The organism is Streptomyces sp. NPDC052773, from assembly GCF_044547145.1.
Lineage (GTDB): Bacteria > Actinomycetota > Actinomycetes > Streptomycetales > Streptomycetaceae > Streptomyces.
Genome location: NZ_JBITZX010000014.1, coordinates 1 through 57671, shown reverse-complemented (window position 1 = coordinate 57671; position 57671 = coordinate 1). Strand labels below are relative to the sequence as shown.

Annotated in this window: 40 protein-coding genes and 3 pseudogenes (1 of these 43 running past the window's edge); 28 read left to right on the top strand and 15 right to left on the bottom strand. The window is 73.2% G+C overall.

All coding sequences use genetic code 11. The features are described 5' to 3' along the window. The 3 genes in view from ACIG0D_RS27070 to fxsT are tightly spaced (at most 11 nt apart) and all read left to right on the top strand, a layout consistent with a single transcriptional unit that may run on beyond the window. On the top strand, positions 1-619 hold the 3' portion of the coding sequence (locus ACIG0D_RS27070) for a hypothetical protein (RefSeq protein WP_399805800.1). The gene continues 914 nt to the left of window position 1, outside the view; only the last 619 of its 1533 coding nucleotides appear in the window; the start codon falls outside the window, past its left edge; it ends in the stop codon at positions 617-619. 11 nt (positions 620-630) lie between these two features. Next, positions 631-1683, top strand: a complete 1053-nt coding sequence (locus ACIG0D_RS27065) for an AAA family ATPase (protein ID WP_399805798.1) — start codon at positions 631-633, stop codon at positions 1681-1683. After that, the gene (fxsT, locus tag ACIG0D_RS27060) at positions 1684-6303 is read left to right on the top strand and encodes an FxSxx-COOH system tetratricopeptide repeat protein (protein WP_399805796.1); all 4620 of its coding nucleotides are present in this window, start codon (positions 1684-1686) and stop codon (positions 6301-6303) included. Positions 6304-6393: 90 nt separating this feature from the next. Here fxsT and ACIG0D_RS27055 read toward each other — a convergent pair whose 3' ends face one another. Further along, a complete protein-coding gene (locus tag ACIG0D_RS27055; RefSeq protein WP_399805794.1) occupies positions 6394-7776 on the bottom strand; it encodes a cation:proton antiporter in 1383 nt (460 codons plus the stop codon). Positions 7777-7901: 125 nt separating this feature from the next. On the opposite strand from ACIG0D_RS27055, the gene ACIG0D_RS27050 reads away from it, so the two are divergent. The 7 genes from ACIG0D_RS27050 to ACIG0D_RS27020 all read left to right on the top strand — a co-directional run bounded on the left by ACIG0D_RS27050 (position 7902) and on the right by ACIG0D_RS27020 (position 16439). Continuing rightward, the gene (locus tag ACIG0D_RS27050) at positions 7902-9086 is read left to right on the top strand and encodes an alpha/beta fold hydrolase (RefSeq protein WP_399805792.1); all 1185 of its coding nucleotides are present in this window, start codon (positions 7902-7904) and stop codon (positions 9084-9086) included. Next, entirely contained in the window at positions 9083-10210 is a 1128-nt protein-coding gene (locus tag ACIG0D_RS27045; protein WP_399805790.1) for a caspase family protein, read from the top strand. Before ACIG0D_RS27050 ends, ACIG0D_RS27045 begins: the two co-directional genes overlap by 4 nt. A gap of 100 nt (positions 10211-10310) precedes the next feature. Next, complete coding sequence (locus ACIG0D_RS27040; protein WP_399805788.1) at positions 10311-10547, top strand: hypothetical protein; 237 nt, start codon at positions 10311-10313, stop codon at positions 10545-10547. Between the two features lie 71 nt (positions 10548-10618). Further along, positions 10619-12304 (top strand): HEXXH motif domain-containing protein, encoded by a 1686-nt coding sequence (locus tag ACIG0D_RS27035; RefSeq protein ID WP_399805786.1) that lies wholly within the window; start codon positions 10619-10621, stop codon positions 12302-12304. A 229-nt stretch (positions 12305-12533) separates the two neighbouring features. Beyond that, complete coding sequence (locus tag ACIG0D_RS27030) at positions 12534-13757, top strand: arginine deiminase (protein WP_399805784.1); 1224 nt, start codon at positions 12534-12536, stop codon at positions 13755-13757. Positions 13758-13849: 92 nt separating this feature from the next. Then, the gene (gene argF / locus ACIG0D_RS27025; RefSeq protein WP_399805782.1) at positions 13850-14857 is read left to right on the top strand and encodes an ornithine carbamoyltransferase; all 1008 of its coding nucleotides are present in this window, start codon (positions 13850-13852) and stop codon (positions 14855-14857) included. Positions 14858-14993: 136 nt separating this feature from the next. Next, positions 14994-16439 carry an amino acid permease gene (locus ACIG0D_RS27020; RefSeq protein WP_399805780.1) on the top strand — a complete coding sequence of 482 codons (1446 nt, stop codon included), beginning with the start codon at positions 14994-14996 and terminating at the stop codon, positions 16437-16439. Here ACIG0D_RS27020 and ACIG0D_RS27015 read toward each other — a convergent pair. Next, positions 16387-16836, bottom strand: a complete 450-nt coding sequence (locus ACIG0D_RS27015) for an ATP-binding protein (RefSeq protein ID WP_399805778.1) — start codon at positions 16834-16836, stop codon at positions 16387-16389. The genes ACIG0D_RS27020 and ACIG0D_RS27015 overlap by 53 nt on opposite strands. A 250-nt stretch (positions 16837-17086) precedes the next feature. Here ACIG0D_RS27015 and ACIG0D_RS27010 point away from each other — a divergent pair, with 250 nt between their 5' ends. Together ACIG0D_RS27010 and ACIG0D_RS27005 are read left to right on the top strand one after the other, a co-directional pair. Then, the gene (locus ACIG0D_RS27010) at positions 17087-17914 is read left to right on the top strand and encodes an enoyl-CoA hydratase family protein (protein ID WP_399805776.1); all 828 of its coding nucleotides are present in this window, start codon (positions 17087-17089) and stop codon (positions 17912-17914) included. A 2-nt stretch (positions 17915-17916) separates the two neighbouring features. Then, entirely contained in the window at positions 17917-20262 is a 2346-nt protein-coding gene (locus tag ACIG0D_RS27005) for a bifunctional salicylyl-CoA 5-hydroxylase/oxidoreductase (protein WP_399806099.1), read from the top strand. Here ACIG0D_RS27005 and ACIG0D_RS27000 read toward each other — a convergent pair. Next, positions 20246-21076 carry a PaaX family transcriptional regulator C-terminal domain-containing protein gene (locus tag ACIG0D_RS27000; RefSeq protein WP_399805774.1) on the bottom strand — a complete coding sequence of 277 codons (831 nt, stop codon included), beginning with the start codon at positions 21074-21076 and terminating at the stop codon, positions 20246-20248. The genes ACIG0D_RS27005 and ACIG0D_RS27000 overlap by 17 nt on opposite strands. 1 nt (position 21077) lies before the next feature. After that, on the bottom strand, positions 21078-22712 hold the full coding sequence (locus tag ACIG0D_RS26995) for an AMP-binding protein (RefSeq protein WP_399805773.1): 1635 nt from the start codon (positions 22710-22712) through the stop codon (positions 21078-21080). Between the two features lie 113 nt (positions 22713-22825). On the opposite strand from ACIG0D_RS26995, the pseudogene ACIG0D_RS26990 reads away from it, so the two are divergent. From ACIG0D_RS26990 to ACIG0D_RS26975, 4 genes and pseudogenes are all read left to right on the top strand, one after another. After that, positions 22826-23209 (top strand): annotated as a pseudogene (locus ACIG0D_RS26990) (acyl-CoA dehydrogenase family protein); the annotation flags it as partial. 510 nt (positions 23210-23719) lie between these two features. Further along, a pseudogene (locus tag ACIG0D_RS26985) lies at positions 23720-24493 on the top strand (acyl-CoA dehydrogenase family protein); the annotation flags it as partial. Further along, the gene (locus ACIG0D_RS26980; RefSeq protein ID WP_399805770.1) at positions 24490-24888 is read left to right on the top strand and encodes a RidA family protein; all 399 of its coding nucleotides are present in this window, start codon (positions 24490-24492) and stop codon (positions 24886-24888) included. The pseudogene ACIG0D_RS26985 and the gene ACIG0D_RS26980, both read left to right, overlap by 4 nt. 46 nt (positions 24889-24934) lie before the next feature. Further along, positions 24935-25114 (top strand): annotated as a pseudogene (locus ACIG0D_RS26975) (hypothetical protein); the annotation flags it as partial. A 155-nt stretch (positions 25115-25269) separates the two neighbouring features. Here ACIG0D_RS26975 and ACIG0D_RS26970 read toward each other — a convergent pair. From ACIG0D_RS26970 to ACIG0D_RS26950, 5 genes are all read right to left on the bottom strand, one after another. Next, positions 25270-26658 (bottom strand): MATE family efflux transporter, encoded by a 1389-nt coding sequence (locus tag ACIG0D_RS26970; RefSeq protein WP_399805768.1) that lies wholly within the window; start codon positions 26656-26658, stop codon positions 25270-25272. A 92-nt stretch (positions 26659-26750) separates the two neighbouring features. Next, a complete protein-coding gene (locus ACIG0D_RS26965; protein WP_399805766.1) occupies positions 26751-27827 on the bottom strand; it encodes a cysteine synthase family protein in 1077 nt (358 codons plus the stop codon). A 12-nt stretch (positions 27828-27839) separates the two neighbouring features. Next, positions 27840-29204, bottom strand: coding sequence for an alanine racemase (locus tag ACIG0D_RS26960; protein ID WP_399805764.1), 1365 nt, complete (start codon positions 29202-29204; stop codon positions 27840-27842). 5 nt (positions 29205-29209) lie between these two features. Next, the gene (locus ACIG0D_RS26955; protein WP_399805762.1) at positions 29210-30208 is read right to left on the bottom strand and encodes an ornithine cyclodeaminase family protein; all 999 of its coding nucleotides are present in this window, start codon (positions 30206-30208) and stop codon (positions 29210-29212) included. Next, the gene (locus tag ACIG0D_RS26950) at positions 30205-31182 is read right to left on the bottom strand and encodes a TauD/TfdA family dioxygenase (RefSeq protein ID WP_399805759.1); all 978 of its coding nucleotides are present in this window, start codon (positions 31180-31182) and stop codon (positions 30205-30207) included. Before ACIG0D_RS26950 ends, ACIG0D_RS26955 begins: the two co-directional genes overlap by 4 nt. Positions 31183-31472: 290 nt before the next feature. Between ACIG0D_RS26950 and ACIG0D_RS26945 the strand changes: the two genes are divergently transcribed. The 4 genes from ACIG0D_RS26945 to ACIG0D_RS26930 are packed head-to-tail and all read left to right on the top strand — an operon-like array spanning position 31473 to position 36407. After that, positions 31473-33026 carry an ABC transporter substrate-binding protein gene (locus ACIG0D_RS26945; RefSeq protein ID WP_399805757.1) on the top strand — a complete coding sequence of 518 codons (1554 nt, stop codon included), beginning with the start codon at positions 31473-31475 and terminating at the stop codon, positions 33024-33026. After that, a complete protein-coding gene (locus tag ACIG0D_RS26940; protein ID WP_399805755.1) occupies positions 33011-34018 on the top strand; it encodes an ABC transporter permease in 1008 nt (335 codons plus the stop codon). Before ACIG0D_RS26945 ends, ACIG0D_RS26940 begins: the two co-directional genes overlap by 16 nt. Continuing rightward, positions 34015-34827 carry an ABC transporter permease gene (locus ACIG0D_RS26935; RefSeq protein WP_399805753.1) on the top strand — a complete coding sequence of 271 codons (813 nt, stop codon included), beginning with the start codon at positions 34015-34017 and terminating at the stop codon, positions 34825-34827. The genes ACIG0D_RS26940 and ACIG0D_RS26935 overlap by 4 nt, the downstream gene beginning before the upstream one ends. After that, complete coding sequence (locus ACIG0D_RS26930) at positions 34824-36407, top strand: ABC transporter ATP-binding protein (protein ID WP_399805751.1); 1584 nt, start codon at positions 34824-34826, stop codon at positions 36405-36407. The genes ACIG0D_RS26935 and ACIG0D_RS26930 overlap by 4 nt, the downstream gene beginning before the upstream one ends. A 53-nt stretch (positions 36408-36460) precedes the next feature. Here ACIG0D_RS26930 and ACIG0D_RS26925 read toward each other — a convergent pair whose 3' ends face one another. Next, on the bottom strand, positions 36461-37690 hold the full coding sequence (locus tag ACIG0D_RS26925) for a peptidoglycan recognition protein (RefSeq protein ID WP_399805749.1): 1230 nt from the start codon (positions 37688-37690) through the stop codon (positions 36461-36463). 434 nt (positions 37691-38124) lie between these two features. On the opposite strand from ACIG0D_RS26925, the gene ACIG0D_RS26920 reads away from it, so the two are divergent. Continuing rightward, the gene (locus ACIG0D_RS26920; protein WP_399805747.1) at positions 38125-40410 is read left to right on the top strand and encodes a BTAD domain-containing putative transcriptional regulator; all 2286 of its coding nucleotides are present in this window, start codon (positions 38125-38127) and stop codon (positions 40408-40410) included. Between the two features lie 270 nt (positions 40411-40680). Here the strand turns inward: ACIG0D_RS26920 and ACIG0D_RS26915 are convergent, their stop codons facing one another. Together ACIG0D_RS26915 and ACIG0D_RS26910 are read right to left on the bottom strand one after the other, a co-directional pair. Next, on the bottom strand, positions 40681-42093 hold the full coding sequence (locus ACIG0D_RS26915) for a flavin monoamine oxidase family protein (RefSeq protein WP_399805744.1): 1413 nt from the start codon (positions 42091-42093) through the stop codon (positions 40681-40683). A 515-nt stretch (positions 42094-42608) separates the two neighbouring features. After that, positions 42609-43196, bottom strand: a complete 588-nt coding sequence (locus tag ACIG0D_RS26910) for a maleylpyruvate isomerase N-terminal domain-containing protein (protein WP_399805742.1) — start codon at positions 43194-43196, stop codon at positions 42609-42611. A 244-nt stretch (positions 43197-43440) separates the two neighbouring features. Between ACIG0D_RS26910 and ACIG0D_RS26905 the strand changes: the two genes are divergently transcribed. The 3 genes from ACIG0D_RS26905 to ACIG0D_RS26895 all read left to right on the top strand — a co-directional run bounded on the left by ACIG0D_RS26905 (position 43441) and on the right by ACIG0D_RS26895 (position 47160). Next, complete coding sequence (locus ACIG0D_RS26905) at positions 43441-44616, top strand: acyl-CoA dehydrogenase family protein (protein WP_399805739.1); 1176 nt, start codon at positions 43441-43443, stop codon at positions 44614-44616. A gap of 107 nt (positions 44617-44723) precedes the next feature. Beyond that, entirely contained in the window at positions 44724-45608 is an 885-nt protein-coding gene (locus ACIG0D_RS26900) for an NAD(P)-dependent oxidoreductase (protein ID WP_399805737.1), read from the top strand. A gap of 130 nt (positions 45609-45738) precedes the next feature. Further along, a complete protein-coding gene (locus ACIG0D_RS26895; protein WP_399805735.1) occupies positions 45739-47160 on the top strand; it encodes a flavin monoamine oxidase family protein in 1422 nt (473 codons plus the stop codon). A 92-nt stretch (positions 47161-47252) separates the two neighbouring features. Here ACIG0D_RS26895 and ACIG0D_RS26890 read toward each other — a convergent pair whose 3' ends face one another. From ACIG0D_RS26890 to ACIG0D_RS26880, 3 genes are all read right to left on the bottom strand, one after another. Further along, a complete protein-coding gene (locus ACIG0D_RS26890) occupies positions 47253-48782 on the bottom strand; it encodes a helix-turn-helix domain-containing protein (protein WP_399805733.1) in 1530 nt (509 codons plus the stop codon). A 64-nt stretch (positions 48783-48846) separates the two neighbouring features. Continuing rightward, positions 48847-49044 (bottom strand): DUF4236 domain-containing protein, encoded by a 198-nt coding sequence (locus tag ACIG0D_RS26885; protein WP_399805731.1) that lies wholly within the window; start codon positions 49042-49044, stop codon positions 48847-48849. 159 nt (positions 49045-49203) lie between these two features. Continuing rightward, positions 49204-50439 (bottom strand): MFS transporter, encoded by a 1236-nt coding sequence (locus ACIG0D_RS26880; protein ID WP_399805729.1) that lies wholly within the window; start codon positions 50437-50439, stop codon positions 49204-49206. Positions 50440-50794: 355 nt separating this feature from the next. On the opposite strand from ACIG0D_RS26880, the gene ACIG0D_RS26875 reads away from it, so the two are divergent. The 4 genes from ACIG0D_RS26875 to ACIG0D_RS26860 all read left to right on the top strand — a co-directional run bounded on the left by ACIG0D_RS26875 (position 50795) and on the right by ACIG0D_RS26860 (position 57495). Beyond that, entirely contained in the window at positions 50795-53605 is a 2811-nt protein-coding gene (locus ACIG0D_RS26875; RefSeq protein WP_399805727.1) for an aconitate hydratase, read from the top strand. A 199-nt stretch (positions 53606-53804) separates the two neighbouring features. Next, positions 53805-54416 (top strand): NADPH-dependent FMN reductase, encoded by a 612-nt coding sequence (locus ACIG0D_RS26870; protein ID WP_399805724.1) that lies wholly within the window; start codon positions 53805-53807, stop codon positions 54414-54416. Positions 54417-54422: 6 nt separating this feature from the next. Beyond that, complete coding sequence (locus tag ACIG0D_RS26865; RefSeq protein WP_399805722.1) at positions 54423-55325, top strand: thioesterase II family protein; 903 nt, start codon at positions 54423-54425, stop codon at positions 55323-55325. Continuing rightward, on the top strand, positions 55261-57495 hold the full coding sequence (locus ACIG0D_RS26860; protein WP_399806097.1) for a BTAD domain-containing putative transcriptional regulator: 2235 nt from the start codon (positions 55261-55263) through the stop codon (positions 57493-57495). The genes ACIG0D_RS26865 and ACIG0D_RS26860 overlap by 65 nt, the downstream gene beginning before the upstream one ends. Positions 57496-57671: the final 176 nt, after the last annotated feature.

The window sequence follows — 57671 nt, the reverse complement described above, 5'->3', positions numbered from 1 at the left end:
GGGTGGACGCGAACAGCCGCCGGCGTACATCGAGTTCGTCCTTCCGTACGACCTCCTCAACCACGATGTCGCTGGATTACGGCTGCGCTCCGGCGACGGTCGTCCACTCCCGCTGGGCGTCAAATACGGCGTCCATCTGCGCAGCCTCGAAAGGATGCGCACCGACGACGTCCTGGTCCGGCACCAGTGGCGCGAGCGCTGGACCACCCTGCGGCGGCAGGGCGTCACCGTGCACGGCTGGAGCGAACCGGACGCACAGCGCCTCGACGCGTGGCAGCTGGCCCTCGCCGGGGAAGCCAGACATACGGCGGTGGTGTTGGACGCACCGGCGGACGCCTTCGCCCTGGAGGCGCTGAAGGCGGCCATAGCGGAAGGCATAGGACTCGCGGTCTGGGACCGCAGGGGGGTGTTCGTGGAGGAGCGCAGGGAGGTCGTCACGGCGGTCTTCGCGTCCGTACCGACCCCGGCGCAGATACCCCGGGCCATCCACCGCCTCCGCCAGAAGGCCGAAGTGCACAGCCAGCCCCATCTGCTGGGACGGCATATCGCCTTCTTCTGGGATGACCCGACCCGCCTGGTCGACATCCACCCCCTCGATCACGACGACCTCGCCAGCTAGGAGGCACCGGGATGACCGTGCAGGAGCACACGGAACCAGGCGGCTGGCGCGTCTTCCACGCCACCGGCCGGGCGCCCGAGACGCCCCCGGCGCTGCCCGAGCCCCCGCCCTGGCGGCGGTTCCGCGGCGGCCCGCTCCAGCCCGCGCCGCCGGACGACCCGGAGGCCGCCGAGCGCCGGCTCGGCCCCGGCGAGATCACCCCGCAGCTCGCCCAGGACGAGATCGACACCGTCAACGCCGCCCTGCTGCTGCGCCGCCCGCTGCTGGTCACGGGCCCGCCCGGAGTCGGCAAGTCGACGCTGGCCTATGTGATCGCCCGTGAGCTGGGGCTCGGCCGGGTCCTGGAGTGGAACGTGGTCAGCCGCACCACCCTGCGCGACGGCCTCTACAGCCACGACGCGATGGGCCGCGCCCAGGCCATCGCCGCCTGGCAGGCCGGACTGCGCGACGCGGTGGCCCCGGAGTCCGAACACAGTGAAGCTCAACTCCCCCCTGTTCTCGGAGACTTCATCACGCTGGGCCCGCTCGGCACGGCGCTTCTGCCCTACGATCGTCCCCGTGTGCTCCTCGTCGACGAACTCGACAAGAGCGACATCGACCTGCCGAACGACCTGCTGCACGTCCTGGAGAACGGAAGCTATGACGTCCCGGAACTGGTGCGTGACGCCGCCGGGGTCGCCCGCGTCCACACCGGCGACCCCGGCGGGCACGCCATGGTGCGCGACGGGCGGGTCGAGTGCCGGGAGTTCCCGATCGTGGTGATCACCAGCAACGGGGAGCGGGAGTTCCCGGCGGCCTTCCGCAGGCGCTGTCTGCCGCTGGAGATGCGGGTACCCACCAGGGAGCAACTTCTGGCCATGGTGGAAGGACATCTCGGCATGCGTCCGCAGGGCACCGAGGAGCTGGTCGACCTCTTCGTCCAGCGGGTCCAGGCGGGGGGCACCCACTCCCTGGACCAGCTACTGAACGCTGTCCATATGACTACGGCGGGTGGTTTCCAGAGCGACGGTCACGGGGTTAGGCTCGTGGAAATGCTCCTCCGCGACCTCGCGAAGGGCCGCTGAATGAACGGCTTTCCCAGGGAGCGCGCATCCGGACCCGGCGACAGCGCCCACGCCTCGGGCTCGTCGCCTCCTTCGGCGTACCCGGAGTCCGGCCCCGAGCCCGACGCGTACGCGAGCGAGGACGCGGGCTCGCCGCACGCCACCCTGGAACGCGACTCCCCGGACCTCTCGCCGCCGTACCCCGACGCGGAACTCCCGCCGCGCTGGCAGGAGGTGGCCGACGCCGTCTGGCTCGCCGCCTACTGGGACCGGTACGGCGGCCCGGCCGGGACCGGCCGCGAGGACACCGGGGACGGACCACGCCCCGAGGGACCCGTCGCCGAGGACGCCGCGCGCCCCCGCACACCCCCCGCCGACGAGGACCCCACCACCGGGCAGCCCGACCCGGACACCCCTCGCACACCGGACGCCCGCCCCACCCCGGACCCGGACACCCACCCCGCGCGCGACCGCGGCCCCCGCCCGCCCGGCGAACGGCCGGCGCCCTCCGCCGGGCCCGCCACCGCCGTACGCCGGTTACCCGTCCCCGAACCGGGCGGGCCGCTCACCCTGCACCTGGCGCGCCCGCTGCTCCCCGAACCGGAGACCGCGCAGCCCGCGCCCGGCCGGCCCACGGCCCTGCTCGCCCGCGCCCTGCACCGGCTGGCCCGGCGCGTGCCCTCCCGCGACACCCTGGAACTGGACGAGGAGACCACCGCCGAGCAGGGGGTCGTCGACGGCATGTGGATGCCCTTCCTGCGCCCCGCCCGGACCTCCGCCTTCGATCTGGTGCTGCTCGTCGACGACGCACCCACCATGCGGATCTGGGAGGACACCACCGCCCGCCTCACCGAGGCCGCCGAACACAGCGGCGCGTTCCGCGGGGTGCGCGCGGTCCGGGTGAACGTGCCGCGCACCGGGACCGCCACCCTGCGCTGGGGCGCCGGCCGGGCCGCCGCCGACCCCGCCGAACTCCTCGACGGCCGCGGCGGCCGGGTCTTCCTCGTCGTCACCGACGGACTCGCGCACGGCTGGGCGGCCCCCGCCGCCGACGCCCTCCTCGGCCGCCTCGCCCAGGCCGGTCCCACCGCCCTGGTCCATCTGCTGCCGCCCCATCTGCGCCACCGCACCAGCCTCTACCCCTACCCGGCCGTCCTGGAGGCCGGGGGGTTCGGCGCCGCCAACGGCAGCCTCGGCCACTGGGCGCCGCCCGGCGGCCCCGACCCGCTGCGGCCACTGCCCGACGCGGGCGACGACTCCGTGCCGGTGCCCGTGCTGTCCCTGAAACCCGGCTCCCTCGCCGCCTGGGCCGACCTCGTCACCGGCGACCGCGGGGTGCGCCGCGCCCTGCCCGTCGTCCTCGCCGGCACCCTCACCAAGGGCGCGCCCGCGCCCGGGCTGCGCGCGCCCCGCCTCCCGCGCGCCGCCGCCGCGGCCGTCCGCCGCTTCTTCACCCTCGCCACTCCAGCCGCCCGCCGCCTCGCCACCCAACTGGCCGCCGTGCCCTTCGACTTCGACCTCGTGGAGCAGCTGCGGCGGCGCACCATGCCGGAGACCGGCCCCGATCACCTCGCCGAGATCCTGATGGGCGGGCTGATCGACTGGGACAGCGGCGGCGAGGGCCGCCCCGAGTTCGCCGAAGGGGTGCGCGAGGCGCTGCTCGCCACCACCACCCGCACCCAACTCGCCCGGACCGTCAGCGTGGTGGGCGAACTGCCCGCGGCCGGCGAGCGCGGGGTCGCGCTGCGCGCCGCCCTGCGCGACCCGCTGGGCGCACGGCTGCCCGACCCGGCCGAGCGGGCCTGGGCGCGCAGCGAACTGGCCGTCATGCGGGCGTTGTCGGGGCCGTACTCCGAACGCGCGAAACGGATCGAACCCAACCTCTCCAGGACCGCGCCCGCGGCCTCCGAACGGGTGGCGGCGGACACCTACTCTGGTTTGTCGGGAATTGCACCCAGTGTGGTGAATCCTGACGGTGGCGGGGGATCATCCGGCGCCGGACCAGGCAGTGATCCAGGGGCGAACGTCCCCGCCCCACCCGATCCGCCCGATCCACCTGGAGAACCCGTGCCGAGCCCGGTAACCGAAGCGACCCCACACGAAGCCCCGGAGGCTGAGCCGCTCATGCAGCGCACCACGACCGCAACGCCGGCCCTTCTGGTGAACGTTCCCCTGCGGAACAACTCGTTCGTCGGCCGCCAGGCGCTGCTGCGGGCCGTGGAGGAGCAGCTGAGCGCCCAGGACACGGCGGCCGTGCTGCCGCACGCGCTGCACGGCCTCGGCGGGGTCGGCAAGTCACAGCTCGCGCTCGAGTACATCTACACCCACCTGCACGAGTACAAGGTGATCTGCTGGATCCCCGCCGAGCGGGAGTCCCTGATTCTCGCCGCGCTGGCCACGCTCGCCGCGCAGATGGGCGTCGCCCCGTCCGGCCAGGAGGGCACCCCCACCGCCAACACGGCCGTGCCCGCCGTCCTGGAGGCGCTGCGCAGCGGCGCCCCCTACGACAACTGGCTGCTCGTGTTCGACAACGCCGAGGACATCGAGGCCGTACGCAACTACTTCCCGACCAACGGGCCGGGCAAGGTCATCGTCACCTCCCGCAACCGGGCGTGGGAGCGCGTGGCGACCCCGCTGTCGGTCAACGTCTTCGAACGCGAGGAGTCGATCGAGCTGCTCCAGAAGCGCTCGCCCGACCTGTCCACCGAGGACGCCAACCGGCTCGCCGAGGCCCTCGGCGACCTGCCGCTCGCGGTCGAACAGGCCGGTGCCTGGCGGGCGGTGACCGGCATGCTGGTGGACGAATACCTCGAACTCCTCGAACAGCGCAGCCCCGAGATCCTCGAACTCGAACCGGCCCCCGACTACCAGCTGTCCGTCGCCGCCGCCTGGGACATCTCCCTGGAGCGGATCAAGGAGAACAACCCCGGCGCCCGGCAACTCCTCGACATTTGCGCCAGCATGGCCCCCGAGCCCATCCCGCGGTCCATGCTGCGCGCCAGCCGGGGCATCGACATCACGCCCGAGGTCGACCCGCTGCTGCGCGAGCCGATCAAACTGAACCGCGCCATCCGTGACCTCAGCCAGTTCTCCCTGATCAAGGTCGACCCGCGGACCGACACCCTGCAGATGCACCGGCTGCTGCAGACCGTGCTCCTCGGCAAACTGGAGCCCGAAGAGCGCGAACGCATGCGCAACGCCGCCCACCAGCTCCTCTCGGCGGCCAAGCCGGGCAACTACGGATCGTCCGTGGAATGGCGCCACTACCAGGCGCTGCTGCCGCACGTCCTCGCTTCGCAGGCGCTGACCAGCACGGACCGGTTCGTGCGCGAGCTGGTCTACGACACGGTGCTCTTCCTCTACGTCTGGGGCGACCACGAAGGCGCCGCCGAATACGGCCGGCAGGTGTGGAGCGCCTGGCTCGCGGCCTCCGGCGAGGAGGACATCTTCGTCATCCGCATGGCGAAGTCCTTCGCGTTCCTGCTGCGCCAGGTCGGGCAGATCGCCGAGGCCGTCCCGATCACCGAGCGGGCCCTGGAGGTGTCCCGCCGTATCGAGGTCGAGCCGGAGGAACTCATCGACGGCCTGGTCGAGATGTCCGACGCGCGGCGCCAGCAGGGCCGGTTCCACGAGGCCCGGGACCTGAGCAAGGAGGCCACCGACCTGGCCCGGTCGCAGTTCGGCCCGGACGACCCCACCACCCTGCGGGCCGCCCACAGCCTGGGCATCGACCTGCGGCTGCTCGGCCAGTTCCGCGAGGCTCTGCCACTGGACCAGGAGACCGCCCGGCAGCGCGAGATGCTGTACGGGCCGAGCAGCTACTTCACCCTCAACAGCCTCAACGGACTCGCGGTCGACATGCGGGAGGCGGGCGACTACCCCGGCGCCCGCGACCTTCAGGAGGACGTCTACCGGCGGGCGCGCGAGGCGTTCGGCGACGAGCACCCGCTGACCCTGCGGATCGCCCGCAACCTCGCGGTCTGCCGGCGCCGCGACGGTGCGCTCACCGAGGCCGCCGAGCTGAGCGCGGAGACCCTGCGGCGCTTCGCCGCCCGCTACGGGCTCGACCACGCCGACTCCCTCGCGACGGAGAACAACGTCTGCGTCGACCAGCGCCTCATGGGCGACCTCGACCGGTCGCGCAGGCTGGGCGAGGACGCCGTGGGACGCTACGCGGCCCGCCTCGGGGAACAGCACCCCTACACCCAGATGGCCCGGGCCAACCTGGCGGCCACCCTGCGCGCGCTCGGCGACCTCGACACCGCGCGCGGGCTGGAGGAGGTGGCGGCGCGCCGGCTCACCGAGACGGTGGGGCCGCGGCATGTGATGACGCTGACCGTGGGGCTCGGCCAGGCCAACACGGTCTACGCCTCCCTGGACTTCGAGCAGGCCCGCGCCCTCGACGAGGCGAACCTGCCGCTGCTGGCCGAGGTCGCCGGCGAGAACCACCCCCTGACCCTCGCCTGCACCGCCAACCTCGCCCTGGACCTGCGGGGCCTGGCCCTCGGCGCCGAGGCCGACGCACTGCAACGCAAGGCGGTCGAGGGCCTCGCGCGCGTCGTCCGCGCCGACCACCCCTGGCTCCTGGAGGCACGGCAGCGGCGGCGGATCGAGTGCGACCTCGCCCCGATGCCGCTGTGAGACCCGGCTCGGCGGGGAGCGCGACGGCCGGACCGCGGCGGAGGGCCGCGGTCCGGGGGACCGTCCGGCCGGGCCTTCCAGGGGCAGCGGTCAGGTCACTTCCGGAGCCGGAGCCGGAGCCGGAGCCGGGGTCGGGGCCGTCGGGTCGCCCGGGACCGGGCTCGGCGTGCCGGCCGCGGAGGGGGTCGGCTGAGGTGCCGGGTCCGGTTGAGGCGCCGGGGTCGGCTGGGGCTCCGGGGCCGGCCTGATGGCCAGGTGGCGGACCAGGTGGAGCATCGGCTGGGTGAGGAGCGTCGTCGCCAGGGCCATGAAGACCAGCACCGTGTACAGGGGAGGGCTCAGGAGGCCCGCCTGGTGACCGGCGTTCAGGGCGATCAGCTCGGTCAGCCCGCGGGCGCTCAACAGGACGCCGACGGTGCGCGCGTCGTCCCGGTCGAGGCCGCTCAGCCGTGCCGCCAGGGTGCCGCTGCCGACCTTGGTGACCACGGCCAGCACGGTCACCACCAGCAGGGTGAGCCAGCCCGCCCCGTCGACGCCCTTCAGCGTGACCGACTGACCCGAGATCACGAAGAAGAACGGCAGCAGCAGCGAACCGACGTCGTGCAACGGCCGGACCAGGTCCGGATCGAGCGTGCCGCCCTTCTCGCGCGGCACCACCACCCCGGCCAGCAGCGCACCGAAGATCACATGCAGCCCCAGCGTGTGCGTCACCCACGCCGAGCCCAGCGCGAACCCGATGAGCAGCGCCAGCCGCAGCGAGGGCTCCAGCCGGATCCGCCCCAGCAGCCACCGCAGCAGGGGCCGCGCCACGACCACCATCAGCGCGACGAAGCCGACGGCGAGCAGCGCCCGCCACGCCCAGCCGAGCGACTGCTCGTGCCCGCTGCTGAGCAGCGCTCCCGCGAGCACCGTCCAGCCGATCACGTCGAGCAGCCCGGCCGCGGACACCGCGACCACGCCGGGAACGGTCGGTGCCAGCCCGTTCTCCCGGACGATGGCGGTCAGGACCGGCACGGCCGTTATCGACAGCGCGACCCCGGCGAAGACCACCATGGACGGCGTGAGCTGCCGGGGCATGCCGAGCCCGTGCAGCCAGTCCTGGAACAGCAGCGCACAGCCGCAGCCCACCGCCATCGGCACCACGAACGACGCCAGCGCGGTGATCACCGCCGTACGCGCGCGGTCGCCGAGCAGCTTCAGATCCAGCTCGTAACCGACCGCGAACAGGAACACCACGAGCGAGAACTGCGCGAACCCGGTCAGCGCCGGCTTGATCGCGTCGGGGAACAGGGCGTCGTACGCCTCCGGCGCCAGCGCGCCCAGCAGGGTGGGCCCGAGTGCGATGCCCGCCGCCAACTGCCCGACGATGTAAGGCTGTTTCAGGCGCCGGGCGAGCCAGCCCCCGGCGTGGGCGGCCACCAGGATCAGGGCCGAGGCACCTACGAAGTGCGCGATCAACGCGTCAGGGCTCACGGTGTCTCCCCGGTGTCCGGTGGTCGTCGTCGGGGTAGAACGTGCGTCAACTTCCCTACAATACTGCTGATTTGACGTTTCGACGGAAGTCGTACACGGCCCGGGGCCGGGCTCACGGGGGGCACATGACAGCGGTCGTCTTCATCCATGGCACGGGCGTACGCGAACCGGGCTTCTCTGCGCTGGCGGGGCGCGTGGCGGCCGGGCTGACCGCGTTGCGCGAGGGATTACGTATCGTGCCGTACTACTGGGGCGGAGCGCACGGCGCCACGCTCGCCGCCGCCGGCGCCAGTCTCCCGCCGGCCCCCGGCGCCACCGGCCGGGGCCCCGCCCTCGCCGAGACCCCGCACCACCCCGACGCTTCCGGCACCGACGCCGACGTCGCCGCCTGGGCCGCCCTCTACGCCGACCCGTACGCCGAACTGGCCCTCGCCGCCGCGCCACCCGCGGTCGAGCGGCCCCCCGGCCACCAGCCGCCGGAGGAGCAGTTCCGCGCCCGCCTGTCCGCCCTCGCCACTCGAGTCCACGTTGAAGAAGGGGACTTGGGCGAGGGGCTGGCCCGGGCCGCTCGGGAGCTGGCCGGGCATCCGCTGCTCGGGCAGGCCGCCGACGCCCTCACCCCGCAGGAGCTGGCCGCCCTCGCGGGCCGCGCTCTCACCGCCCGGGTGATCGCCGAGGCTCTCGACGCGGACGCCCCGCTGGTGCCGGCCGGCGACGTCCGGGACGCGGTCGCCGAGCGCCTGGCGGTGGCCCTGGGCGCACCACCCCGGGGCGCGGAGCGCGGTGTGCGCTCCCTGCTGGCCCGTACGGCCGGTGCGGCGGCCTCCCGTGCCGCGCTGCGCCGCAGACGCGCCCTGACGGAGGCCGCCCACCCGGCCGCCGGGGACATCCTGCGCTACCTCACCCGCGGCGCCGCCGTCCGTGCCGACCTGCGCGACCTGGTCGCGGGCCTCGAGCCGCCCGTCGTCCTCCTCGGGCACAGCCTCGGCGGGATCATCGCCCTGGACACGCTGATCACCGAACCGCTGCCCGCCGTACGGCTGCTGGTGACCGCTGGCTCGCAGGGCCCGTTCCTCTACGAGTCCGGCTCCCTGCCCTCGCTGGAGCACCCCGCGCCCCTGCCGCCGCACGTCCCCGACTGGCTGAATCTCTACGACCCGCGCGACCTCCTCGCCTATCTGGGCGGCCCGCTGTTCCCCGGCCGGGTCACCGACATCGCCGTCGACAGCCGCCAGCCGTTCCCGGCCTCGCACAGCGCGTACTGGACCAACCCGGACGTGTACCGGCACATCGTGGAGCGGCTGCCGTGACCGGCCGTGTCGACCCGGACCGGGTGCGGGCGCTGATCGTCGGGATCGAGCGGTACGACGCCGGGGAGGGCTGGGACCTGCCCGGGCCCGCCCGGGACGCCGTCACCTTCCACCGGCTGCTGCGGGCGGCCGGGGTGCCCGAGCACCGGCTCCGGCTGCACCTCGCGCCGCTCGCGCCGTACGTCCCCGACGTGCCGTACGCGCCCGCCGACCACGCCACCCTGCGCCGCGTCCTGGTCCGGGAACTGCCCGCCGAGCCCGGGGACGTGCTGTGGGTGTGGTGGGGCGGGCACGGCGTGCTGGACCGGGCCGGCGGGCTGCGGCTGTTCTGCGCCGACGCCACCACCTCCGACAAGGTCGGGATCGACCTGGAGTCCGCGCTCACCCGGTACGCCGGGGACGCCGTCACCGGATTCGCCGAGCAGCTGTGGATCGTCGACGCCTGCGAGACCTTCGAGGAGGCGCTGAACTTCCGGGACCCGCTGCCGCCGCAGGCCCTCCCGGTGGGGCGGCGCGATCTCGCCCACCGGCAGACGGTGCTGCGCGCCGCGGGCCGCGGCCGGGTGGCCGCCAACGACCCGGTGCGCGCCACGGGGCTGTTCTCCGACGTCCTGCTCGGCCTGCTCGCGCGGCGGACCGCCGTGCTGCCGGGGCTGCCCGATCCGGAGGAGTTGTTTCCCGCCGTCCGGGAACGCCTCGCAGCCCTCAGAAAGGAGGGCCGTACTCTTCAGCATCCCGAGATCCGATTGCAGAGTGCGGAGCGTGTGGAGATCCTGCCGTCGGCCGGCCCGGCCGGGCCGGCCGACGGGGAGCGCGAGGTCTCACCGCTGCTGCGCGCCGTGGAGGCGCTGCTCGCGTATCCGCTGATGACGGATCCCGTCGAACGGCAGGTCCTGATCGCTCAGTTGAGCTCCCGCGTCACCGCGACGCTGCCCCGTCACACCAAGGCCCGTACGGAGGCCACCACCCTCCTCAACACCCTCGCCCGGCGCCACCCCGCGGCCCTGTGGGAGCTGTACGACGCCGTGATCGCCCTCGACGACGACCCCGCTCTCAAGACGGAACTCAGGGCCGCGCTACGGGAGTTGGAGGCACGGGGACGGAACACCGGCGGTCACGGATGATCAGGTGGCGTGATCGTACGGTTTCAGATGCGGGCATGAATGGCCATGATGGAACAGGACGCGGGGCATCGCGTGCCACCGCCCAGAAGGGGGACGCATCTTGCACCAGCCACCCGCACAGCGTGATCCCGAGGCCGCCGCCCGCGAGCCCACCCCCGCGGCGGGTGCCCTCGTCTGGGAGTCGGATCTGACGGATCTCGCGGCCCTGCCCCTGGCCGCCGTGGACACGCTCGCACCGCTGCGCCCCGAGGACCGCCTGCTCGCCGAGGTGCTGCGCTCGCGCAGCAGCATGAGGGGCGGACCCGAACCGCCGCAACAGCCGGCCCGGGCCGAATAGGCCACGCTCACCGACGGCGGAGCGCTTCGCCGCGGTTTCCGTATGCCCGCGAACCTCCGGAGGACCTGGCCATGACCAGCGAGCCGCGCTCCGCCCCGTTCCGCATGCCCGAGAGGTTCTTCGCGGAACTGGCCGCGGGGGGCGGCTCGGACGAGGCCGTCGGCTTCCTCGCGTGCGCGGAACGGGCGCGTCGACTGCTGCTGCTGCGCACGCTGCTCGACCGGCTGCACGGGCTGCGGACGCCGCTGACCCCCGCCGCGGAGGCCTGGCGGATCATCAAGGAAGCGGCGGGGCGCGCGCCCGAGGAGGTCGACCGGCTGCTGCTGACCCCCACGGCCGGCGCCTGGCTCGCCCATATGCTGCGCCGGGTGCACGGCACGGCCACCGGGCCGCCGGTGTGGGCGGAAGCCGGGCAGTTGTGCGCGCTGGCAGTCGCCGCGTCCCTGCGCGCCGGTACCCGGGCGGAGCTGCGGGTGCCGCTGCGCGACGGAGCCCTGCCGCTGCCCGGGCTCGGGCTCGCCGTCCTGCCGGACGCCCCGCCGGGCCTCACCGTGGGCCGCGCCCGCACCGGCGGAGGCGAGCTGACGCTCACGGGGCCCGGGCGGGACGGCCGTACGACCTCGGCGAGCTGCCGCCCGCGCACCGAACCGATCGGATCCGTCACCGGGTCGCCCGCGCCCCCTCACTGGCTGCCGCTGCGCACCCTCACCCACCACACCCCCAACGGCCCCGTCGCCGTCCACCTCGACGACCTCGACCCGTACCGCGACCTCGACGACCCCATCCCGCCCGAACGGCTCGACCGGGAGGAGGCCGAGGCCTGGCAGCGGCTGTTCGAGGAGGCCGCCGCGCTGCTCGCGCGGCCGGGCGGCAGCGGGCCCGGACGGCTCGACCCGGCGTGGATACGGTCCATCGTCCCCTGGGGGCGGACCGCCGTCACACCGCCCGCCCCGCCGACCGTGCTCGTCTCCGCGTCCAGCGGGGACTCCTTCGGCGCGATGGTGATCTCCCGTCCGGGGACGGCGCTCGCCCTCGCGGAGACCCTCGTCCACGAGTTCCAGCACAGCAAGCTGGGCGCCCTGCTCCACCTCTTCCCGCTCCTCGACGACGACCGCGAGGAGCGCTACTACGCCCCCTGGCGCCCCGACCCCCGCCATCTGACCGGCCTGCTGCACGGCGCGTACGCGTTCACCGCCGTCGCGGGCTTCTGGCGGGACCGGATGGCCGAGCCGGACCACGCCGACCTGGCCGCGTACCACTTCGCGCTGCGCCGCCTCCAGAGCCGGCTGGTGGTACGGACCCTGCTGGGCAGCGGCCGGCTCACCGCGCCCGGGCGACGGCTCGTCACCGGGCTGGCCCGCACCCTGGACGCCTGGCTGCGCGAGCCCGTCGCCCCCGACGCCCTCGCCCGGGCCCGTACGGCCGCCGCGCTCCACCGCACCGAATGGCGGCTGCGCAACGTCGCACCGGGCCCCGGGTCCGCGCCCCGGCTGCGCCCCGACCGGGAGCACTGGCCGGACCGGCGCACCCAGGCCTTCGCCGTCCGCCCCGCCGCCCCGCGCACCGCCGACGAACACCTGGCCGCCGCCGACCCGGCCACCGCGCTCGCCCACTACGCCGACGCCCTCGCCGACCACCCGTCCGACCCGCACCTCCTGGCCGGCTGGATCGTCGCCCGCGCCGCCAAGGACCCCGGCCCCACGGCCCGCCGCCTCCTGGCCCGGCCGGAACTGCTCCAGCCGCAGCCCAGTGGGTAGCCTGCGGCGGTTCGGCGGAGGGATGGCGGGCCGCCCCGGCCGCCACGGTGGCGTGTCGCCCGCCGGGGGCGGCCAGGCGCGGGCGACGCGCACGCGGAGGGCGGGGCGCCACCCGCTGTCTCGTGGCCGGCGCGGAACCCCTCCCGCCCCAGCCGGCGGCTGAGCGGCCGGCGCCGCTCGTCCGTCCGAAAGGCGGGTGAACAGGCGCGCGAATGGTCAGGATGGAGGCATGGGATTCCATGTCGACTCCGAGGCCGGGCGGCTGCGCCACGTCATCCTGCACCGGCCGGATCTGGAGCTCAAAAGGCTCACCCCCAGCAACAAGGACGCCCTGCTCTTCGACGACGTGCTGTGGGTCCGCCGGGCGCGGGCCGAGCACGACGGGTTCGCCGACGTGCTGCGCGACCGCGGCGTCACCGTCCACCTGTTCGGCGACCTGCTCACCGAGGCCCTGGAGATCCCGGCGGCCCGAGCCCTCGTCCTCGACCGGGTCTTCGACGAGAAGGAGTACGGGCCGCTCGCCACCGACCACCTCCGCGCGGCCTTCGAGACGCTGCCCGCCCGGGAGCTGGCCGAGGCCCTGGTCGGCGGCATGACCAAGCGGGAGTTCCTGGAGGCGCACCCGGAGCCGGTCTCGGTGCGGTTCCATGTGATGGAGCTGGACGACTTCCTGCTGCGCCCGCTGCCGAACCACCTGTTCACCAGGGACACCTCCGCCTGGATCTACGACGGTGTCTCCATCAACGCGATGCGCTGGCCCGCCCGCCAGCGGGAGACGGTGCACTTCGAGGCGATCTACCGGCACGATCCGCTCTTCCGGAGCGAGGACTTCCACCTCTGGTCGGAGGGACAGGCCGACTACCCCTCCACCATCGAGGGCGGCGACGTCCTCGTCATCGGCAACGGCGCTGTCCTCATCGGCATGAGCGAGCGCACCACCCCGCAGGCCGTCGAGATGCTCGCCCACAAGCTGTTCGCGGCCGGCTCCGCGCAGACGATCGTCGCGCTCGACATGCCGAAGAGACGCGCCCTGATGCATCTCGACACCGTGATGACCATGGTCGACGGGGACACGTTCACCCAGTACGCCGGGCTCGGCATGCTCCGCTCCTACACCATCGAACCCGGCACCGAGGAGAAGGAGCTGAAGGTCACCGACCATCCGCCGGAGCACATGCACCGGGCGATCGCCGCCGCGCTCGGCCTCAGCGAGATCCGCGTGCTGACCGCCACCCAGGACGTGCACGCCGCCGAGCGGGAGCAGTGGGACGACGGCTGCAACGTCCTCGCCGTCGAGCCCGGCGTGGTCGTCGCCTACGAGCGCAACTCCACCACCAACACCCATCTGCGCAAACAGGGCATCGAGGTGATCGAGATCCCGGGCAGCGAGCTGGGCCGGGGCAGGGGAGGGCCGCGCTGTATGAGCTGTCCGGTGGAGCGGGACGCCGTATAGACGACGCCACCGGAGCAGGCGCCGCATAGTCATGTGAAGAGTCGTATAGACTTCCATTCGTCCTGCCGTTGTCCCCGTACCTGGAGCGCCCCATGGCGACAGTCCCGACCGCCCTCGCCGGCCGTCACTTCCTCAAGGAGCTCGACTTCACCGAGCAGGAGTTCCTGGGGCTGATCGAGCTGGCCGCCGAGCTGAAGGCGGCCAAGAAGGCCGGGACCGAGACCCAGTACCTGCGGGGCAGGAACATCGCGCTGATCTTCGAGAAGACCTCGACCCGCACCCGCTGCGCCTTCGAGGTCGCCGCCGCCGATCAGGGCGCCCACACCACCTACCTCGACCCCTCCGGCTCGCAGATCGGGCACAAGGAGTCCGTGAAGGACACCGCCCGCGTCCTCGGCCGGATGTTCGACGCCATCGAGTACCGGGGCGACAGCCAGGCCGGGGTCGAGGAGCTGGCGGCGTACGCCGGGGTGCCGGTCTACAACGGTCTCACCGACGACTGGCACCCCACCCAGATGCTCGCCGACGTGCTCACCATGACCGAGCACACCACCAAGCCGGTCAAGGAGATCACCTTCGCCTACCTCGGCGACGCCCGCTTCAACATGGGCAACTCCTACCTGATCACCGGCGCGCTGCTCGGCATGGACGTCCGGATCGTCGCCCCGAAGTCCTACTGGCCCGCCCAGGAGATCACCGACCGCGCCCGCGAGCTGGCCGAGACCAGCGGCGCCCGGATCACGCTCACCGAGTCGGTCGAGGAGGGCGTGCGCGGCGCGGACTTCGTCGCCACCGACGTCTGGGTCTCCATGGGCGAGCCCAAGGAGGTCTGGGACGAGCGGATCGCCGCGCTCGGCCCGTACGCGGTGACCATGGACGTGCTGCGCGCCACCGGCAACCCGGACGTGAAGTTCCTGCACTGCCTCCCCGCCTTCCACGACCTGGGCACCAAGGTCGGCCGCGAGATCCACGAGGCGCACGGTCTGGAGTCGCTGGAGGTCACCGACGAGGTGTTCGAGTCGGCCCACTCGGTCGTCTTCGACGAGGCCGAGAACCGGCTGCACACCATCAAGGCGGTCCTCGTCGCCACGCTCGCCTGAGCGCACGGCCGCACACGCGGTATCACACCTGCCTGACCACGCCTTATGCTGTCCGGCGGCCCGGAGCCACCCCTTCCGGAGCCGCCGCGCGCCCCACCCGGGCGCATGTCCGTCCCCAGAAACGAGCACCACCCGTATGCCCCGCATCAAATCCCCCGCCCTCCTGGTGGCCGAATCCGGCGCCGACCGCGAGGGTCACGGCCTCCGTCGCACGATGGGCCTCTTCCAGCTGATCTGCTTCGGCGTCGGCGCGATCGTCGGCACCGGCATCTTCGTCGGCCTCTCCGACTCTGTCGCCCAGGCGGGCCCGGCCGTCGTGGTCTCCTTCGTCCTCGCCGCGATCACCTGCGTCTTCACCGCGTTCGCCTTCGCCGAGCTGGGCGGCGCGATCCCGGTCTCCGGCTCCTCGTACTCCTTCGCCTACGCCGGACTCGGCGAGACCACCGCCTTCCTCGTCGGCTGGTGCCTGCTGCTGGAGTACGGCGTCTCCGTCTCCGCCGTCGCGGTCGGCTGGAGCCAGTACGTCAACGAACTCCTCGACAGCCTGATCGGTGTCCAGCTGCCCGCCGCGCTCTCCGCGAGCCCCGGCGACGGCGGCGTCGTGAACCTCCCGGCCGTCATCGTCATCGCCATGGCCGCCCTCCTGCTCGTGCGCGGCGTGCGCGAGAGCGCCCGCGCCACCGCCGCCATGGCCGTCCTCAAGCTGGCCATCCTCGTCGCCTTCTGCGCGATCGGCTTCAGCGCCTTCCAGGACGGCAACCTCATGCCGTTCGCGCCCGCCGGGATCGCCGGGATCGGCGCCGGCACCACGGCCGCCTTCTTCTCGTACATCGGCTTCGACGCGATCACCACGGCCGGCGAGGAGGCCAAGAACCCGCGCCGGGACATCCCCATCGCGATCCTCGTCTGCATCGGCCTGGTCACCCTCCTGTACTGCGCGGTCGCGCTCGCCGCGACCGGCGCCCTCGGCGGCGACGCGGTCGGCGGTCAGCCCGCCGCGCTGTCCCACGTCGTCAACGAGGTCACCGGCTCCGGCATCGGCGGCGGGATCATCGCCTTCGGCGCGGTCGTCGCCATCGCCTCCGTGGTGCTCGCCGTGATGTACGGCCAGAGCCGCATCCTGATGTCGATGGCCCGGGACGGGCTGGTCCCGCGGGTCTTCGAGAAGGTCTCGCCGCGCACCGCCACGCCGGTCGCCGGGACGCTGATCATCGCGGTCGTCTTCGCCGTCCCGGCGGCCTTCTCCTCGCTGGACGCCGTGGTCAACCTGTGCACCATCGGCACGCTCGCCGTCATGGCCGCTGTCAATGTCGCGGTGATCGCGCTGCGCCGCCGCGAGCCGGACCTGCCCCGCACCTTCCGGGTGCCGCTGTACCCCGTGCTGCCCCTGCTCGGCGTCGGCTGCTGCCTGTACCTGATGTACGAGACGGGCTGGACGACCTGGGTCCAGTTCGCGGTCTTCCTCGCCGTCGGTCTGCTGGTCTACCTCGGCTATGGCCGCCGCAGGTCGCGGCTGGCGCGGGCCGGGGTCACGCCGGACGCGGACGCCACTGACGCTGACGCGGTACCGCAGCCAGTCTGAACCACACCGCCTTGCCGGACTCGGTGGGGCGGTGTCCGCACGCCGAGCTGAGGGCGCGGATCAGCAGCAGTCCGCGCCCGCCCTCCTCCCAGAGGTCGGGCTCGTGGTCGGCCGCGTGCGCGAGGTCGCCGGGCGGCTCCGGGTCCGGGTCGTGCACCTCGACCGTGCAGCCGTTCGGCAGCACCTTCACGACCAGCTCTATCGGGGCGTCCCCGGAGGTGTGCTCGACGGCGTTGGCGACCAGCTCCGCGGTCAGCAGCTCGGCCGTGTCGGTGTCGCTCGCGTGCTCCAGCTCGGCCAGGGCGCTACGGACCAGTGCGCGGGCCACGGGCACGGCCGCCGTCGAGTGCGGCAGGGCGACGCGCCAGGAGGCGGGGGGTGAGGGGCGTTCGTGCAAGGTGAGTCCGTTCGTGGCGCAGGTCTCCCGCGGTCGGGCACAGGCTGTCCTGCTGTCGACAACCGATGGTACGGGTCCGCCCGCCGGAGTCCTCCGTGGGGCGCTGTCCGTTACCGGGCTGTGGTCGAGCGGACGGCGTTCGGTCACACCCTGACCCTGCCCACTCGGCATATCGCGCACTCATGACGACAGTCACAGATGAGTGATAACTTCATAAGGCACCCTCCCTCTGCCGAGGAGGCCGCCCGTCATGAGTCCCTTCACCGGCTCCGCCGCCCGCACGTCCCGCTGGCGGCACCTGCGCGTCGACCTCGCCGACGGCGTCGCCACCGTCACCCTCGCCCGCCCCGAGAAACTCAACGCGCTCACCTTCGGCGCCTACGCCGACCTGCGCGACCTGCTCGCCGAGCTGTCCCGGGAGCGGGCCGTGCGCGCCCTGGTCCTCGCCGGCGAGGGACGCGGCTTCTGCTCCGGCGGCGACGTCGACGAGATCATCGGCGCCACCCTGTCCATGGACACCGCCCGGCTCCTCGACTTCAACCGGATGACCGGCCAGGTGGTCCGCGCGATCCGGGAGTGCCCGTTCCCCGTGATCGCGGCCGTGCACGGAGTGGCCGCAGGCGCCGGCGCGGTCCTCGCCCTGGCCGCCGACTTCCGCGTCGCCGACCCCACCGCCCGCTTCGCCTTCCTCTTCACCCGCGTCGGCCTCTCCGGCGGCGACATGGGCGCGGCCTACCTGCTGCCCCGCGTCGTCGGCCTCGGCCACGCCACCCGCCTGCTGATGCTCGGCGAACCGGTCCGCGCCGCCGAGGCCGAACGCATCGGCCTGATCAGCCGGCTCGCCGACGACGGCGGCGCCGACGAGGCCGCCCGGACCCTCGCCCACCACCTCGCCGAGGGCCCCGCCCTGGCATACGCCCAGACCAAGGCCCTCCTGACGGCGGAACTGGACATGCCCCTGGCCGCGGCCGTGGAACTGGACGCCGCGACCCAGGCCCTCCTCATGACCGGCGACGACTACAAGGAGTTCCACAAGGCGTTCACCGAAAAGCGCCCTCCCCAATGGAGCGGACGGTGAGCATGACTCCCTCAGGGGCGCGGGGAACTGCGCGACCCGCCACACACGGCCCGCAGCCGCCGCAGACGACGAACCACCCCCTGCGCATCGCGATCACCGGCGGAGGCCCGGGCGGCCTCTACGCCGCGGCCCTCCTCAAACGCCTCGACCCGCGGCGCGCCGTCACCGTCTGGGAACGCAACGCCCCCGACGACACCTTCGGCTTCGGCGTCGTCCTCTCCGACGAAACCCTCGGCGGCATCGAGCACGCCGACCCGGTCGTCTACGCGGCCCTCCAGAGGGACTTCGTCCGCTGGGACGACATCCACATCACCCACCGCGGCACCCGCCACACCTCCGGGGGCCACGGCTTCGCCGCCCTCGGCAGAAAACGCCTCCTGGAGATCCTGCACGAACGCTGCCACGCCCTGGGCGTCGAACTGCGCTTCCGCTCCGAGGCCCCGTACCCGGCCTGGCTCACGGAGACGCACGACCTGGTCATCGCCGCCGACGGAGTCCACAGCACCACCCGCGAGGCCTACGCCCACCTCTTCCGCCCCCGGATCACCACCCACCGCTGCCGCTACATCTGGCTCGCCGCCGACTTCGCCTTCGACGCGTTCCGCTTCGAGATCGCCGAGACCGAGCACGGCGTGATGCAGCTGCACGCCTACCCCTACGCGCCCGACGCCTCCACCGTGATCGTCGAGATGCGCGAGGAGGTCTGGCGGGCCGCCGGCTTCGACGTCATGGACGAGCAGGAGTCCATCGACCGCTGCGCCAAGATCTTCGCGGACACCCTGCGCGGACGCCCCCTCCAGTCGAACAAGTCGGCCTGGACGCGGTTCCGCACGGTCGTCAACGAGCACTGGTCCGCCGGCAACCTGGTGCTGCTCGGTGACGCCGCCCACACCGCGCACTTCTCCATCGGCTCCGGCACCAAGCTCGCCGTCGAGGACGCCCTCGCCCTCGCCGCCTGCCTGGACGAACAGCCCTCTCTGGAGCGCGCGTTGGCGGCCTACGAGGAGGAGCGCAAACCGGTCGTCGCCTCCACCCAGCGCGCCGCCCGCGCCAGCCTGGAGTGGTTCGAGAACCTGGCGCTCCACCGCGACCAGCCGCCCCGCCAGTTCGCCTTCAACCTGCTCACCCGCAGCCGCCGCGTCACCCACGACAACCTGCGGCTGCGCGACGCCCGCTTCACCGAGGCCGTGGAGCGCGAGTTCGGCTGCCCGCCGGGTACGCCGCCGATGTTCACCCCGTTCCGGCTGCGCGGACTGACCCTGCGCAACCGGGTCGTCGTCTCGCCCATGGACATGTACTCGGCGGTCGACGGCGTCCCCGGCGACTTCCACCTGGTCCACCTGGGCGCGCGGGCGCTCGGCGGCGCGGGCCTGGTGATGACCGAGATGGTGTGCGTCAGCGAGGAGGGCCGGATCACCCCCGGCTGCGCCGGCCTCTACACCGGCAAACAGGCCGAGGCGTGGCGGCGGATCACCGACTTCGTGCACCGGCAGGCCCCCGGTACGGCGATCGGCGTGCAGCTCGGCCACTCCGGGCGCAAGGGCTCCACCCGGGTGATGTGGGAGGGCATGGACGAGCCGCTGCCCGACGGCAACTGGCCGCTGGTGGCCGCCTCCCCGCTGCCGTACAAGCCGGGCAGCCAGGTCCCGCGCGAGCTGTCCCGCGCGCAACTCACCGATCTGCGCGAGCAGTTCGCGGGAGCCGCCGGCCGGGCCGCGCGCGCCGGGTTCGACCTGCTCGAACTGCACTGCGCGCACGGCTATCTGCTCTCCGGCTTCCTCTCCCCGCTCACCAACCGGCGCACCGACGCCTACGGCGGCTCCCTGGAGAAGCGGCTGCGCTTCCCGCTGGAGGTCTTCGACGCCGTACGCGCCGTCTGGCCCGAGGAGCGGCCGATGACCGTGCGGATCTCCGCCACCGACTGGGCCGAGGGCGGCACCACCGCCGAGGACGCCGTCGAGATCGCCCGCGCCTTCGCCGCGCACGGCGCCGACGCGATCGACGTGTCGACCGGGCAGGTCGTGGCCGACGAGCGGCCGGAGTTCGGGCGCTCCTACCAGACGCCGTTCGCCGACCGCGTCCGTCACGAGGCCCGCGTCCCGGTCATCGCCGTCGGCGCGATCTCCTCCTGGGACGACGTCAACTCCCTGATCCTGGCCGGGCGGACCGACCTGTGCGCGCTAGCCCGCCCGCACCTGTACGACCCGCACTGGACGCTGCACGCGGCGGCCGAGCAGGGCTACGACGGCCCGGGCGCCGTCTGGCCGGACCCCTACCGCGCGGGCAGCAGGCGGCCCCGCACGGGGCGCACGGACGCGCCCAAGCCCCGCCTCACCCTGCGGAGTTGACGGGGACGCCCGCGAAGGCCGCCCCCGCGTCCCGCAGCCGCTCGTGCAGCCCGCGGAACACGGCCGCCGAGCGCGCCCCCGGCCAGTCCCGCGGCAGCAGCCGGGCCGGGAGCCCCGGGTCGGTGTACGGCAGATGGCGCCAGGAGTCGAGGGCGAGGAGGTAGTCCCGGTAGGCCTCCTCGGGCGGGGTGTCGGACCGCCGCTCCCAGTCGTGCAGCACGCGCGCGTGCCGGTCCAGGAACGCCTCGTGCTCCTTGGCGATCGCGGCCAGGTCCCACCAGCGGGCCACCGCCTCCGCGGTGGCCGCGAAGCCCAGGTGCTCACCGCGGAAGAGGTCGACGTACCCCTCCAGGCGCAGCCGTTGCAGCGTGTGGCGGGTCTCCTCGTACAGCCGGGCCGGGGCGATCCACACGCCGGGCGCGGCCGTGCCGAAGCCGAGTCCGGCCAGCCGGGAGCGCAGCACGTGCCGCTTCTGCCGTTCGGTCTCCGGGACGGAGAACACGGCGAGCACCCAGCCCTCGTCCTCGGGCGGCACGGCGGCGTAGATCCGCCGGTCGCCGTCGTCGAGGAGCTGGCGGGCGTCGGGGGAGAGCGCGTAACCGGCGGCGCCCTGCTCGGTGCGGGCGGGGACGAGCAGGCCGCGCCGTTTCAGCCGGGAGACCGACGAGCGCACCGAGGGCGCGTCCACGCCGACGGCGGCCAGCAGCCGGATCAGCTCGGCGACGGGCACCGGGCCGGGCAGGAAGCGGCCGTACGCCCCGTAGAGCGTGACGATGAGAGACCGGGGTGCGTGCTGGTCGGACACGTTGATCATTTTAAGTCGTGCCGGCCGCCGCCGATCCCCGCTGTCCGGCTTCGGTCCGCAGGCGGAACCGCTGGAGCTTCCCGGTCGCCGTGCGCGGCAGCGCGTCCAGGAAGACGATCTCGCGCGGGCACTTGTACGGCGCCAGCTCCTTCTTGACGAACGCGCGCAGCGCCTCGGCGTCCCTGGCGGCGCCCTCCGCGACGACGACGTACGCCACCACGGCGGCCCCGCGTGCCTCGTCGGGCCGGCCGACGACCGCCGCCTCCACCACGTCCGGGTGGCGCAGCAGGGCGTCCTCGACCTCGGGGCCCGCGATGTTGTACCCGGCGGAGATGATCATGTCGTCGGCGCGGGCGATGTACCGGAAGTAGCCGTCGGGCTCGCGGACGTAGGTGTCGCCGGTGACGTTCCAGCCGTCGCGGACGTACTGCGTCTGCCGCGGGTCGGCCAGATAGCGGCAGCCGATGGGGCCGCGCACGGCCAGCAGGCCGGGCTCGCCGTCGGGGACCGGCTCGCCGTTCTCGTCCTGCACGCGCGCCTGCCACCCGGGCACCGGAACGCCGGTGGTGCCGGGCCGGATGTGCTCGTCGGCGGCGGAGATGAAGATGTGCAGCAGCTCGGTGGCGCCGATGCCGTTGATGATCCGCAGGCCGGTGCGCTCGTGCCAGGCGTGCCAGGTGGCCTCCGGCAGGTTCTCGCCGGCGGAGACACAGCGGCGCAGCGAGGACAGGTCGTGGCCGTCGAGGCCGGCGAGCATCGCGCGGTACGCCGTCGGGGCGGTGAACAGCACCGACACCCGGTGCTCGGCGATCGCGGGCAGGAGGTGGCGGGGGCTCGCCTGTTCGAGGAGCAGGGCGCCGGCGCCCGCGCGCAGCGGGAAGACGACGAGGCCGCCGAGGCCGAAGGTGAACCCGAGCGGCGGGCTGCCCGCGAAGACGTCGTCGGGGCGCGGCTTCAGCACGTGCGCGGCGAAGGTGTCGGCGATGGCCAGCACGTCGCGGTGGAAGTGCATGCAGCCCTTCGGGCGGCCGGTGGTGCCGGAGGTGAAGGCGATCAGCGCCACGTCGTCGGCGGCGGTGTCCACGGCCGGGTACGGCGTCGCGGGCGTGGGCCGGTTCAGCAGGTCGTCCGGGCTGTCGCCGCCGTATGTGGTGACCCTCAGCCCCGGTATCGCGGCCTTGGCGAGGTCGTCGACCGCGCGGATGTCGCACAGGGCGTGCCGCACCCGGGCGATCTCGCACATCGTCGCCAGCTCGTGCGGGCGCTGCTGGGCCAGCACGGTGACGGCGATCCCGCCCGCCTTCAGCACCGCCAGCCAGCAGGCGGCCAGCCAGGGCGTGGTCGGGCCGCGCAGCAGCACCCGGTTGCCGGGGAGGATGCCCAGCTCGCCGGTGAGCAGGTGGGCGAGGCGGTCGACGCGGGTGCGCAGGTCGCCGTAGGTCCAGGTGGGGCCGGTGGGCGTGTGGAAGACGGGACGGTCGTCCGGGGGGCCGTCCAGCAGGGCGGCGGCGCAGTTGAGCCGTTCGGGGTGGCGCAGCTCCGGCAGGTCGAAGCGGAGGTCGGGCCACTGGTCGGGCGGCGGGAGGTGGTCGCGCGCGAAGGTGTCGACGTGGGCGGAGCGGGCCGAGTGGGTCGGGCGGTCCATGGCGGTTCGCCCCCTTGCCTGGTGGGCGTCGGATGGGTGGGGCTCGCGGTCGCGGTCGCACATGGAGCGTATCGTCTTGGTGACGGCAGTCAACGGGGCGCGATACCGTTCGGGTGAGGGTCGGGCCACGAGAGGCCGGGCCGTCGCGAGGTAGGTCAGGCCTTCGAGAGGGAGGACCGTACGTGCCCGCATTCTCACTCGACCCGGACCGCACCGCCTGGTGTGCGCGACTGCGCGCCCTGGCCGCTGAACGGCTGCGCCCGCTCGCCGAGAAGGGCGAGCCCGGCCACGTCAACCGCCCGCTCGTCGCCGAACTGGGCCGCCTCGGCCTGCTGGAGCGGCTGTTCACCTCCGGCGCGCTCGACCTCTGCCTGATGCGCGAATCCCTCGCCCACGCCTGCACCGAGGCCGAGACCGCGCTCGCCCTCCAGGGCCTCGGCGCCCACCCCGTCCACGCCCACGGCACCCCCGCCCAGCGCGCCCGCTGGCTCCCCGCGGTCCGCGCGGGCACCGCGATCGCCGCCTTCGCCCTCACCGAACCCGAGGCGGGCTCGGACGCGGCGGCGCTCGCGCTGGCGGCCGAGCCGGAAGCGGTCGGCCTCGGCCGCCCCGGCCGCCCCGGTGGGCCCGGTGGGCCAGGCGCGGCGGCGGGGGGCCCGGCCGCCGACGGGCAGCCGGACGGTGCGACGGCGGCCCGGCCCCAGGAGCGCGGGACCGCCGACCGCACGGGCTTCGGCGGCACGGCGTCTCACCCCGCCGAACCACCGGACGCGGCGGCCGGGCCGTACCCCGCCGCGGCGGCCACGCACGGGAAGCGCGCCCGCGCGGGCACCGACACGGCCCCGGGCACCGCCCCGGCCCCGGCTCCTGACCCGGGCACCGCCCCGGTCCCGGCGCCTGACCCGGGTACGGCGCCGGGCGCAGTCGGCCACGGTGGCCGTACGGGCGGCGCACGCGCCGGGGACGGCCGGTTCGCCGACGGCCCCGGGTACGCCCCGATCCCCGTGTCACCCCCCACCGCGCCCGGACCCGACGCCCTCGGCGCCGCACTCGCCGCCGCCCCCGACGGCACCACCCGCTGGCGGCTCACCGGGAGCAAGTGCTGGATCTCCAACGCGCCCGAGGCGGACTTCTACACCGTCTTCGCGCGGACGACACCCGGCGCGGGCGCCCGGGGCGTCACCGCGTTCCTGGTGCCCGCCGACCGGCCCGGGCTGAGCGGCACCGCGCTCGACATGCTCTCCCCGCACCCCATCGGGGCGCTGGACTTCGACGCCGTACCGGTCACCGCCGACGACGTGCTGGGGGAGCCCGACCGGGGTTTCCGGGTCGCCATGGGCACCCTCAACCTGTTCCGGCCCAGCGTCGGCGCCTTCGCCGTCGGGATGGCCCAGGCCGCCCTCGACGCCACCGTGGACCACACCGCCCGCCGCCGGGCCTTCGGCGGCCCGCTCAGCGCCCAGCAGACGGTCGCCCACCAGGTCGCGGAGATGGCGCTGCGGGTGGAGGCGGCCCGGCTGATGGTGTACGCGGCGGCCACGGCGTACGACGCGGGCGCCCCGGACGTGCCCAAGCGCGCGGCGATGGCGAAACTCCTCGCCACCGAGACCGCGCAGTACGTCGTCGACCGCGCCGTCCAACTGCACGGGGCCCGCGCGCTGCGCCGCGGGCACCTCCTCGAACACCTCTACCGCGAGGTGCGCGCGCCCCGCATCTACGAAGGGGCGAGCGAGATCCAGCGCGGCATCATCGCCAAGGAGCTGTACCGGGAGGCCCTGTGACCACCGAGCGCGTCAACCCGCCCGACCTCTCCCCGCCCACCGGCTTCTCCCACGCCGTCGTCGCCACCGGCTCCCGGCTGGTCTTCCTGGCCGGCCAGACCGCCCTCGACCCCGACGGCAAGATCACCGGCGAGACCCTCCCCGAGCAGTTCGAGCGCGCCCTCGCCAACCTGCTCACCGCCCTCCACGCGGCCGGCGGCACCCCCGCCCACCTCACCCGCGTCACCGTCTACACCACCGACGTCGCCGCCTACCGCGCCCACGCCCCCGAACTGGGCCGCATCTGGCGGCGCTCGGCGGGCCGCGACTACCCGGCCATGGCGGTCATCGGGGTCACCCGCCTCTGGGACACCCAGGCCCTGGTGGAAGTGGACGGCTTCGCGGTACTGCCCTGAGACCATCACGCGCCACCGAAGGAGCGACGATCACACCGGTGGGGGCGTGGGGCCGGTACCTGTGGGAGTCCCATCACAGGAGGTTTCCGATGTCCGTCGCCCACTTCTCGGGGTGGTCGCCGCCGCGAGCCTGGCACTGGTCACCGCTGTCGGTGTAACTCCGGCCGTCGCCGAGCCGTCCGGGACGGTCACCGTCGACCCGGTCGCACGGGTCGCCGCCGACGGGACCGTCACCCTCTCCGGGACCTGCCGCTGCACACCGGCGGCAGCGGTCCGGTGTTCGTCTGGACACCAGCGGCGGCCTGCCGCTGCCCCGCTTCCACGCGTCCTCGCCGCAGCAGGACGTCACGCTGGTCGCGTCCTGATCGGTGCGACGCCGGGTCAGACGGCCGCCGGAGCCGATGCCGTGCTCAGGCGGCCGATGCCCCGGTCGAACCGCCGCAGCAGCAGCACCGCCGTCGTGGCGAGGCCGGTGAGCAGGCCGAGCCAGATGCCGAGGGTGTCCAGGCCCGCCACGAAACCGAGCAGGGCGGCGGGCAGGCCGACCAGCCAGTAGCCGACCAGGGTGACCCGGAAGCCGCCCTTGGTGTCGTCCAGGCCGCGCAGCAGCCCCACCCCGATGTTCTGCGCGCAGTCGAAGAACTGGAGCACCGCCGCCACCAGCAGCAGCTGCGTCGCGATGTCGACCGCCCGCACCTCCCCGGACTCGAAGAACGGGGCCAGCACCAGCTGAGGAACGGTCAGATAGGCCAGTCCGACCACCGCCATCACCGCCGCCGCGCACGCCAGCGCGGTGTTCCGCAGCCGCCGCGCCGCCGCCGTGTTGCCGAGGGCCAGTTCCCGGCTCACGCCGATCGACGCCGCGTGCGAGAGGCCGACGGCGATCTGGAACACGATGTACACCAGCTGGTTGACCGCCGTGTGCGCGGCCAGCGCGGCCGGCCCGAAGCTGCCCACCAGCAGCGCGACGACGGAGAAGAACCCCGCCTCCGAGCCGTAGGTCGCGGCGATCGGCGTACCGAGCGAGGTCAGTCGGCGCAGCGTCGCCGGGCGGGTCTTCCAGATGCTCAGGGACAGCACCGGCGCGAGCTGCGGATCGCGCCGGGCGGACACGTACAGCGCCAGGAACGACAGGGCGTACACCGACGTCGTGGCCAGGCCGATGCCGGGCAGGCCCAGCTTCGGGAAGAACCAGGTGCCGTGGATGAACACCCAGTTCAGGCCCGCGTTCACGGCGATCGAGGCGATCGTGATGCGCAGCAGCGCCTGCGGGCGGCGCATGCCGACGGTGAACTGCCGGATCGCCTGGAACCACAGACAGGGCAGCAGCCCCGGCGCCATCGCGTACAGCACCGGCCGTGCCGCGTCCACGACGTCCGGGTCCTGGCCGAGCCAGACCACCGCGTGCCCGATGAGGATCATCAGCACGGCGCCGCCGAGCCCGGCCAGGGTGGACAGCAGCAGGCTCGCCCGGACCAGGTCCCGGACGTCCTCCCGCGCCGCCTCGGAGCCGTCCTGTTCACCGCGCGCGTCCGCCGCGGCGACCTGGTTGCCGACGGCGGTCACCAGACCGACGCCCATGGTGCGCAACTGATTGAAGATCACCATCGCGAGACCGCCGGCCGCCAGCGCCTCGGTGCAGATCAGGCCCATCATGACGGTGTCGGTGGTGGTCAGCGCGACCTGCGCGAGCTGGGTGAGCGCGAGCGGCACGGCCAGCGTGGCGAGGGCGCGGCTGTCGGTGAGGAGACGGGTCAGGGCGGGAGGCATCTGATCTACGCGAACTTCCTCTAGGCGTGGGGGAGTCGGGCGTGCGGAATCGGGCGTGGCGAGTCAGGCGTGCGGAGTCGGGCGTGGCGCAGTCAGGCGTGGCGGAGTTTGGTCAGCAGCGCGTCGACCTCACGCTCCACATCGCGGTCGACGAGGTCGCGCGCGGCCATCCAGTCGTCGTCGAACACCGTGTCCAGGTACTTCTCCCCGCCGTCGTTGACGAGCGCGACCATAGTCGTTCCCGGCGGCAGTGAGGAGAGCCGGGTCAGCGCCTCGTACACCACTCCGCCCGCGGAGCCGCCGATCAGCAGTCCGGTGCGGCGGGCGACGACCCGGCAGGTGGCGAACGCCTCGACGTCACCGACCTTCACGCCCTCGTCGAGCAGGTCGTAGTCGACCATCGCGCCGATGGTGGCGCCCTCCGGGGTGCCGGTGCCGGACTGGTAGTAGTCGTGCGCGGGCGGCCCGAAGGCGATCGACCCCTTCGGCTCGACCCCGACGATCCGCACCCCGGGCACCGTCCTGCGCAGTTCGCCACCGGTCCCGAACAGGCCGCCGCCGGTGCCGACGGCGCCGATGAGGAGGTCGATACGGCCGTCCAGGGCGGCGTGCAGCTCATGGGCGACGGGCCGGTAACCGTCGCCGTTCGCCGGGTTGTTGTGCTGCTCGGTGAAGTAGGCGTTCTCCGACTCGGCGGCCAGCTTCTCGGCGAACTCCTCGCGGGCGGCGGTGGCCAGCTCCTCGTCGCCCTCCTCGGCGACGTAGACGAGTTCGGCGCCCAGCGCCTTCATCGCGCGCAGCTTGTCCGCGGCGGCGTGGTGGTCGACGACGGCGGTGAAGGTGTAGCCGCGCTCGGCGGCGACCACGGCGAGCCCGAGGCCGGTGTTCCCGGAGGTCGACTCGACGATCCGGCCGCCGGGCCGCAGCAGCCCGCGCTCCTCCGCGTCGAGGACCATCTGCCGGGCCATGCGTATCTTGGCGGTGCCGGTGGGGTTGAACTGCTCCAGTTTGAGCAGCAGCCGGCTGCCGTCCTGGGTCCGGCACAGCTCGAAAAGCGGGGTGGCGCCGATGAGTTCGCTGACCCGGCGGACGACCGGCGGGCGGTGCAGGGCGTGCTCCAGAGCGTGGGCCAAGGCGTGGTCCGGGGCGTGGTCCGGGGCGTGGTCCATGGTGTGAACTCCCTACGGGTGGCGGTCGAGACGCCAGCGGGGACGGGCGGCGGGATCGGCGGAGCCGGGGGCGGGTTCGACGACGACCTTCGGCGGCAGCGGCAGCTCGTGGAAGGGCGACTCGTTGGAGTCCATCTGGTAGCCCGCGGTGTTGAGGTAGACCAGCAGATCGCCCACGGCGGGCCGGCGCGGGAACGGCACCCGGCGCCAGGTGAGCATGTCGGACTCCAGGCAGGTGGCGGCGCCGACACAGGCCTCGTACCTGCCCTCGGGGGACGGTGCGCGCGGCACCAGCACCGGGTCCGGCAGGAACTCGCTCTCGAACCACTGCTCGGACAGGCTGAGGCTGCTGCCGTCCACGGTGAGGATCGCGTAGCCGTCGCGCTGCTTGACGCCCTGCACGCGGAAGACCGTGCACCCGGCCTGGTCGAGCAGTGCCCGGCCCGGCTCCACCAGCAGTGTCACCCCGGCCGCGCGCAGCAGCTCGGCCAGCGGGTCGGTCTCCCCGGCGGGCACCGCCGCGAGGATCGCGCGCAGCGCGTCGGCCCCGGCGACGGGGGAGTGGTACGGGTAGAAGCCGCCGGAGAAGGTCTTGCGTGCGTGATAGTGCTCGGGCCGCTGCTCCTCGCCGAACCGGCGCCAGTCGTCGCCGTCGGCGTAGTCCACGGGGAAGCCGCCGCCGATGCTGATCCGGTCGGCGCGCAGCCCCAGCGCGCGGGCGTGGCGGCACAGGCGGAGCAGTTCCCCGGCGAGGTCGGCGCGCGCCGGGATGTCGTAGCCGGAGAGATGGAAGCTGAAGCCCTCCAGCTCCAGGGGGCCGTCGGCGCACCGGCGCAGCGCGGCCTCCAGCTCCTCCGCGTCCAGGCCGAACCGGCTGTGCGGCTGGGCGGGTGGCAGCCGCCGCAGCAACACCCGTGCCGTGCGGCCGAGTTCGGCGGCCGTACCGGCGATCCGGTCCAGCTCGTCGAGGGCGTCCACGGCGATCAGCGCGCCCTGGAGCACGGCGACCCGCAGCAGGTCGTCCGCCTTGGCGGGTCCGGTCACCACCACGTCGGGGCCGGGCACCCCGCAGGCCAGGGTCTCGCGCAGCTCCCCGAGGCTGGCCACGTCCACGCCGAGGCCCAGCACGGCGGCCCGCTCGGTGTAGAGGGCGGCCTTGTTGGCCTTCTTGGCGTAGTAGACCCGCCCGGCGACGCCCGCCTCGGCGAACGCCTGCCGGAAGGCCGCCGCGTTGGCGTCGAAGGGGCCGGGGAACAGCACGTGGTAGGGCCCGCCGAGGCCGTGGCTCAGCTCGTGCAGCAGCGGCCCGGCGGCGAGCAGCGCCCGCACCTCGGGCGCCTGCCGGGCGGGCAGCGAGGGCACGGGGGGAGCGGTCACACCGGTCACTGCCACAGCGGTACCACCGTGCCCAGGCCCTGCGCGAGGGCGAGTTCGGCGAACCGGTGGCCGAGCGCGATGTCGGTGACGACCAGTCCGCTGTTGTACGCGAAGATCCGCTGCCCCGGATCGGTCCGCCCGGCCGCGCGTCCGGCGAGCACCTCGGGGAACTCGGCGTCCACCGCCCGCAGTTCGCCGTTCGCGTCGGCCATGTCGGTTCCGGTGACCTGCATCTGGGCGGCGCTGGTGGCGATCACCCGGTCGGCGCGGTGCAGGGTGGAGGGCGCGATGCCGTAGCCGACGAGCACGGACAGCGCGGCGGGCTTGAGCCAGTCGGCGTCGACCGAGGCGGGGGTGTTGGGCCCGGCGGTGGCCAGGACGATGTCGGCGTTCTCGGCGGCGGCGCGCAGATCGGTGACGATCTCCGGCTCCCGCTCGGGGAAGTGCGCGTGCAGTTGCTCGCGCACGGCGCGTATGCCGTCCGGGTGGGTGCCGAAGACCATCAGCCGCTCCAGCCGCGGCATGGTCGTCAGCAGGAAGGGCAGGGCGAGCCGGCCCTGGGTGCCGGTGCCGATGACGAGCGCGCTGCGGGCGCCGGGGGCGGCCAGTTCGCGGGCGAGGAGCGCGGAGACCGCGGGGGTGCGCAGGGCGCCGACGCGACCGCAGTCCATCATCGCGACCGGCAGCCCGGTGGCGTCGTCGTAGAGGGTGAGGGTCGTGTAGTAGTGCTGCTTGTCGCGGTCCTCGTGCAGGCCGTACTTGTACGACGTCTTGACGGCGACGACCCCTCGCTCCCCGTCGCGGCCGAGCATCGCGTACGCCACCGAGTGGCCGTCCTCGGGTTTCACGGTGAGCTTGCGCGGATTGTCGGAGCGGCCCGCGGCCAGGGTGCCGTAGGCCTGCTCCACCACGGCGACGACGTCGGCGAGGGAGATCTCGATGCCGGCGACGTCACTGGTGCTCAGGATGCGCAGGGTGGTGTCCGAAACGTGGGTGGCGGTCATGCGTCGTATGCCTCCAGAACCTTCTGTCCGTAGCCGTGTTCGAAGCGTTCCGCCGAGGGGCGGGTACGACGCCCGGGGACGCGTACGGAGGAACGTTTCAGCCAGCGGTCCGTGCCGTCGTAGCGGGCCTTGAACGGGACCCGGCCGTGCACCACGAGGTCGTTGTCCACGACCAGGACCTGGCCTGGCTCCAGGCTGACCGCGGTCGCGACCCGGGACAGCTCGTCCGTCAGCCGTCCGTAGGCGGCGCGGTGTTCGGCACCGGCCCGCTCCAGCGGGGTGTAGGCGGGGTCGAAGCGCAGGGTGGGGCCGTCCGGCGACTGCCACAGCGTCGGCACGGGCTGCGGATCACCGGCGTAGCCCTGGGCCTCGGTGTAGGCGTCGTCGGGCAGGATCGGCAGCTCGGGGCGGGTCAGCAGCCGCAGGTCGTCGTCGGAGAGACGGACGTGGCGCACGCTCGCGGCGGTGGTGGCCACCGCGTCCGGGTTGCGCATGCAGGACAGCAGCAGCAGATGGGCGCGGCCGGGGTGGAAGGCGTCCTCGGTGTGCGGGCTGAGCAGCACGGTGCTGCTGGCGCCGGTCTGCTCCTCCTCGTGGCCGGGCGAGGGCACGATGTTGTGCACGAACCGGCCCTCCTGCTGCCCCTCCCAGGCGAGGGGGACGCCCATCACCGCGGAGAGCAGCAGCAGTTCGACGTCGTGCACCGCGCCCGCGTCACCCGCGCGCGACCAGTGGGCGGGCGTGGGGCCGAGCGCCCAGTCGTCGACCTCCAGGCCGGCCAGGACGAAGAGTCCGCCGGGGGAGTCGACGGGGCGGCAGGCGTCGCGGAGGCCGTCGCTCAACGCCGCAGCCGAGGAAGGGAGTTCGGCGAGCAGATCGGGGTCGGTGGGCGTGCCGGAGAAGTGGTGCAGCAGGGTCTCGGCGGCCGTGCGCAGCTCCGCCGCCTGGTCGGGTGTGAGCGTACGTACGGGCAAGGCTCCCGTGGGCATGGTGAGTTGTCCGTTCCGCAGGGTGGGGGGCGCGTTTCGTGGCGCTGTTTCAGACAGCGCTTTCCGATGGTGAACGGGCTCGTGCGGCGGCCTTCCCAGGGCTTGTCACGGTGTGTAGCCGCTTGGTGGCCGTCGAGAAACATAGCCAACACGCACGGTGTAGGCAAGGCTTACCTAAGCTTGTTCAATGTCACTCCATGCGCCCTTGTGCGCCCCCTCCAAGGCAGGGTAGGCAAACCTCAGCAAGCGACCCACCCTGTGAAATCGAGGACGACGTGGACCTGACGAGACGTCAACTGCTGTGGACGGGCGGCGCTTTGACCGCCACGGCGCTGCTGAGCGCCTGCGGAGGCGGCAGTCACGACGACACCGCCGGGTCCCCCGGCACCGGTACCAAACCCCGCCGCGGCGGCACCCTGAGGGTCGGCGCCCTCGGCCGCCCCGGCGCCATCACCCGTGACCCGCACGGCACCCAGGCCAACGAGAGCGACTACCTGATCCTCAGCCTCGTATACGACCCCCTCACCGTGCCCGGCACCAAGCCGAACACCGTGCCCCGGCTCGCCGCCGAGTGGCAGGCCTCGGACGATCTGAAGACCTGGCGATTCACACTCGCCAAGGGTGCGGCCTTCCACGACGGGACCCCCGTCACCGCCCAGGACGCCGTGTTCTCCCTGCGCCGGCTGCGCGCCACGCCCTCCGGAGCGTCGCGGCTCCCCGGCATCCAGGCGAAGAACATCACCGCCGACGGCGACGACACCGTCGTCCTCGTCTCCGACTACCCCAACGCCGAACTGCCCCAGCTCACCCGCCTGACCACCTTCGTCATACCCGAGGGCACCACCGACAAGGAGATAGCCAAGGTGCCCGGGACCGGCCCCTTCAAGCTGGAGTGGTTCCGCGGCGGCAACGCCCGCCTCGTCCGCAACGACAAGTGGTACGGCGGCGACGTCCACCTCGACGCCATCGAGGTGAAGATCTTCGAATCCCCCCAGGCGATGGCCAACGCCCTGCTCTCCGGGCAGATCGACCTCGCCTCCAACGTCGGCGCCGTCGCCGCCCGCACCGCCGAGAGCCGGGGGGACATCCGCACCGTCCGCCGGCCCAACGACATGGCGATGCCCATCGTCATGCGCACCGCCGACGGCCCCTTCGCCGACCCCAAGGTCCGCGAGGCCCTGCGGCTCGCCGTCGACCGCGAGGCGATGGTCAAGCAGGTCCTCTCCGGCTACGGCACCGTCGGCAACGACATCCTCGGCACGGGCGACCCCGCCTACGCCAAGGACATCCCCCAGCGCACCCGCGACCTGGCCAAGGCCAAGCGGCTGCTGAAGGAGGCCGGGTTCGACACCTCCAGGACCTACGAGCTGCTCACCACCGAGGACATCTCCGGACTCGCCGAGTCCGCCACCCTCTTCGCTTCCCAGGTCCGCGAGGCCGGCGTCAAGATCAAGGTGGTCAAGCAGGAATCCGCCGTCTTCTGGGACAAGACCTGGCTCAAGGGCGACCTCTACACCACCTACTGGGGCACCAACGACTCCGTCGTCTTCTTCGCCAGCAAGACCATGCTCTCCGACAGCGGCCAGAACGAAGCCGGCTGGAAGGACGAGGAGTTCGACGCCGCCTACGAGAAGGCGATGGCCACCGCCGACGCCACCGCCCGCGCCCGGCAGCTGAGGGAGCTCCAGCAGATCCAGCACGAGCGCTCCGGCTATCTGCTGTGGGGCATGGCCGACGGCATCGACCTCGCCGCACCCGCCGTCCAGGGGCTGCCCAAGCTGCCCGGCTACGGACGCGTCCAGCTCGAGCGGGCATGGCTGGCCCGTTGACGACCGACACCGCCGCGCCGCCCCGGAAGACCGGGCCGGCGCGGCACCCCGCCCTGCCCGCGCTCCTCGGCGCCGGCGCCCTGCTGCTCAAACGCGCCGCCCTGCTCGCCCTGCTGCTCGCCCTGGTCTTCTGCACCGTCGAGCTGCTGCCCGGCGACGCCGCGCGCGCCACCTCCGAGCGCGGCGAGACCGCCGCCGACATCGAGCGCCGCCGCGAACTGCTCGGCCTCGACCGGCCGGTCCTGGAACGCTTCTGGGACTGGATGTCCGGGCTGCCCACCGGCGACCTCGGCACCTCCGCCCGCGGCGAACCGGTCACCGACCTGCTCTCCACCGCGTTCCCCAACACCCTGCTCCTCGGCGGCATCGCCCTGCTGCTCACCGCCGTCCTCTCGATCGCCCTCGGCTGCTGGGCCGCCCTCCGGCCCGGCGGACGCACCGACCGCGCGGTGTCCGGCACCGCCACCGCCATCCTCGCCCTGCCCGAGTTCGTGGTGGCCGTCGCGCTGGTCCTGGTGCTGTCGCTGTGGACCGGCTGGCTGCCCGCCGTCACCCTCACCGACGCCGACGGAACCCCCGACTCCTGGACCATGCTCGTCCTGCCCGCCCTCGCCCTGACCATCCCGCAGACCGGCTGGAACGTCCGCATCGTGCGGGCCGCGCTCGCCGACGAGGCCCGCGCCCCGCACGTCGAGACCGCCGTCCTCGACGGCCTCCCGCCACACCGGGTCCTCACCCACCACGTCCTGCCCGGCGCCCTGCCCACCATCGCGGCCGGCCTCGCCACCTCCACCGGCATGCTGCTCGGCGGCGCCGTCGTCGTGGAGACCATCTTCAACTACCCCGGCATCGGCTCCGTTCTGGCCTCCGCCGTCACCGACCGCGACGGCCCCGTGATCGCGGGGGTCACCGCGCTCGCCGGCGCGGTCATCACCGCCGTACTCCTCCTCGCCGACCTGGTGCGGGACCTGATGGCGGGAGGCCGCCGATGACCACCACCCGCGGCTCCCTCCTACGGGTCCTGCCCGCGCTGCTCCTCGTCGCGCTCGCCCTGTGCGGCCCCTGGATCGCCCCGCACGCCATCGACGCCCCCGTGACCGCCCCGTACGCCGAACCCGGAGCCGGCGCCGTGCTCGGCGGCGACCAGCTCGGCCGGGACGTGCTCAGCAGACTCCTCGCCGGAGGACGCGAACTCGTCGTCTCCTCCCTGCTGGTGGCCGTCCTCGTCACCGCCGTCGCCGCCCTTCTCGGCGCCGTCGGCGCGGTCCGGCCCGCCGTCGGACGGATCGTGGAACGCGCCGCGGACGTGCTGATGCTGCTGCCCGCCGTGCTCGGCATCCTCCTCGTCACCCTCTCCTGGCCGGGCGGCGGCCGGCTCGCCGTCATCGCCGCCGCCGTCGCCCTCGGCGTGCCCTACGCGGTCCGGCTCGCCGCGGGCGCCGCCGCACCCGTCGCCGCCACCGGATACGTCGAGGCCGCCGCGGCCGGCGGCGAACGCCTCTGGTACCTGGTCTGGCGCGAGATCCTGCCCAACCTGCGCGCCACCCTGCTCGCCCTGTTCGGACTGCGCTTCGTCGCCGCCGTCTACCTCGTCGCCACGGCCGGGTTCCTCCAGGTCGGACCCCAGCCCCCGGCCGCCGACTGGGCGCTGATGATCCGCGAGAACTCCGCCGGGATCCTCCTCAACCCCTGGGCGGTGGTCGCCCCCAGCGCCGCCATCGGCCTGCTCGCCCTGAGCGTCAACCTCGCCGCGGCGGCCCTCGCCCCGCAGACCGGCCGGAAGGCGGTGCCCGTCCTGTGAGCCACGATCCCGACCGGTACCGGAAGCCCGCCGGACCGCCCACCGACACCCCCGTCGTCCAGGTCACCGGCCTCACCGTCACCGCCCCCGACGGCCGCCTCCTGCTTCAGGACGCCTCACTCGCCCTGCGCCCCGGCCGGGTCACCGGCCTCACCGGCCCGTCCGGTTCCGGCAAGACCACCCTGCTGCGCGCGGTCACGGGACTGCTCCCGCCCGGCACCCGGCGCACCGCCGGTCACGTCGACGTCCTCGGTCACGACGTGTTCGCCGTCTCCGACAGGGAACTGCGCGCCCTGCGCAGCCGACGCCTCGCCTACGTCGGCCAGGACCCCGGATCCGGCCTCAACCCGCGGATGCGGGTGAGCACCCTCGTCCGTGAACTCGCCGCCGACCGCGCCGCCGACACGGTGACGGCCCTGCTCGCCGAGGTCCGCCTGCCCGACGACGGCCGGCTCGCCGCCCGCCGCCCGGCCGCCCTCTCCGGCGGCCAGCAGCGCCGCGTCGCCCTCGCCCGCGCCCTGGCCCGCCGCCCCGACGTCCTGCTGCTGGACGAGCCCACCGCCGGACTCCACCCCGAACTCCGCGAGGAGATCGGCGACCTGCTGCGCCACCTCGCCGCCGAGCACCGGCTCGCGATCTGCCTCTCCTGCCACGACCCGGAGCTGGTCGACCGGATCGCCGACGACGTGGTGGAACTCGGCGGCCGGCTGCCCGTGCCCCGGCCCGCCGCCCCGGCACCGCGCACCCCGCGGGACGGCGCCGGCGAGCCGGGTGTGCCCGGCGTGCCCGGGGTGCCCGTCCTGGAGGTTCGCGACCTCCGCGTCGTCTTCGGCCGCCGCCGGCGCGGCACCGCCCCCGCCCTCGACGGCGTCGGCCTCACCGTCGCCCCCGGCGGCGCCACCGGCATCGTCGGCGCGTCCGGCTCCGGCAAGACCACCCTCGTACGGGCCGTCGTCGGGCTCCAGCCGGTCACCTCCGGCACCCTCCGCCTCGACGGCCGCCCGCTCAGCACCGGACTGCGCGGACGCGCCCGCGAACAGCGCCGCCGTATCCAACTGGTCACCCAGAACCCGCTGGGCGCGCTCAACCCCAGCCGCACCATCGGCGCCGCGATCGGCCGCCCGCTGCGCCTGCACCGCCGCTGCCCGACCTCGCAGGCACCCGGCCGCGTGGCGGACCTGCTCGAACAGGTGGGCCTGCCGCCCGCCTTCGCCGACCGCTACCCGCACGAGCTCTCCGGCGGCCAGCGCCAGCGCGTCGCCATCGCCCGCGCCCTCGCCGCCGACCCGGACGTACTGATCTGCGACGAGGTCACCTCCGCGCTGGACTCCGCCACCGCCGAGGCGATCATGGACCTGCTCACCCGGCTGCGCGAGGACCGTGGCACCGCCCTCGTCCTCATCAGCCACGACCTTCCGCTCATCGCCGAGCGCACGGACACCGTGACGGTGCTCGACGCGGGCCGGGTCGTGGAGTCCGGCCCGACGGCCGAGGTGTTCGCGGCCCCGTCCCACCCGGCGACCCGGGCGCTGCTGACCGCGGACCCGGCTACGGAACGGACGGCGGGCCGCCCCCGCTGACGACGGCGAACGGCCCCGCGCCCGCCCCGGCGGGCGGTGCGGGGCCGGCCGGGTCACCGCGCCGCGTACGGCGAAGCGGCGGCCTGGGTGCGGATGTCCGGCAGGCGGTCGTAGAGGGTCTGGCCCGGGCAGAGGGTGGCATAGCCGTCGCGGTGACCCGAGATGGTGTACAGGTCCGCCTTCTGACCGGCCTTGTAGACGCCGGTGTCACCGGCCGCGGTGAGCGTCACCCGCCCTTCCGGGTCGACTCCGTCCAGGCCCAGCTTCCAGGCGGCGATGTCGGCGATGGCGGACAGCGCGGCGGGCGTGGGCGTGCCGCCGTCCTCGTAGTTGCCGAGGAGGGAGACGCCGGACGAGACCCCGTTGAAGCCGTAGGTGTGGGCGCCCCGGACACGCTTGTCGACGCCGCCCGCGCGGCCCTCGAAGACGGTGCCGCACTTGTCGACGAAGAAGTTGTAGCCGACGTCGTTCCAGCCGTTCGACTGCACGTGGTAGACGAAGATGGCCCGGATGATGGCGGCGGAGTCGGCGCAGGTGTAGTCGTTCGTGCCCGCGGTGTGGTGGACGAACATCGCCTCCACCTTGGAGATGTACTCCGCGGGATCCTTCACCAGCGACTCGTCGGCGCCCCAGGCGGCGCGGCTGACGATGGGGGGAGCGGGGGGCGCGACCGGGGTGGTGGTCTCGGCGGAGGCGGTCGTGGCCGTCGTGACCGCCGCCGCCCCGGACTCGGCGCCCCCGGTGCCCTTGCCCTGGGACGCGGACGTGGTGCCGGGATCGATCAGGTCCAGGCGCAGCCCTTCGGGTACGGCCCGCTGCGCGCCGTCGGCGAGGACGCGCGCCTGGACCGCGTCGGACGGGCCGGTCCACAGCGGCTCGGAGGCACCGCGGGTGTCCACGGCACTCGCCTCGTCCGTCTCCGGCGCCACGATGTCGAAGTCGAGGTCGAGCCAGCCGGACCACTCGCCCGTCTCGGCGCTGCGGGTGCGGATCTGCGCGGTGCCGTCGAAGCGCCGGGTGTGGTCCGACCAGGAGACGCCCACCAGTGAGAAGGCCTCGGTCTCGGTGCGCGGGAGGGTGCGCACGGTCTTGCCGGTCCCGGCGAACGCCATGGTCCGCGCGCTCGCCGGGCGGGCGGTGTCCGCGGTGCCCGACCGCTCCGCCGGGGCGCCGACCGCGACCGTCGCCGGCCCGGCACCGCCGAGCACGGCCGCGCCGACGGCCAGCCAGATGACACGTGAACGGCCGAGCGCGCCGCGCGCGCGGGATCTTCTGGGGCTCATGGCCTTCCCTCTGTTCTCGCTGTGGCTTCCCTGGCCGCGACGGTTGTCGCGCGTCTCGCGCTTGGATACCGGGTCCGGCGCGGGTTTATACCCCATGACGTCGGCCGTTCACCAGCGATCGGAGATATCGGACACCATGCCACGCCCGGATGGCCGCTTCGCCAAGACGGCACGTCAAGTGCGGTAAGCAATCCATCGGATGACTCACCATCACGTGTCCCAGGGGGACCGAAGTGCGCCCGCGCAGCGTTCCCGAAGCCGTCCGAAAGCGAATCCGAAGCGGCATATGCCAGGCTTCCTCCAGGGACGTGGCCGGGTGGCGACGCGGGAGGCGGGCGCAGGGGGACCGGACTTCGGCGAGGTCCACACCGTGACGGTGCGGGAGACCGTCGGTTATCACCGGGAACACGGGTGGTCTACGTACGGGGGTGGGCGTGGAATTCAAGGTCCTTGGGCCGCTGGAAGTGCTGAGCGACGGACGGAGTCTGCCGCTGGGCGGCACCCAGCAGAGAGCCGTGCTCGCGCTGCTGCTCCTCCACGCCAACCAGGTGGTCCCCACCAGCCGGCTCCTCGAGGCCCTGTGGCCCGAGGACACGAGGCCCGTCACGGCCCGCAAGATGGTGCAGAACGCGGTATGGGCGCTGCGCGCCGTGCTGGAGACCGGCGGGAACGGGCACGACGGCCCGCCGCCGCACCTGCTCACCCGGGCGCCGGGCTACCTCCTGCGCGTCGACCCCGAACAGCTCGACGCGACCCGCTTCGAGCGCGCCGTCGCCGCCGGCCGGGCACGTCTGGACGCGGGTGAGCCGGCCGAAGCGGCCGTCCTGCTCGGCGAGGCCCTCGCGCACTGGCGCGGTCCTGCCCTGTCGGACCTGGCCGAACAGGGCGTACGGTGGCCGGAGCTGGCGGCGCTCGGGCAACTGCGTCTGGACGCCATGGAGGACCGGTTCGAGGCCGAGCTGGCGTGCGGTCGCCACCATGCCGTACTCGGCGAACTCATGGCCCTGGCCAAGGCGGAGCCCCTGCGGGAGCGGCTGGGCGGGCAGCTGATGCTCGCCCTGTACCGCTGCGGGCGGCAGGCGGAGGCGCTGAACGTCTTCGGCACGGTGCGGCAGGCGCTGGTGGAGGCGTACGGACTGGAACCCTCCGCCGCCCTGCGGACCCTGCAACAGCGCATCCTGCGCCACGACCGGGAGCTGGCCTCACCGGCCGGCGACCACGCCACCGCGGACGCCGCGCCGGTACCCGCGCCCGCCCCGGTATCCGCGCCCGCCCCGGTATCCGCGCCCGCCCCGGCCCCCGCGCCCGCGCCGGTACCCGCGCCCGCCCCGTCCTCCGCGCCTCCGCCCGAACTCACCCCGGCCGACGGACACACGGGCGCGCGGTCGTCCGCGGACGCGCCGGAGGCCGGTGACCGGTCGCCCGCGCCGTCCTCGTACGGTGGCGCGGCAAGCGGTGCCGTCGCCGAGTGGCGGGACGTCTGTGTGCTCGTGGTGGGCACCGAGTCCGCCGGGGACGTGACGATCACGGTGAGCGAGCGGCCGGACGACTCCCCGCACGACGTGGCCGACGTGCTCACCGAGAGCGTCGAGAAGCGCTCCGGTACGGTCGTCGGCTCCCTCGGCGGGCTGTTCGCCGCGCTGTTCGGACTGCGATCCGAGCTCCCCGAGGCATCGCTGAACGCGGTGCGCGCGGCCTTCGAGGCCCGGGAACGGCTGGCCTCCCGGGCGGGCACGGTGACGCGTGCCGTCGTGCTGTCCGGGAAGGCGATCGTGCGGCACGATCCGCGGGACCCGCGGGCCGGCGTCTCAGTGATGGGCACCCTGCTCGACAAGGCGCACGGACTGCTCGGCGGGGTCCCACGGGGCGAGATCCACGTGAGCGACGACGTGGCGCGCGACACGGACGGGTGGGTGCGCTACGGCGAGACGACCCGCACCACCGACGGCGCGGCCGGCATCCGCAGGGCCCGCTCCCTGCGCCCAGGCGGCCCCGCCGCACACGGCACCGACACCGCGCGCCGGCCCGAACTCGCCCTGCTCGAGGACCTGCTGGAGTACGCGCGCCACCGGGACGCGCCCTGCATGCTGACGGTGCTCGGCGACCACGATGCCGGCAAGACGCACCTGCTCGCCGGGTTCGAGCGCCGCGTCACCGACGACTTCGACGAGGTCCGGGTCGTACGGCCGCGTGCGCTGCGAGGCGGTGACGACGCCGCCTCCATGGCCGCGGCGCTGCTGGAGGCATGGGCACCGCACCCCCGGGCACGGCTCGACCCACCGGAGCGGCGGCTCGAAGCGCTGGTCCGCTCCGTGGCCGGATCCGACCGGGACGCGGCGCGGCTGCCGCGCGTCCTCGGCGCCGCGCCCCCCTCCGGCCGGGCCGGGCACGAGGCCGACGTCCTCGCCGCCTGGAGCGAGGTGATCGAGCGCGAGGCGCGCCGCCGCCCCGTGGTCCTCTGCCTGGACGATCTGCACCTCGCCGACGACGCGGTGCTCGACTGGGTGGAGCGCCTGGGCGACGCCGGCACCGGCACGCTGCTGGTGGTCGCGTGCGGTCACGTCGACCTGCTGCGCCGCCGCCCCTTGTGGGGCAGCGCCCGGGAGCACGCCGGCCGGCTGACCCTGCCGCGCCCGCCCGCGTCCGCCGCCCCGACGCTGCGGCGCACGCTGCTCTTCCCCGACCGCCGCCTGGTACGGCCCGGGCGGCGGGTCAGGTGACGACCGGGGCGAGGACTCGCCCCGGTCGAAGTGCGCGCGGGGTTCCAGGTGCGTCCTCGGGGACGTCGTGGCCCGGGTGTTCCGGCGCGGCGCAACCCCTTGGCGCGCCGGGAGCGCTCCCGGCCGGCCGGGGGGGGGGGGGGGGCGGGGGGGGGGGGCCCCCCCCCCCCCCGGCCACCCCCCCCCCCCCCCCCCGGGGGCGGGCCCCCCCCCCGCGGCCGCCGGGGGGGGGGGGCCGGGGGGCCGGCCCCCCCCCCCACCCGCCGACGGTCACTCCTCGCCCGCCGCCTGCCGGGCGGCGCGCAGACCGGATTCGATGGCACCGTCGATGTAGCCGCTCCAGCCGTTGGCTATGTCGCCGCTGGCGAAGGACAGCCGCCCGCTGGTGAAGGTGACGTCCGGGTAGAGCGTGGTCAGCTGACCCGGCTTGCGGAACGTCCAGCCGCCGCGCGCGTACGGGTCGCGGCCCCAGTCGTGCACCTTGACGCCGATGACGTCCAGGTTCACGCCGAGCTGCCGCACGGCCTGCTGTACCTGGGCGACATCGGTCGGGTTGAATCGCGGGTCGGTGCTGAAGGCGACGTAGAGCATGCCGTCGGTCGTCTCCTTGAAGGGCAGCAGCATGGGGATCGGCGAGCCGCCCTCGGCGCCCTGCCCGTACACCCGTCCGGCTCCCTTGCGGGCGTGGATCCACAGCTTGACCGCGTTGGGGACCGCGAGTCCCTGGCTCGTGGCGGTGGTGAGCGCCGGGGGCAGGGACGGGGTGAACTTGACGGTGCTCAGGGCGTTGACCGGCATGGCGACGACGACCGCCAGGGCGCTGTACCGCACGCCGGAGGTGGTGGTGACGTACACCACCGATCCGGTGTCGTAAACGGCGCTGACCGGAGAGCTGAGCTTGATCGTCGGTTTGGCCTCGTTGATCATCGCCTGGAGCAGCGCCTTGGTGCCGCCCGCGATGCGCCAGCGCATGGTGTCGTTCCACCCCTGGTTGGTGTGGCCGGCCAGGGCCCACCAGTGCGCGAACATCGTGAAGGCGCCGGTCGCGCTCGAGCCGCCGGCGTAGACCGCCGTCTGCCCGTTGACGAGGAGTTCTTCCTCAGGGGTGAGGGAGAGCTGCGTCAGGCGGTCGCGCAGCGACAGCTTGTCCAGGCTCCGCAGCAGATCGGCCCGGTACAGAGGCTGGAACGGCTTCTCGAAGTACGTCCGCGAGCCTTCAAACATCCGGTCGAATATCAGGCCTATGCGGCCGAACCCGTCCTCCGGTGTGAACTCCCGCGGACCGCTCGGCGTCGGCAGCCAGGTGGTCGAGATCGGCTCGTCCTCCTCCAGCGCCAGGGAGTACCGGGTGAGTTCGGCACCGACGTGGGGCTGGGTCGGCTCGACCCAGGTCCCGCCGCGCTCGATCAGATGTCCGCCGTAGGTGTCCGTCCAGGTGCGGCCGCCGATGCGGTCGCGGGCCTCCAGCACGAGCACCCGCTTGCCGCGGGCGCGCAGCTCACGGGCGGCGGTGATGCCGGCGAACCCCGCCCCGATGACGATGACGTCCCACAGCCCCGTGTCGTCCTGGGCCGCGGCGGAGGCCACCTTGGTGAGGGCGGGCACCGTGAGGGCCGCCGCCCCGGCCGCCTTGAGCAGGGTCCGGCGCCGCGGGTGCCGGCTGGTGGGTCCGGTGGTGTGCATGGTGTGGTGTCTCCCCCGTGTAGTCGGTGCGGGCCCGCCGCGCGGAACCGGCATGTCACTCATGGGTCAATGTGCTTTCGGTCTCGTGCCGCGGCGTTCGCGCCGGGTCACCTCGCCTGGCCGTACAGGTCGTCGGCAGGGCGCCCCATCCCCGTCCCCCCTTGGGCCGGCACACCCGCCCCGGCCGTCCGCGGCCGCGTCCCGAGAAAATCGGCGGTGTGCATTTCCGGGTCGGCGGCGAGCTCCGGCCTGGCGGAAATCGACCTGCCTTCCCGGCTGGAGAAACGTTTGTGAGGAACCCTCCGAGGAAAGAACGTCCGGCGTGGTGGATGCGCGGCCGGTGCGGGCACTCGTGCATTTCGGTGGCCGAACACTACGGGGGAGGGTTCAACGTTCGGCCACGAGGCGGTAATGCCGTGATCTCTCGCGGGTCACGCCCCGACATGACGGTGCCACCAGGGCGACTGTCCGGCAAGTCGCCCCGGCGGCACGTGATCCCGGCCGGGCGGGACGGGTTACGCCTCGCGCACCCGGCCGTCCCAGCGCCAGGCGCCCCGGCGCGGCAGCCCCGGGAGCGCGACGCGTCCCGTGCACCACAGCAGCGTCTCGGCGGGGGAGTGACCGGTCGGCGCGTCGGGGAAGAGCCGCTCGACCACCGGCGCCGCCAGGGCGTCCGAGGGCGTGTACTGCACGCCTACGGCCTGCGCGATGTCCCGTCCGTGGACGACGAGTTCGAGCACGCCCATCGCGGCGAAGCCGGCCGCGTCGGAGTGCCCGTAGGGGTGCCAGGCGCGCACGTCCGGCGGGGTGTCACGGACGGTGCCGGCGAGCAGCGTGCCGGCGATCCGGATGCCCTCCAGGGCGGCCGGGACGGGCGCGTGCCCGTCGATCGAGGAGAACAGGGTGATGTAACGGTCGGTGGGGCGGGCGATGAGCAGCCCCGCATAACCCACGACACCGAGCGCGATGTGGGACAGCGTTTCGCGACAGCTCCAGTCCAGATCACCCGCCTTCGCGTCCCAGTCCTGGTCGGCTCCCTTCTCGAGTGCCGCGGTGGTGTCCTCGGCTGCCGTTCGTACGAGTTCGGGCCATGAAAGAGTCATGTGGGGATGTTCCCATACGGGACTCCGCGTCCATCGTCCGCTCATTTCCCGGTCAGTGTCCGGTAATTGCCCGGTAATTGCGTGGCGAATGCGGCCGGGTTTACCGGGGCGGGGTGATGACCGGACGATGAGAGTGTTCTTACTGATTTTCCCGGGCCCTTCAGTAAGGTTTTGAACTGCCCGGAGAGCGCTGGGTTCTCGCGCCTCTCGGCCGGCAGTAGGAATCACATTTGAGGAGCCGCACGTGCCTGCGAACGACGACCTGGCAGCGTTACTGAAAGCCGTGGACGACATCGTCCCGACCCTGAGAGAGAACGGCCGCGCAGCCGAGGACCGCGGCTGGCTGCTGGACGAGAGCATCGAACTCCTCGAGAAGGCCGGCGTCTTCCGCATGGCCGTGCCGCGCCGGTTCGGCGGGCTCGACCTGCCGCTCGCCGACCAGGCGAAGGTCATCACCGAGATCGGCCGCGGCTGCCCGGCCGCCGCCTGGGTGACCATGGTGTGGGTGACGAGCACCTGGACGGCGACGCTCTACCCGGACCGGACTCAGGAGGAGGTCTTCGCCGCCGGCTCCGTCAAGATCTCCAGCGCGTTCGCGCCGACCGGCGTCGCGGTCCCCACCGAGGGCGGCTACCTCCTCAACGGCACGTGGAAGTTCAACACCGGCTGCAAGGGCGCCGACTGGGACTTCACCGCCGCGATGGTGCGCAACCCGGACGGCACCGAGGGCGAGATCATGGCCCTCGTCCCCATGGACAGCCTCCGGATCGTCGACGACTGGGACGTCTCCGCCGGCGCCGCCACCGGCAGTGCCACCGTGGTCGCCGAGGACGTCTTCGTGCCGGCCCACCACGCCGTGTCCTTCGACGAGGTCATGGTCAGCGCGACCGGCGACCGCTCCAACACCGGTGCCACCGGCCGTAACTACGGCCTGCTCAGCTTCGTCATGGCGGAGTGCGCCGCCGTGTTCATCGGCATCGCGCGAGGCGCCTACGAGCTGTTCCTCGAGCGCCTGCCCGGCCGCGGCATCACGTACACCGACTGGACCGACCAGAAGCTGCACCCGCTCACCCAGATCCAGGTGGCCACCGCCGCCAACAAGATCGCCGCCGCCGAGGCCCTGTCGACCCGCTGGCTCACCCTGCTCCAGGAGCGCGCCGACGCCGGCGAGCAGCCCACCGACGCCGAGAAGGCGATCGTGCGCGGCCAGACCGGTTTCGCCGCCCAGCTCGCCAAGGAGGCCGTGGAGATCCTCTACAACGCCGCCGGCGGCTCCGTCATCCGGCGTGACGTCCACCTCCAGCGCTTCCACCGCGACATCCAGGGATTCTCGCTGCACGCGCTCGCCCAGGTCGACGTCAACCTCGAACTCCAGGGCCGCGTCCTGGTCGGTCTGGAGCCCGGCACCGTCTTCCTCTGAGCCGACGCCGCACTCCCCGGGGCTTCGGCCCCCGGACCGCTTTCCCACCGGCGCGCCCCGCGTGCCGGCCTGTTCAGCACACCCTTTCGTACTGGAGGAACTGATTCATGGGTGACAACCACACTTCGGTGTCGGTGATCGGCCTCGGCCTGATGGGGCAGGCGCTGGCCCGCACCTTCCTGAAGGCGGGGCACGCCACGACCGTGTGGAACCGTTCGGCGGACAAGGCCGACGCCCTCGTCGCCGAGGGCGCGGTGCTCGCCGCGAGCCCCGCCGACGCCGTCGCCGCGAGCGACCTCGTGGTCGTGTGCGTGTCGACGTACGACGTGGTGCACGACGTCATCGGCTCGCTGGGCGACGTCCTCAACGGCAAGACCGTGGCCAACCTGACCACGGGCTCGTCCGAGGACGCCCGGCGCACCGCCGAGTGGGCGGAGAAGAACGGCGTCCGGTACCTCGACGGCGCCGTCATGATCACCCCGCCCGGCATCGGTGCCGAGACCTCCGTCCTCTTCTACGCCGGTGACAAGGACGTCTTCGACGCTCACGAGCCCGTGCTGAAGCTGCTCGGCGGCGGCACCACCTACCTCGGCACCGACCACGGCAAGCCCGCCCTGTTCGACGTGTCGCTGCTCGGCCTGATGTGGGGCGCGCTCAACAGCTTCCTGCACGGCGTCGCCATCGTGGAGACCGGCGGCGTGAAGGCGCAGGAGTTCCTGCCGTGGGCGCACATGTGGCTCGACGCCATCAAGATGTTCACGGCCGACTACGCCGCCCAGATCGACGCCGGCGACGAGAAGTTCCCCGCCAACGACGCGACCCTCGAGACGCACCTGGGCGCGCTCAAGCACCTCGTGGAGGAGAGCGAGGCGCTCGGTGTCGACACCGCACTGCCCAAGTACTCCGAGGCGCTGATGGAGAGCATCATCGCCCAGGGCCACGCCAAGAACAGCTACGCCAGCGTCGTGAAGGCATTCCGCCCGAAGAAGTGACCGGATCCGGTAGGCGCTTCACCCCGTGACGAAGGGGCCGGTTCCGCATTCCCCCGCCGGGACCGGCCCCTTCCCCATGCCCTGCCGCTGTCCGTCCCGCACGTCCCACTCTTCGCGAAAGGTGTGTTCCATGACCGAGAACGGCGACAGCACGACACCTCGCGCCCACGGAGGCGTCACCAGGAGAACGCTGCTGAAGGCGGCGGGCGCCACCGCGCTCGCCGCGGGTGCCGTCACCGCGACGGCGCGCTCCGCCGCGGCCGACGGCCGGCCCTACGACGCCATCGTCGTGGGCGCCGGCTACGCGGGCGGTACCGTGGCCCGCGAGCTGGGTGCCCGCGGCATGAACGTCCTGGTCCTGGAGGCGCGCGGCCGGATCGGCGGTCGCATCCAGCCCGGCTCGCTGGCCGGGCAGCACATCGAACTGGGCGGCGGCTGGTACGGCCCCGGCCAGGAACTCGTGGCCCGCGAACTGCGGCGTTACTCGATGACCACCACCGAGGACGTCCACGCCACCCGCATGGTCATGCCGGCCCAGGGCGGCTACGCGAGCCACTCCCCGCAGGAGGCGGGCGCCCGGCTCAACAGCCTTTTCGCGGACTTCTACGCCGGCTCCGAGCAGTACTTCGAGCGGCCCTACGAGCCGCTGTACCGCAAGGACCTGCTGGCGTCCGTGGACCACCTGTCGCTCGCCGACCGCATCGCCCAGCTGGGCCTGTCCGGGGTCGACCACGACTGGGTGAGCGGCGCCACCTCGGTGTTCGCCGGTGGCAATCGCACCGGCTCGCTCACCGGCCTGGCCCAGTGGTTCCAGCTCGCGGGCGGCACGTACGACCGGTTCCTGTCGGTGATGAGCCAGCTGCCCCAGGGCGGCATGATCGCCATTCTGGAGCGGATGCTGCGCGAGTCCGGGGCGACCGTCAGCCTCAACTCCCCGGTCACCGCGATCCGCGACCGCGGCGGCCTCACCCAGGTCGAGGTCCGCGACGGCCGGGTCTACCAGGCACCGGTGGTCGTGCTCGCCACACCCGTCAACATGTGGTCCACGCTCACCTTCGAGCCGGGCCTGCCGCGGGTGTACGCCGACGCCGCCCGCGAGGGCATCGGTGTCCCGCACGCCACCAAGCTGTGGCTGCGGGTGCGGGGCACCTCCGAGGCGGTCTCCGCGCAGGCTCCGGAGGGCGCTCCCATCCTGCTGCTGATCCCACAGACCGAGCTGCCCGACGGCCGCATCTTCGTCGCCTTCACCGGCCCAGCCCTCGACGTGTCCGACCCGCTGGCGGTGCGCGCCGCCGTGCGGACGCTGCTGCCGGAGGCCACGGTGGTCGAGTACCGGGCCAAGGAATGGCACAAGGACCCGTACGCGCGGGGCGGCTGGGGCCTGCGCCGGCCGACACAGCTCCTGCGACAGCTGCCGGGCATCCAGCAGCCGTTCGGCCGCATCGTGTTCGCGGGCGGTGACATAGCGAGCGGCTGGAACGGCGCCTTCGTGGAAGGCGCTCTGGAGTCCGGCTTCCGTGCCGCGGAACAGGCCGTCACCCTCGCGGACTGACCGGCGGCAGCGCCATGACCGTGCGGTGGAGCCGGGGAGTGCGGTCCCCGGCCACCGCCCGGTCATGGCGCCTTCGGCGCGGGATGCGCGCGTCAGATGTCCCGGAAGATCTCGATCTGCGCCCCGATCGAGTTCAGCCGCTCCGCCAGGTCCTCGTAACCCCGGTTGATGACGTACACGTTCCGCAGCACCGAGGTGCCCTCCGCCGCCATCATCGCCAGCAGGACGACCACCGCGGGCCGCAGGGCCGGCGGGCACATCATCTCGGCGGCGCGCCAGCGGGTGGGGCCCTCGACGAGGACGCGGTGCGGGTCGAGGAGCTGGAGTCGTCCGCCGAGGCGGTTGAGGTCGGTCAGGTAGATGGCGCGGTTGTCGTAGACCCAGTCGTGGATCAGCGTCTTGCCCTGCGCGGACGCCGCGATGGCCGCGAAGAACGGGACGTTGTCGATGTTCAGGCCGGGGAACGGCATGGGGTGGATCTTGTCGATGGGCGCCTCCAGCTTGGAGGGGCGCACGGTCAGGTCCACCAGGCGGGTGCGGCCGTTGTCGGCGAAGTACTCCGGCGTGCGGTCGTGGTCGAGGCCCATCTCCTCGAGGACCGCCAGCTCGATCTCCAGGAACTCGATGGGGACGCGGCGGACCGTCAGCTCGGACTCCGTGACCACCGCGGCGGCGACCAGGCTCATGGCCTCGACCGGGTCCTCGGAGGGGGAGTAATCGACGTCGACGTCGATGCGCGGCATGCCGTGCACGGTGAGCGTGGTGGTGCCGATGCCCTCCACCTTGACGCCCAGGGCCTCCAGGAAGAAGCACAGGTCCTGGACCATGTAGTTGGAGGAGGCGTTGCGGATGACGGTGACGCCGTCGTGCCGGGCGGCGGCCAGCAGCGCGTTCTCGGTGACGGTGTCGCCGCGTTCGGTCAGCACGATCGGGCGGTCGGGGCGTACGCCCGGGTCCACCGCCGCGTGGTACTGGCCCTCGGTCGCGGCGATGTCGAGGCCGAACCGGCGCAGCGCGATCATGTGCGGTTCGATGGTCCGGGTGCCGAGGTCGCAGCCGCCGGCGTAGGGCAGCTTGAAGCGGTCCATGCGGTGCAGCAGCGGGCCGAGGAACATGATGATCGAGCGGGTGCGGCGGGCCGCCTCCGCGTCGATGGCCTCCAGGTCGAGGTCGGCCGGCGGCACGATCTCCAGGTCGACGCCGTTGTTGACCCAGCGGGTGCGCACGCCGATGGAGTTCAGCACCTCCAGCAGGCGGTACACCTCCTCGATCCGGGCGACCCGGCGCAGCACCGTGCGCCCCTCGTTGAGCAGCGAGGCGCACAGCAGGGCCACGCACGCGTTCTTGCTGGTCTTCACATCGATGGCGCCGGACAGCCGGCGGCCGCCCACCACCCTGAGGTGCATCGGGCCGGCGTAGCCCAGCGAGACGATTTCGCTGTCGAGGGCCTCGCCGATCCGGGCGATCATCTCAAGGCTGATGTTCTGGTTGCCGCGCTCGATGCGATTTACGGCGCTCTGCGAGGTGCCGAGCGCCTCGGCAAGCTGCGACTGGGTCCAGCCACGGTGCTGCCGGGCGTCACGGATGAGCTTGCCGATGCGTACGAGGTAGTCGTCTGCCATGGGGTTGAGGTTATCTCAGATATGAGATGGCACATCCCCGGGGGTCCGTTCGGGTGTTGGACCGTCAACGACGCTTGGCGGTACGGGTGCGACGCCACCCGAAAGGTCCGGGCAAATCCACCGATGTCGTATGACGTCCGGTGCTGCTGTGCGTATGGCGCGGGCCGTGGGCGCCGCCGGTCGTGATGGACCAGGAGTGCCGGTTGATGTTCAGCCGTACGCCGGGCAGGATCCGAAAACTCTTGCGAAACGTCAGGGGCATGGGTTCCTCCCGTGCGAGCGCGGATGTCTGCCTTTCGGTTACCCCGGCTCGGCCGGTCGATGGCCGCACGTCGCGGTGTCGGGGCGTATGGCGGCGGGGCAACGGTGAGGGACCGGGCCGCGCGAGTCCGGTGCCGTCGCCGGGTGGCGGGCGAGCGATTCAGGCCGCGGGTGCCTTTCCGGCGGCTCGAAGCGGCACCTGCCGCGCGTCCTGGTGGGTTTGCGCCCAGCGGACGGCGAGTGGTGCCGCCAGGCCCGTCAGCGCGAACATGGCGCCCACGACGAACCACCCGGGGCGGCCCCAGCTGATACAGAGCCAGATGAGCAGTCCTGGTCCGAGGGTCTCGGCCAGTCCGGCGCCGAGGCCGAACACGCCCAGGTACTGCCCCGTTGCGTGTCGTGGAGCGAGGGCGAAGGACACCTCGAAGCCGGCGGCGGAGTGCCACAGCTCGCCGACCGTGTGGATCACCACTGCGGTGATGAGCAGCGTCGCGGCGGCCCAGGCCGGCACCCCCGCGGACAGGGAGATCAGCGCGCACGCGATGAGGAACGCGACGCCTGCCCGGCGGTAGGCGTCTCCGCCGGCTGCGGGGGAATCGACGTGGCGACTGGCGCGTACCTGGAACGCGACGACGATGACGGTGCCGGTGAGCATGGTGCCGGAGATGAGCCAGTGCGGAGCCGCGGTGGCACCGACGATCCAGAGCGGGATGGCGACGGTGAGCACCTTGAACTGGATGGCCATGATGCCGTCGAGAGTGGTGAGCAGCAGGTAGGGCCGGTCTCGCAGGGCGATCCAGCGAGGGCCGCCGGTGGCGGGGAGGGGCGTGACCGGCGGGAGGAGGACCAGGAGCGCCGAGGAGACCGCGAAGGCGATCGCGTTGCCGATGATCATGAGCTGGTAGGCGGTGAGGGTGCCCACCTGAACGACCCATCCCGCTCCCAGGGCGCCGAGGGATATGCCGACGTTGGTCACCGCGCGGAGATAGGCCCGGAACTCCTGTGGCCGGTCCCCTCCGTAGTGCCTGATGAGCGGGGAGCGGGCGGCTGTTCCGGCTGCCTTCGCCCCGGCGGCCGCGCTGACCATGAGGACGAACGGCCAGAAGCTGTCCACCAGCAGGAAGCCGGCCGTGGCCAGGGCCTGGACGACAAGGGTGGCCGCATGGACGCCACGGGCTCCGTACCTGTCCGCGAGGTGGCCGACGGCGATCCCCAGGGCCAGCGAGAAGAATCCGGCGATGCCGAGTCCGAGGCCCACCTGGCCGGCGGGCAGGTGGGCCGCCTGGGTGAAGTAGAGGACGCCTGCGGTCAGGTAGAGGCCGCTGCCGATGGTGTAGACGAAGTTCGACGCGGCCAGGACGCGTTGCGGTCCGGTATCCGGCAGCAATTGGGGCACGGCTGGGCTCCGCATCCAGGGCAGGCGGTAAGGACCCGTCCAGCTTGTTGCTTATTACTTGCAAGAGCAAGAGGTTTGCAGACTTCTGATGGATCTGTCTGTCTGCCGCACCCAGTGGCCAGCTGTATCCAGCCACCGATGCCCCGGAAAGACCGAGACCGCCCCGGTTCGCAGGCGGGGCAAGCGGGGCGGGGCATGACCATCCCGCGCCCATGTACTAGAGTTATCTCGACATCGAGATATCTGCCGAGGCGCACCGCAGCCACCACAGCAGTAAGGGTCACCTAACTTAGCCTTACCTTAGCGGATCGGCCAAGCTCGCGTGGCGGCAGGATGCGGTGGTACGCGCACATCAATGAAGGAGACTGTCGTGTCGGCGAACAGCTTCGACGCCCGCAGCACGCTGCAGGTGGGCGACGAGTCGTACGAGATCTTCCGGCTTGACAAGGTCGAGGGCTCCGCCCGGCTGCCTTACAGCCTGAAGGTCCTGTTGGAGAACCTGCTCCGCACCGAGGACGGCGCGAACATCACCGCCGACCACATCCGCGCCCTCGGCAACTGGGACTCGCAGGCCCAGCCGTCGCAGGAGATCCAGTTCACGCCGGCCCGCGTGATCATGCAGGACTTCACCGGCGTGCCCTGTGTCGTCGACCTCGCCACCATGCGTGAGGCCGTCAAGGAGCTCGGCGGCGACCCGGCGAAGATCAACCCGCTGGCCCCGGCCGAGCTGGTCATCGACCACTCCGTCATCGCCGACAAGTTCGGCACCAACGAGGCGTTCAAGCAGAACGTCGACCTGGAGTACGGCCGCAACAAGGAGCGCTACCAGTTCCTGCGCTGGGGCCAGACCGCCTTCGACGAGTTCAAGGTCGTCCCGCCGGGCACCGGCATCGTCCACCAGGTGAACATCGAGCACCTGGCCCGCGTCGTCATGGTCCGCGACGGCAAGGCGTACCCCGACACCCTGGTCGGCACCGACTCGCACACCACCATGGTCAACGGCCTCGGCGTCCTCGGCTGGGGCGTCGGCGGCATCGAGGCCGAGGCCGCCATGCTCGGCCAGCCGGTCTCCATGCTCATCCCGCGCGTCGTCGGCTTCAAGCTGACCGGCGAGCTGCCCACCGGCACCACCGCCACCGACCTCGTGCTCACCATCACCGAGATGCTGCGGGGGCACGGCGTCGTCGGCAAGTTCGTCGAGTTCTACGGCGAGGGCGTCGCCGCCACCTCCCTGGCCAACCGCGCCACCATCGGCAACATGTCGCCGGAGTTCGGCTCCACCGCCGCGATCTTCCCGATCGACGACGAGACCCTGAACTACCTGCGCCTGACCGGCCGCTCCGAGCAGCAGGTCGCGCTCGTCGAGGCGTACGCCAAGGAGCAGGGCCTGTGGCTGGACCCGGCCGCCGAGCCGGACTTCTCCGAGAAGCTGGAGCTGGACCTCTCCACGGTCGTCCCCTCCATCGCCGGCCCGAAGCGCCCGCAGGACCGCATCGTCCTCGCCGAGGCCGCCCAGCAGTTCGCCAAGGACGTCCTCAACTACGTCGAGGTCCCGACCGTGCAGGCCGGCACCGCCGCCTCCCCGGTGGACGAGGCCAGCGACGAGTCCTTCCCGGCCTCCGACGCCCCGGCCTACGGCCACCAGGAGAACGGCGCGGGCGCCCCGCAGCACGCCGAGGGCACCGGTGCCGCCGTCCCGTCGAACCCGGTCACCGTGACCGCCCCCGACGGCACGTCCTACGAGATCGACCACGGCGCGGTGACGGTCGCGGCCATCACCTCCTGCACCAACACCTCCAACCCGTACGTCATGGTCGCCGCCGCCCTGGTGGCCAAGAAGGCGGTCGAGAAGGGCCTGACCCGCAAGCCGTGGGTCAAGACCACCCTCGCCCCGGGTTCGAAGGTCGTCACCGACTACTTCGACAAGGCGGGCCTGACCCCGTACCTCGACAAGGTCGGCTTCAACCTCGTCGGCTACGGCTGCACCACCTGCATCGGCAACTCCGGCCCGCTGCCGGAGGAGGTCTCCAAGGCCGTCAACGACCACGACCTCGCGGTCACCTCGGTCCTCTCCGGCAACCGGAACTTCGAGGGCCGTATCAACCCCGACGTCAAGATGAACTACCTGGCGTCCCCGCCGCTGGTCGTCGCCTACGCCATCGCCGGCTCCATGAAGGTGGACATCACCAAGGACGCCCTGGGCACCGACCAGGACGGCAACCCGGTCTACCTGAAGGACATCTGGCCCTCCGAGGCCGAGGTCAACGAGGTCGTCGCCAACGCCATCGGCGAGGACATGTTCACCAAGTCCTACAGCGACGTCTTCGCCGGTGACGCCCAGTGGCAGGCGCTGCCGATCCCGACCGGCGACACCTTCGAGTGGGACCCGCAGTCGACGTACGTCCGCAAGCCCCCGTACTTCGAGGGCATGACGATGGAGACCACCCCGGTCTCCGACATCTCCGGCGCCCGCGTGCTGGCCAAGCTGGGCGACTCGGTCACCACCGACCACATCTCCCCGGCCGGCGCCATCAAGGCCGACACCCCGGCCGGCAAGTACCTCACCGAGCACGGTGTGGAGCGTCGTGACTTCAACTCCTACGGCTCGCGCCGAGGCAACCACGAGGTCATGATCCGCGGCACGTTCGCCAACATCCGCCTGCGCAACCAGATCGCGCCGGGCACCGAGGGCGGCTACACCCGCGACTTCACGCAGGAGGGCGGCCCGGTCTCCTTCATCTACGACGCCTCGCAGAACTACCAGGCCGCCGGCATCCCGCTGGTCGTCCTGGCCGGCAAGGAGTACGGCTCCGGCTCGTCCCGCGACTGGGCGGCCAAGGGCACCGCGCTCCTCGGCGTCAAGGCCGTCATCGCCGAGTCGTACGAGCGCATCCACCGCTCGAACCTCATCGGCATGGGCGTCCTGCCGCTGCAGTTCCCCGAGGGCGCCTCCGCCGAGTCGCTCGGCCTGACCGGCGAGGAGACCTTCTCCATCACCGGCGTCACCGAGCTGAACGAGGGCCGCACCCCGCGCACGGTGAAGGTCACCACCGACACCGGCGTCGAGTTCGACGCGGTCGTCCGCATCGACACCCCCGGTGAGGCGGACTACTACCGCAACGGCGGCATCATGCAGTACGTGCTGCGCAACCTGATCCGCAAGTAAGCGGCACGGCACGGCCACTTCAGGGCCGCACCCCGGCGACGGGGTGCGGCCCTTCGCCATGCCGCCGCAAGGGACCCGAAGGGACGGAGCACGGGACCCGAAGCGGGACCGTAAGGAGACCCGAGGGTGATCCGAAGCGCGTTACCGCACAGTGGAAACAGTGCTCGACAACGGTGGGGCGAGGGCTGGGGGGCCTGTGATGGACGACGGTGACGGGCTGCGCCTGGTGATCCTGGTCGGTGCCGCGCGGGAGGGCCGGTTCGGCCTGGCCGCGGCCGAGTGGCTCGCCGTACGGGCCCGGCGGCACAAGGAGTTCGAGGTCGACGTCATCGACCTGGCCACCGCCTGGCTGCCGGACCTGATGACAGCCGACCCCGCGGTGCCCCGGCCCTCCGCGGTCCGGGACATCTCCCCGTGGCTCGACGCCGCCGACGCCTTCGCCGTGGTCACCCAGGAGTACCGCTGCGGCTGTCCGGCGTCACTGCGCAACGCCATCGACTGGTACGACCGCGAGTGGCATGCCAAGCCCGTCGGCTTCGTCAGCTACGGCGGGGCCTCCGGGGGACTCGGCGCCGTCGCCCAGCTGCGGCAGGCGTTCGCCGAGACCCACGCCATGACGGTCACCGAGACCGTCAGCTTCCACCACTACGAAAAGCGCTGCGGCCCCGACGGGCAGCTGCTCGACACGGCCGCCTGCCGCGCGCAGGCCGCCGCCATGCTCGGACGGCTCGGCTGGTGGGCGCGCGCCCTGCGCCGCGCCCGCGACCGCGAGCCGTACGAAAAGACGACCGACGTGTATGCGGAGGAGTGACAGCAGATGGACACCAGGTGGTTCCGGCGGTTCGGTGAGCCGCTGCCCGAGGCGCCCCGGCTGCTCTGTTTCCCGCATGCGGGCGGCGCGGCCAGCGCCTACGCCCCGATGGCCCGCGCGCTGTCCCCGGCCGTCGACGTGGTGGCCGTCCAGTACCCGGGCCGCCAGGACCGCCGAACCGAGGATCCCGCCGACGGCATCCTCGACCTCGCGACCCGGATAGCGGACGGACTTCAGGCGGCGGACCACCGGCCCGTCGCCTTCTTCGGACACAGCATGGGCGCACTCGTCGCCTACGAGACCGCGCGCGTCCTGCAGCGCCGGGACGCCCGGGCACCCATGCGTCTGTTCCTGTCCGGGCGCGGTGCGCCCGGACCCGACCCGAACCGGCACGACCGGCTCGCGGACGACGCGGCCATCCTCGCCGCGGTCCGGAACCTCGGAGGCACCGACGCCTCGTTCCTGGACGATCCCGAGCTGCTGGCCATGGTGCTGCCGACACTCCGCGCCGACTACGCAGCCCTGGCCGCGTACCGCTGGCAGGCGGGTCCCGCGCTGAACACCCCCATCACCGTGCTCGTGGGCGACTCCGACCCGGTCGTGCCGGTCGAGTCGGTGGACGGCTGGGCACGGGAGACGCGACAGGACAACGAGGTCCTGGTCCTCGCCGGGGGGCACTTCTATCTGAGCGAGCGGCTGGACGAGGTGTGCGCGATCGTCACCGGCCGCTTGACGACACTGAGTGGGGGAAGCAGTGGAATTCCGGATTCTCGGTCCGCTGGAGGCATCAGCCGGCGGACGCAAACTGGCGCTGGGCGGACACAAGCAGCGGGCGGTCCTCGGGATGCTGCTGCTGCGGGCGAACCGGGTGGTGGCCACCAGCGAGCTGCTGGCAGCGCTGTGGCCTGAGGACAACCGGCCCACCACCGCCCGCAAGATCGTGCAGAACGCGGTGTGGGGACTGCGCGCGCTGTTCGCGGAAGGCGGCGACGACCCGCACCAGGCCGCCCCGGCCCTCGTCACCCAGGCCCCCGGCTATCTGCTGCGGGTCGACCCCGAACACGTCGACCTGCACCGGTTCAACCAGCGGGTCGCGGAAGGCCGGGCCTGCCTGTCCGCCGGGCGCCACGCGGAGGCCGCCGCGCTGCTCGGCACCGCCCTCGACGAGTGGCGGGGCACGGCCCTCGCCGACCTCGCCGAGACCGGCACCGACTGGCCGGAGCTGACCGCCCTGAGCCAGCTGCGTCTCGACGTCATGGAGGACCGCTTCGAGGCCGAACTGCGCAGCGGCCGGCACCACGAGATCCTCGGCGAACTCGTCTCCCTCGCCGAGGAGGAGCCGCTGCGCGAACGGCTGTGCGGTCAGCTGATGCTGGCCCTGTACCGGTGCGGCCGGCAGGCCGAGGCGCTGGACGTCTTCAGCCGCGTACGCCGGTCCCTCGTCGAGGAGCACGGGCTGGAGCCGTCGCGCGAACTGCAGCTGCTCCAGCAGAACATCCTCACCCACGACCTCTCCCTCACTCCGCGGGCCGCCGCACCGGTGGAGCGGAGCCTGCCGGTCCACGAGCCGGTGCGGCCCGCCGCCGGGCCGTCGGGGGCCTCCGGGGTGTCCGGGCCGACCGGCTCGTCCAGGGTGTCCGGGGTGCCCGGGGTGCCCGGGGTGTCCGGGGTTTCCGGGTCGTCCTCCCGTCCGCGGACCGCGTTCGACGCGCCGCTCACGCACCGGGTCGCCGCCGACCGGCCCGGAGCGGGGCAGCGTCTGGACAAGGTCCCGCCGCCCGCGGGGGCCGTGCGGATCCGGCGCAGCGAGCCCGCCCCGCGCACGGAGCGCCGGTCGGTCGCGCTGCTGCTGGTGCGCACCGGCTTCACCGACGAGGCCGCGGCCTTCACCGAGCTGCGCTCGTCCATCACCCTGCACGACGCGGTGACGGCCGTCGCCGAGAGCGTCGTGGAACTCGGCGGCACGCTCGCCGGGTCCCTCGGCTATGTCTCGATGGCGGTGTTCGGACTGGACGGTGCCGGCGCCGGTGCCGGGGACGGTGCCGGCAACGGCGGCGGTGCCGGTGCGGGGGCCTCCTTCGACGCGGTGCTCGCGGCCATGGAACTGCGGGCCCGGCTCAGCCAGCTGCCCGGACCCACCTGGCACGCGGTCGTCGCCGCGGGCGAGGTGCTGGTGCGCCGCGACCCCCGGGACACCCTCACCCCCGTCACCGTCGTCGGACGGCTCGTCGACGAGGCGCGGGCCCTGCTCGCCGCGGTACCGCCCGGCGAGATCCTGCTCAGCGGCGACGCGGTGCGCCACACCGCCGGACGCGTACGGCAGTCGCCGCACGAGCGGCCCGGGGTGCGGGTGGTGGCCGGGCTCGGCGCCGACGACGACCTGGCCCTGCCCGACCCGCCCGGCGACCACGGCGCCGAACTCGCGGTCCTCAAGGGGCTGATGAGCCGGACCCGCCGCCATGACGCGCCGCACCTGGTGACCATCCTGGGCGATCCCGGCACCGGCAAGACCCGGTTCCTCGCCGACTTCGTCCGCGGCATCCAGGGCGGCAGCGCCCGGGTGGTGCGGCTCCGGGCCGGCCAGGACGCCTGGTGGACCCTGCCCGACCTGCTGCGGCTGTGCTGCGGGATGGGCGCCGCCGACGTGGCGGGCGACCGGCTCACCGAGGTCGTCCACCGGGTCGCGGGCCACGGGACGACCGCGGAGCGGCTACTGCGGCAGATCCGCGCGGCGGAGCGGGAGCGTGAGGCGCTGGACGGCTGGCGCGACCTGCTGGTGCTGCTCGCCCGGGAACAGCCGCTGGTGCTGTGCCTGGACGACGCCCATCAGGCCGACGACGCCGTGCTGGACCTGCTGGAGTGGCTCGCCTCCGAACCGCAGGACGCGCCGCTGTTCATGGTGGTCTGCGCCCGGCCGGAGCTGCTGGAGCGGCGGCCCGTCTGGGGCAGCGGGCTGCGCCACACCGGCACCCTCACCCTCGAGGGCCTGCCCGGCGTGACCGACCGGGACTTCGGCGCGGACTGGGTGCGGGAGCCCTCCGCACCCCAGACCTCGGGCGGCCGCGCGACCAGGCGGTGAGCGGCACGGAACAGAAGAGGCCGGGCCCCCGGGGGGGGGGGGGGGGGGGGGGGGGGGGGGCCGCCCGCCGGGGGCGGGGGGGGGGGGGGGGGGGGGCGGGGGGGGCGGGGGGGCGGGGGGGGGGGGGGGGGGGGGGGGGGCGGGGGGGGGGGGGGGGGGGCGGGGCGCCGGCGGGG

Bases quoted from the DNA above. Each gene is read 5' to 3' on its own strand.
- ACIG0D_RS27065 (WP_399805798.1), top strand. From the start codon at position 631: ATGACCGTGCAGGAGCACACGGAACCAGGCGGCTGGCGCGTCTTCCAC.
- fxsT (WP_399805796.1), top strand. From the start codon at position 1,684: ATGAACGGCTTTCCCAGGGAGCGCGCATCCGGACCCGGCGACAGCGCC.
- ACIG0D_RS27050 (WP_399805792.1), top strand. From the start codon at position 7,902: ATGACAGCGGTCGTCTTCATCCATGGCACGGGCGTACGCGAACCGGGC.
- ACIG0D_RS27035 (WP_399805786.1), top strand. From the start codon at position 10,619: ATGACCAGCGAGCCGCGCTCCGCCCCGTTCCGCATGCCCGAGAGGTTC.
- ACIG0D_RS27030 (WP_399805784.1), top strand. From the start codon at position 12,534: ATGGGATTCCATGTCGACTCCGAGGCCGGGCGGCTGCGCCACGTCATC.
- argF (WP_399805782.1), top strand. From the start codon at position 13,850: ATGGCGACAGTCCCGACCGCCCTCGCCGGCCGTCACTTCCTCAAGGAG.
- ACIG0D_RS27020 (WP_399805780.1), top strand. From the start codon at position 14,994: ATGCCCCGCATCAAATCCCCCGCCCTCCTGGTGGCCGAATCCGGCGCC.
- ACIG0D_RS27010 (WP_399805776.1), top strand. From the start codon at position 17,087: ATGAGTCCCTTCACCGGCTCCGCCGCCCGCACGTCCCGCTGGCGGCAC.
- ACIG0D_RS27005 (WP_399806099.1), top strand. From the start codon at position 17,917: ATGACTCCCTCAGGGGCGCGGGGAACTGCGCGACCCGCCACACACGGC.
- ACIG0D_RS27000 (WP_399805774.1), bottom strand. From the start codon at position 21,076: ATGATCAACGTGTCCGACCAGCACGCACCCCGGTCTCTCATCGTCACG.
- ACIG0D_RS26995 (WP_399805773.1), bottom strand. From the start codon at position 22,712: ATGGACCGCCCGACCCACTCGGCCCGCTCCGCCCACGTCGACACCTTC.
- ACIG0D_RS26970 (WP_399805768.1), bottom strand. From the start codon at position 26,658: ATGCCTCCCGCCCTGACCCGTCTCCTCACCGACAGCCGCGCCCTCGCC.
- ACIG0D_RS26965 (WP_399805766.1), bottom strand. From the start codon at position 27,827: ATGGACCACGCCCCGGACCACGCCCCGGACCACGCCTTGGCCCACGCT.
- ACIG0D_RS26955 (WP_399805762.1), bottom strand. From the start codon at position 30,208: ATGACCGCCACCCACGTTTCGGACACCACCCTGCGCATCCTGAGCACC.
- ACIG0D_RS26940 (WP_399805755.1), top strand. From the start codon at position 33,011: ATGGCTGGCCCGTTGACGACCGACACCGCCGCGCCGCCCCGGAAGACC.
- ACIG0D_RS26935 (WP_399805753.1), top strand. From the start codon at position 34,015: ATGACCACCACCCGCGGCTCCCTCCTACGGGTCCTGCCCGCGCTGCTC.
- ACIG0D_RS26925 (WP_399805749.1), bottom strand. From the start codon at position 37,690: ATGAGCCCCAGAAGATCCCGCGCGCGCGGCGCGCTCGGCCGTTCACGT.
- ACIG0D_RS26915 (WP_399805744.1), bottom strand. From the start codon at position 42,093: ATGCACACCACCGGACCCACCAGCCGGCACCCGCGGCGCCGGACCCTG.
- ACIG0D_RS26910 (WP_399805742.1), bottom strand. From the start codon at position 43,196: ATGACTCTTTCATGGCCCGAACTCGTACGAACGGCAGCCGAGGACACC.
- ACIG0D_RS26900 (WP_399805737.1), top strand. From the start codon at position 44,724: ATGGGTGACAACCACACTTCGGTGTCGGTGATCGGCCTCGGCCTGATG.
- ACIG0D_RS26895 (WP_399805735.1), top strand. From the start codon at position 45,739: ATGACCGAGAACGGCGACAGCACGACACCTCGCGCCCACGGAGGCGTC.
- ACIG0D_RS26890 (WP_399805733.1), bottom strand. From the start codon at position 48,782: ATGGCAGACGACTACCTCGTACGCATCGGCAAGCTCATCCGTGACGCC.
- ACIG0D_RS26885 (WP_399805731.1), bottom strand. From the start codon at position 49,044: ATGCCCCTGACGTTTCGCAAGAGTTTTCGGATCCTGCCCGGCGTACGG.
- ACIG0D_RS26875 (WP_399805727.1), top strand. From the start codon at position 50,795: ATGAAGGAGACTGTCGTGTCGGCGAACAGCTTCGACGCCCGCAGCACG.
- ACIG0D_RS26870 (WP_399805724.1), top strand. From the start codon at position 53,805: ATGGACGACGGTGACGGGCTGCGCCTGGTGATCCTGGTCGGTGCCGCG.
- ACIG0D_RS26865 (WP_399805722.1), top strand. From the start codon at position 54,423: ATGGACACCAGGTGGTTCCGGCGGTTCGGTGAGCCGCTGCCCGAGGCG.
- ACIG0D_RS26860 (WP_399806097.1), top strand. From the start codon at position 55,261: ATGCTGCTGCTGCGGGCGAACCGGGTGGTGGCCACCAGCGAGCTGCTG.